Raw genomic sequence first — 57,070 nt, forward strand, 5'->3', positions numbered from 1 at the left:
GAGCAAGCTGCTAATGCACCTGCAGCAACAAGCCCTAGGGCAGCAAGTGATGAATACTTAACGATTTTTTTCATGATATTTCCTCCAAAATAGAATACAATCTTATCTTAACAGAAAAAAAGGAATTACGCTATTATATGATTTCTATATTTGTGATAGGTTTTCTCTATGGCTGATTAAAAGACCAAACGTAAGACTGCTATCAAGACCACTCCAAAGATAACCGTCCCCACCAGATTGCGGTAGCGAAAGGCGACAAGGGCTGTCGGAAAGACTGCTAAAAAGTCTAACCACTTTATCTGCGGGAAACTTCCAACTTTTCCTGTCACCACACTTGAAAGAATCAAGGCAAAGATAATAGAAACTGGTAGAAATTTCAAAAAGCGCTCTACGATTGCTGGCAAACCCTTATACTTAGCAAGGATGAAAGGAATCATTCTTGGAATCCAAGTCACCAAACCAGAAAAGACGATTGCCATTAAAATATACTTACTGACCATCCAAGACCACCCCCATGGTACAACCTAGCAAGGTCGCAAACAGAACAGCTAATGACTGAGACACCACCGTCAAGAGCAAAAAGAAAGATACAGCTACAACTGCTAAAATTATGAAGAGATTGCGCAAAGGAATCCGTTTTTGCATAATCTGAAACTGGGAAGAAAAAATCCCGATAAACATACCCACTAGGGCAAAATCTAAGCCAAAAATTTCTGGATTTGGTAGAAGTCCACCTAGAGCAGTTCCGACTACAGTTCCAACAAACCAAGCTACATAGCTGTTAAGGTTGTTCCCGTGCATCCACATGGGGTTAACCTTATCCGTATGCACCAACTCGCCCATCAAAACGCCATAGGTCTCATCGGTCAAAAGACTGGACATGCCGATGTTTTGCCAAAGACTGGTATGGCAAAAATAGGTCGACGCATGCAAACTCAGCAAAAAGAGGCGCAAATTAATCAAAAAGACCGTCATGGCAATAGCAGCTACTGGAGCTTGAACTGCTATCAAGGCTATCATGGCAAACTGAGCACTCCCCGCATAAACAAAGAGACTCATCAAACCCATCTCGACAGGTGTTACGTAGGGCGCACCGATAATGCCACAGGCAAGACCGATGCTGACATACCCCAGAGCCGTTGGCATGGCTGCCTGCACACCTTCCCAAAATCCTTTTTCTTTCATAAATTCCTCACTAATCATTCCTTCAGCAACTGCTTTTCAAACAGTCACAGCAAACATTATTATAACATATTCGTAAAATAGAAAAAAGTCTGCTGATTGACAAGAACAGAAAAAGACTGGGAGGCCAGTCTTACGATGCAACTTATAAACTATTTTAGATTTAGTACCCAAATACCAATAAACTAACAACGATTAAAAATGTATTCCACAAGATATGAAGGGCTATTGGCCAATAAACTGAACGAGTATAACGAAATAGCATACAGAACAAGAGACCTGCTCCTGCATAAACGATGAAATCTGTTAACACCAAGCCATACTGTAAAACATGTATAAGACTAAAGAGTGTGGAGGAAACGGCGACATCAACATAATACTTTTTAAATTTGGACAATGCCGTCATTAGAAGCCCACGAAAAACTAACTCTTCAACGATAGGAGCAATGAGACTGCCATAAAGAATGCGCATTATAAAGTAGCTAGTTCCTGTCAAATTAGCAGCTTCTTTCATCATTTCGCTCCCATTTTGCGTGCTAGGAAAAATCAGAGTCGTTATATTTACCCACACAAACATCAGTATAAAGAAAAGAAAGAAGACACCCAGATAAGCCCAACGGAACTGGAAACGACCGCATTCTTTCCAACCTTGACTCTTTACAAGAACTACTGTAGCAGCAATCCCCTCAAGAACTATCAATAAAATTTGCAAGCCATAAAACCCAGAATCTGATAATTGGTTAACAAATTCTAACCTTGCTACAAAATTAAAAATTAAGTAATAGGTGGCTATGATCAAAACAGATGTCAAGTAAAATTTCGTTTCTTTCCTTTTCATCGCTGATCCTTTAAATTTTTAGTTATCCCATCTTCCAGCTAAACTTACCCAAATCCTTTTATCCAATCAAAAGCATCACGATTAGGACTTTTCCCTTTATTTATGATTCTTAAGATCCTCTAAAACAACAAGGGCAGAATTTGACCAATACCGTTATAGACTATATGCAGTCCAATAGGCCAATAAATTGACTTTGTTGCTCTAAATAAGACTGCCATTATTAGACCACCACCCATATATACGAAAAAGTCTGTCAAGACCCAACCATGACTACTGATATGCAGAATTCCAAATAAAGTAGCCGAACTGAGCACATCCAGTCCCCATTTCTTCCCTTTTTCCAAAGCGGTCATCACCAATCCACGATAGATCATCTCTTCAAAAATGGGACCTGCAATCACTGGATAGAAAAAATACATCAAAAATGCAGTAGGACCTGTAAAAGTAGGAAGATCCAGTTGATAAGAAATTTCATTTTGGGTGGACGGGAAAATAAAAAAGGTAACGAAATTCCAAACAAAAAAAGCTAGAAGAGCTAAAAAGAAATAGAAAAGATAGGACACTTTAAATTTTCTGCTATTGATTTGTTGCCATTTTCCTGACCAAATCATGGCAACAAGAGCAAGCAAAACCACAAGAAAATTCAACATCATATCCGAAAAATAATAGCCAAAATCAGATAGACCAGCAGCCAAGTCGCTGTGTAAAACCAGACGAATGACGAACTGGTCCGCAATGATAAGTAGAATGGCTACAAACAAGTAGTAGCGTGAGATTATCTTTTTCATATATCACCCTTCTAAAATCCAAACACCAATAAACTAACAATGAGCAAGAAGGTATTCCATGAAGCATGTAAAGCTATGGCCCAATAAATAGAGCGTGTATAGCGAAACATCATGCAAAATATCAAGCCCATTACAAAGTAGAGTATGAAATCTGTCGTTATCCAACCATGCTGTAAAACATGCATAGCACCAAATATGGCAGCAGAAACAAGAACATCAATATAGTAGTTTTTAAATTTAGACAAGCTTGTCATCAAAAAACCACGACTCACAATTTCTTCTGCTATAGGTGCGATAAGGCTACCGTAAAGTACACGCGTAATAAATCAAACTAGTGGCTACTTCGACTACTGTACTTCCATTTTGCGTACGAGGAAAGATACGAGTTGCTAGATTTACCCACACAAATAATAAGAAAAAAGAAAGAAAGAAAACACCTAGGTAAGACCAACGAAACTGGAAACGACCATACTCTTTCCAATGTTCACTTTTGACAAAAATAATTGTAGATACAGTTCCCAGAATAAGTACCAATAAAACCTGGAACACATAGTAGATCTCATCAGACAAAGCTACAGTAAAATCTAAGTCTGGTATGAGATTAAAAATGAGGTAATAGATCAAAAGCAACAAGCCAGTTGCTAGGTGAAATTTCATTTCTTTCATTTTCTTCATTTAATCAACTCCTATAGTATCCTACCTTCTACTACGCTTAAACAACTTAACTGATGGATCTACAGCCCAAGCAAAAGCACCACGACGAGGACTCATCCCTTGATTTATGATTCTCAAAATCCTCTAAAACAGCAACGGGAGTATATGTCCGATACCGTTATAGACTATATGCAGTCCAATAGGCCAATAAATAGACTTTGTCACTCTAAACAATAGTGCAAATATGATACCACCGCCCATATATACGAAAAAGTCTGTCAAGACCCAACCATAATTACTGATATGCAAGATTCCAAATAAAGCAGCAGAACCAAGCACATCCAGTCCCCATTTTTTCCCTTTTTCCAAAGCGGTCATCACCAATCCACGATAAATCATCTCTTCAAAAATGGGACCTGCAATCACAGGATAGAAAAAATACATCAAAAATGCCGTAGCGCCTGTAAAAGTCGGGACAGCGAGTTGGTAAGCAAGTCCATTTTGGGTAGGTGGGAATAGGAAAAATGTAACAAAATTCCAAATAAATAAAGCAAGAAAAGCTAAAAAAGAATAGAAAAGATAGGACCCTTTAAATTTTCTACTATTAATTTGTTGCCATTTTCCTGCCCCTACTATGAAAATAAAAACAAGCAGAACCACAAGAAAATTCAACATCATATCCGAAAAATAATAGCCAAATTTAGATAGACCAGCAGTAAAATCATTGTTTAAAACCAGACCACTGAAGTACTGGTAAACAATGACAAGTAGAATGGCTACAAAAAAGTAGTAGCGTGAGATGATCTTTTTCATTCTTTTTCTCCTATACTATGGAATGAAGACAGTATAACACGAAAAATTCTATATTTTAAAAAATCGCATATTTGACATTTTTTCTGATAGGAATTTCACATTTGCGATTTCTAACTAATCGATAAGTGCTTTGTATTGCTGTAAGCGTAGTTCAAAAAGGGCTGTTAATTGTGGATTTTCTAATATTTTCAGAGATTGGATAAAGTGTTCAATCTCTTTTTGATTGCTTCCCTTGGTTTGAAGGAAAACACTCATTTTCTTTAAAAATTGCCACAGTAATTTCTCAAAAACATCGTACGGACGAAGCATGCTCTCCAACTCGGCTTCAAAGATTGGGATGTAGGAGAAAAGTTTGCGCTCCATGAGCTCTGAGATGATATTGAGATAGCCACCTTTCAAATACAATCGATTGTGCACTAACTCTTTGAATTCCTTGGATTTTTCAAGTAAAGAGGTGGATAAAAAGATGAAATCTTGATTGCTCAAAAAAGGCATGGTATTGCAAAAGATATAGAGTTCAAACCAGGTCCAAGACTCGATAGCATAAAGGTAGGTAGTTAAAAACTCACGATCCTCCTCTGCTAGTGGGTAACTTTTATCCAGTGAATGGATAGCATTTTTAATCACGATGGCATTCAAACGACGATAGATCTGCGCCATCTGTTCTTGCTCGACTTCTTTCAACAATTGCTCTAAACCAGCTATATCTTGATGGGCAAAGCGATCCACAACCCTTCTACCAAATCGCATGTGTGGAGATTCTTGGTAGTTGTTGAGCTTGTGCCCAAACTCATCGAAGGTCATATTTATCCCTTGGATAGCTAGGATCAGCTTATCCGCAGACAGCATGGACTGCCCTAGTTCAAACTTGGATAACTGAGAGGCTGTTAGTCCAGCACAAGCCACATCTGACTGCTTGAGCTTTCTGGCCAAGCGCAATTCCTTGTAAAATTCTCCTAATTCCTGTTTTTCAATCATAGATAAACTCCCTTTATAAAATTCCCTTTACTATTCTATTCGTAAAAACTTTTTACTTTTTTAACATATTATAAAATATTTTAGCAAAAAAGCCAGCTTCAAGCTGACTTTTTATTCCATGGTATCAAAAGCAAGACTTGGTTTGGCGTTTAGCTCCAAGCCTGCGAAGTTTTCTTTGTTCCACTCGCTAACGCTAGCATAGGCAATCATTCCCGCATTGTCTCCGCAAAGACGCAGAGGTGGAATGATAACCTTGACGTCAGTGATTTCAGCTGCCAAGCGTTCTCTTAATCCTTTGTTAGCTGCTACACCACCAGCTACAACGAGGGTTTTAACAGGGTATTTCTCCAGAGCTTTCTTGGTTTTAGCCATGAGAATATCCATGACTGCAGCTTGGAAGGAGGCTGACAGGTCTTCCTTGGACAAGCTTTCTCCCTTTTGCTCGGCATTGTGGTGAAGATTGATAAAGGCAGATTTCAAACCTGAAAATGAAAACTCCAGGTTATCTTCCTTAATCATAGCACGAGGGAAGTCATAAATATCCTGCCCCTGATGAGCAAGTTCATCGATCTCGCGACCTGCTGGATAGGTCAAGCCCATGACACGACCGACCTTATCATAGGCCTCGCCAACCGCATCATCACGGGTTTCACCAACAATCTTGTAATCACCAGCCTCAGAAACATAGACCAACTCTGTATGTCCACCACTGACTAATAGAGCCAGTAAGGGGAATTCCAAAGACTCCACACTTTGAGCTGCCATGAGGTGGCCAGCCATGTGGTTAACGGGAATCAGCGGAAGTCCATGTGCCCAAGCAAAGGCCTTGGCAGCTGACAAACCAACAAGCAAGGCTCCGACCAAGCCTGGTCCATAAGTAACCGCAACAGCTGTTACATCTTCTTCTGTAATCCCTGCTTCTACCAGCGCCTCCTCGATACAGGCTGTAATGACCTCAACATGGTGACGACTAGCTACTTCTGGCACTACGCCACCAAAACGTTTGTGACTTTCAATTTGACTAGCAATGACATTGGATAAGAGCTCGTCATCGTTTTTCAGTACGGCGACACTGGTCTCATCACAGGATGTCTCAAATGCTAAAATATATCTATCCTTCATCTATTTCTCTCTTCATGATAATGGCATCCTCAACTGGATCATGGTAGTAGGACTTTCTCTCAGCGATGACTGCCATTCTTTCTTTCTTATAAAATGCCTGTGCTCGTTGATTTGACTTTCTGACTTCGAGGAAAATCTCCTTATCTGTCGGTAATTGAGCAAACAAGGCTGACGCGATTCCCTGACCTTGATAGGCTTTTTTGACAGCAATTTGCAGGACTTCTGCTTCAAATAGATTCTCCTGCACAGCTAGAAAGCCAATCACTTCTTCCCCATCATAAGCTAGAGCATACCAGGTCTGGTCTTGGGACAGGTCTGCTTGGATTTGTTCCAAAGTCCAAGGACTGACTGGATAAACATCTGCCATAACAGAATAGATGGATTGATCCAAGTCAGGTTGCTGTTGGATTCGTTTGATTTCTATCATAGGCGTTTGATGTAAGATTCTCCAGACTCGGTGTGATTCTTGAGCCAGTTTTCCTCAGCTTCTACACGCTTGAGGTAATTTGGCACAAAGTCATGCAAAGAGTCTGCTTCCTTATCCCAAGCCCAGAGGGCTAGATTCGCTGCATTTGGCAAGGTTTCCTGATAGTTAGCCTGTGGTAGTTGTTCTTGAATCTGCTCCACAAAGGCTCCCACTTCACCAACAAAAGTGACTTGTTCAGTATCTTTGACTTGCTCCAAAACTTCTGCAAAGGACAGATGCGCTTCTGGAAAGACTGGCTGGGCATTTTCATAAAATCCTGCATAAACATTGTTACGGCGTGCGTCCATCAAAGGGACAACCAAACCTGCTTTCTGGCTTGGTACCAGGGCTAAAAGACTTGACATGCCAACTAACTCGATATCCAGAGTATGAGCCAAGGTCTTGGCAGTTGCTACTGCGATTCGCAAGCCTGTGTAGCTACCTGGCCCCTCTGCCACTACGATTCGATCCAAATCCTTGGGTGTCAAATCCAAACTTGCCATCAAAAAATCGATGGCTGGCATAAGGGTAATACTGTGATTTTTCTTGATATTGATTGTCGTCTCGGCAAGAAGCTGCTTGTCCTCTAAAATAGCAAGAGAGAGAGCCTTGCTGGACGTATCAAAAGCTAATACTTTCATAACACATTCCTATCTTTTTGTCTGCTTACTATTATACTACAAAAGAAGGCACATGGGAATTTTCTTTGTTTTGTATCAAAAATCACAGTGAAAAGAAATCTTCAAAAACATTGCAACTTTTCCTTTTCGTTTCCGAATATAAAAGTGAACAAGAAAAAAGGAGGAAAGTTCAATGACAAATTTCGAAAATATTGACAATCAATTTGTATCGCTATCTGAAAATGAATTATCAGATATTGATGGTGGTCTCGCTCCCTTGGTTATCTTTGGTGTAGCAGTTTCTTGGAAAGCTGTTGCTGGCGGAACAGCACTTGTAGGCTCTGGCTTAGCAGCTGGTTATTTTTTAGGAGGTTAGTATGATTAAAGATTTAGACAAATATCATGAAATTTCTAATAAAGAATTGCAAGAAATCAAGGGTGGTTTTGGTGTAGGTGTTGGTATAGCTTTATTTATGGCAGCTTACACCATTGGAAAAGATCTCCGTAAAAAGTTTGGATAAGTCATGCTAGATAAAAGACACATTTTTAGAAGGATGAATTTTATTTTCTTCATCTCTTACAGTTTGATCAGTATTCTCAACGATTTAAGCATTACTACTATACCATTGCCAATTGATTTATCTGTTTGTATTGTTTTATTTTTATGCTTCAACTCTTTTTTTGAACAAAACAATCATAACTGTAAAAATAAGGATAGGGCCTGAAAATATAACCTCTGTTTGAGGAAAAATTGGACACCGAATTTGAGAAAAAGTTGAAAAATCCACCCTATCTTAATAGTTGGGGTGGATTTTTTTGTGTAGCTGAGTTCGTTATTTTTTTATAACCTACTTTAAAGATAGGCATTCGTTCAATCAGCAGATATAAATAAACAACTGAAGTTAAGTATTCAAACCAAAGTAAAATACAAACCAGACCACATAGGTTACAAGAAGGAGAAAAATGGAATACAGTGTTACAAAGAGAATTTTCCAGTGTACAGCTGTTTTTCTATGTTCCAGCCGAACAAACAGTAGATTGCCACCATAAACACAGGCAACAAAAACAGCAAATACCAAGAGACGAATCGCGATAGCTAGTTGAAACATAGAGAGCCTCCTTTCTCCAATTCTAAAGGCAAATATTTCAAAATCATCATCTAATGAAAAGGAGCAAATAGCCTCAATAGGAGCCCAAGCAGTTGTAGCAATATGTAGAATTTCCATCCAAATAGGTGAAACACAAAATCAAGCACAGCTAGTCCTCCTTAATCAAGAAAAACCTCTTTTCTAACTTTATTATAGCACTTGCATCTGAAGTCTTCAAATACTTATACAAGGCAAAATGAAACCCATTTCAAGCTCCTTACTTCCATGTTTCCTGCTTTTACTAATTCCCCTTTTTATGTTATAATTGAGATAATTGTAACGAATCAAGGTCAATAAAGACAAAAAATGAACTGGAATCAAACCAGCTTCAAACTGAGCATTTTTGAATATAGCTGACCTGAAAGCAGAAAGGAAACATATGATTTACAAAGTTTTTTATCAAGAAACAAAAGACCGTAGCCCACGTCGTGAAACAACACGCTCACTATACTTAGACATCGATGCTAGTTCAGAACTTGAAGGACGTATCGCTGCTCGCCAACTTGTCGAAGAAAATCGTCCAGAGTACAACATCGAGTATATCGAACTCTTGTCTGACAAATTGCTAGACTACGAAAAAGAAACTGGCGCATTCGAAATTACGGAGTTCTAATATGGCCTATACTCTTAAACCAGAAGAAGTTGGCGTTTTTGCCATTGGTGGTCTAGGAGAAATCGGAAAAAACACATATGGTATCGAATACCAAGACGAAATTATCATCGTTGATGCAGGGATTAAATTCCCTGAGGACGACCTACTTGGTATCGACTACGTTATCCCTGATTACTCTTATATTGTAGAAAATATCGACCGCGTCAAGGCTCTCTTGATTACACACGGACACGAGGACCATATCGGAGGGATTCCTTTCTTGCTCAAGCAAGCAAACATCCCTATCTATGCTGGTCCACTGGCCCTTGCCTTAATCCGTGGAAAACTCGAAGAGCATGGACTTTTGCGCAATGCTACACTTCACGAAATCAACCACAACACGGAGTTGACCTTTAAAAACCTTAAAGCAACTTTCTTTAGAACTACTCACTCTATCCCAGAACCATTGGGAATTGTCATCCATACCCCTCAAGGGAAAATCGTCTGTACAGGTGACTTCAAGTTTGACTTTACACCAGTTGGTGAACCTGCAGACTTACACCGTATGGCAGCCCTAGGTGAAGACGGAGTGCTTTGCCTACTCTCTGACTCGACCAATGCTGAAGTGCCAACCTTTACAAACTCTGAAAAGGTTGTCGGCCAGTCGATCATGAAGATTATCCAAGGTATCGAAGGACGTATCATCTTTGCATCCTTTGCCTCAAATATCTTCCGTCTCCAGCAAGCAACGGAAGCTGCTGTTAAGACCGGGCGTAAGATTGCTGTCTTTGGGCGCTCTATGGAAAAGGCCATTGTTAACGGGATTGAACTTGGTTACATCAAGGCTCCTAAGGGAACCTTCATCGAGCCAAATGAAATCAAAGACTATCCTGCGGGTGAGATTCTTATCCTCTGTACAGGAAGTCAGGGCGAACCTATGGCAGCCCTCTCTCGTATCGCTAACGGAACCCACCGTCAGGTGCAACTCCAACCCGGTGATACTGTCATCTTCTCATCTAGCCCAATTCCAGGAAACACCACTAGCGTCAACAAATTGATTAACATCATTTCAGAAGCTGGTGTTGAAGTTATCCATGGTAAGATTAACAACATCCATACATCTGGACACGGTGGCCAGCAAGAGCAAAAACTCATGCTCCGCCTCATTAAGCCAAAATACTTCATGCCTGTTCACGGTGAATACCGCATGCAGAAAGTCCACGCTGGACTTGCCGTAGATACTGGCGTAGAGAAGGACAATATCTTTATCATGAGTAATGGTGATGTGCTTGCCCTTACTGCAAACTCTGCCCGTATCGCAGGTCATTTCAATGCTCAGGATATCTACGTCGATGGCAATCGTATCGGCGAAATCGGTGCAGCTGTGCTTAAAGATCGTCGCGATCTATCTGAAGATGGTGTTGTACTGGCTGTCGCAACCGTTGACTTCAAGTCTCAGATGATTCTATCTGGACCAGATATTCTCAGCCGTGGATTTGTCTACATGAGAGAGTCTGGCGACTTGATTCGCCAAAGTCAACGTATCCTTTTCAATGCTATTCGTATCGCATTGAAAAACAAAGATGCCAGCGTCCAGTCTGTCAATGGCGCTATCGTAAACGCCATTCGACCATTCCTTTACGAAAATACTGAACGTGAACCAATCATCATTCCGATGATTCTCACACCAGATGAAGAATAAGAAAAAATAGCTCTTTGTCAACTGTAGTGGGTTGATGAAAAGTTATAACCTGGAGAGGACCAACTTGGTTCTCTCCTTTTTGATATTCAAAGCAATGAGGATTCTAGTTTTAAAGTTTTCAAAGTTCCGGAAGCCAAAAGCATTGCGCTTGATGACCTTAATGAGGTTATTAGTAGCCTCTAGTTTCGCGTTTGAGTAGGGCAGTTCCAGTGAGTTCATGATTTTGTCCTTGTCTTTCAAAAAGGTCTTAAAAACAGTTTGAAAAATAGGATTTACACAAGAAATCGTTTCTTCAATCAGTTCAAAGAAATGGTCTGTTTGTTTCTCTTGGAAATGAAATAGTAATAGTTGATAGAGTTCATAGTGCTCTCTAAGTTCTTGAGAGTATTCAAGGAGCTTTTCGAGAATCTCATTATTGGTCAAGTATGAGCGAAAAGTAGGGCGATAAAAACGTTTATTACTAAGTTTACGGCTATCCTGTTGAATGAGTTTCCAGTAACGTTTTAGTGCCTTATATCCATGCGATTTGCGATCAAAACGATTCATGACTTGGATACGAAGACGATTCATAGCTCGACTGAGATGTTGGACAATGTGAAAGCGGTCGAGAACGATTTTAGCGTTAGGAAAAAGTTTTTTGGCACAATCATAGTAGGGACTAAACATATCCATGGTAATGACTTTCACGCGACTTCTCACCTTTCCAGAATAACGAAGAAAATGATTGCGAATGGTCACTTGAGTCCGCCCATCCAGGATAGCTACGATCTTTCTGGAATCAAAATCCTGTGCAATGAAGCTCATCTTACCTTTCTTGAAGCTGTATTCATCCCAAGACATGTGAGTTGGAAGGAAAGATAAATCTGTCTTGAATTTGAATTCTTTCAATTTACGAATGACTGTCGAAGTAGAGACAGATAGACTTTCTGCGATAGCCGTCATAGGGACTTTCTCGATTAATTTTTGAGTGATTTTCTAGTTGACGATGGTCGCGATTTGGTGATTCTTTTTGACTAAGGAAGTCTCTGCAACAGCTATTTTCCCGCAGACTTTACAACGGAAACGGCGTTTTCTCAATCGAATGAGAGTCTTGTATCCTGCACATTCGAGGTAGGGAATTTTAGATTCTTTTTGAAAGTCATATTTAGCCATTTGTTCTTGACAGTTGTGACATTTAGGGGCAGGATAATCGAGTTTAGCGATGACTTCTTTATGCGTTCCAGCATCAAGATAATCTAAGATTATGATGTTCTTGTCTTTAATTCCGAGCAAGTTTGTGATAAAATTTAATTGTTCCATAAGATTCTTTCTAATGATGGTTTGGTCACTTTTCATTATAGGTCTTATGGGACTTTTTTTCTACAACAAAATAGGCTCCATAATTCCTATGGTGGTGCTACCCACTACAGAAATTATAGAGCCGAAAAAATTCTCTGAAATCCTATGACTTCAGAGAATTTTTTTATTTAACAACAAGCTCGTAACGAGTTTTGCTGGTGAAAGTTTCACCTGCTTTGAGGATGACTTGATCTTTAAGATTGCTATGAATAGCATCTGGTAAAGCTTGTGCTTCTAGAGCAATTCCATTGTGCTGAATCATTGGCTGACCAGCGATGATGACACTCTCGTCCACAAAGTTTGCTGTGTAGACCACAAAGCAAGGAGCCTCTGTCTTGAAGAGCAAGAAGCGACCTGAACCTTGGTCATAGAGGAATCCAGCATTGTCATGTCCTGCAGGAAGCGCAAATGGATGGTCCAAACCAGATACGAGTTGGATTTGCTCATCTTCTTCTGCAAAGATATCCTTCAACAAGGCACCATTATAGATATGTTTGACCACATCACGATTAGCATCTGGGGTTTTAGCTGGAACACCATCAGGAGCAATTGGATAAATCCCCTCTGTATTCAATTGGAATACATGGCGGTCAACTGTCTGCGTGAAATCACCAGATAAGTTAAAGTAGCTATGGTTAGTTGGATTGATCAAGGTATCCTGGTCTGTCGTTACCTTGTAACTAACTTCGTAGGCACCACTTTCTTCCAAGTTGTAGCTAATCCAGATCTTAAGATTTCCAGGGAAACCTCCTGTCCCGTCTGCTCTTTCTGTGTAAAGAGTCAAACCATGATCATTCACTTCGACTAGCTCAAACAAGCTAGAATCCCAACCAGTTGAACCACTGTGGTTACAGTTGCTAGCATTGTTGACTTCGAGTTCATAGGTCTTCCCATTGAGTTCAAATGTCGCACCTGCGATACGACCTGCTACTGGACCTACACTTGCTCCATGTTTAGGGCTATTTCCCACATAGCTTTCGAAATCGTCAAAACCTAGGACAACATTGGCAAAATTTCCAGCCTTATCTGGAGTTACATAGCGTAAAATTGTTGCTCCATAAGTCATGATTTCCAGTTGGTATCCTGCCTCCGTTTCAAAACGGTAAGCAAGGACAGCCTTGCCATCAACTTTCCCAAATACACGTTCTGTGTATGCTTTCATCCTTCTCTCCTTTTTCTATTTCAATTAAGTAAACAAACCATAGAAAGCGCATTCACTCTCTATGGTTTTATTTTATGATTTACAGACACCTTTGTCAAGAAACCATAAATATTTTCTTAACAAAAGTCGTTTCTTCTATTTCTGATCTATGCTTCTACACGTTCAGTCCATGAAGTAGCTGTTGTTTGAAGTACTTTATTGAGTTCATCAATGTTTTCAAAACCAGTTGTACGAAGCCATTCGCGAGCTGCTGCTTCTCCATCTTTGATGTAAGCTTCTACAGATCCAGCCCATGTTGCACGTCCACAAAGAACACCATTGAAGTTTGCGCCTGATTCATGGGCAAAGACAAGTGTTTCTTGGAAGAGTTTAGCAGATACACCTGCACTCAAGTAGATATATGGCAAGTTAGTTGCTTCATCTTGAGCTTTGAAGAAAGCTGCTGCTTCTTCACGTGTATGAACGATTTCACCATCGCCAAATCCTTCAACGTATTTCACGTTAACTGGAACTTCCACTTTCAAGACATCGATGTTGAAACGTGGATCTGAGAAGACTTTCATAGCGCCGATAACCTTGTGTGGTTTTACTTTAGCGTATTCAGCAGAACCTGCGTCAGCAATTTTTTCATCGTAAGCCAAGATTTCAAGGAAAAATGGAATATCTTCAGCCACACACTCAGAACCAATACGTTCAATGTAGGCTTGTTTTTGTTGGTTGAGTTCGTCAGAGCTATCTACGTCATAGTAAAGCAAGAACTTAACAGCATCTGCACCTTGTTCCTTGATACGTTTTGCAGACCAAACATCCAAGCAGTCTGGCAAACGTTTTGTACTTGTTGTGTCGTAACCTGTTTTTTCATAAGCAAGGAGAAGACCTGCTTTTTCATCAAGAGCTTTAGTCGCTGGAAGTCCATACTCAGGGTCAAGAAGCATTGATGAAGCGTATTTTGTCAATTCATCCGCTACCAATACTTTGAGTTCTTCCATTTGAGCTACTGTTGGCTCTTCTGTTTGGTATTGAGCCATAAGGCGTTTCAAAGCACCACGCTGGTCAAAGGCGAGAGCTGAGATGATACCATTCTCATCAGAGAGTTTTTGCATACAAGCAAGTTTATTTGGGCTTAATGTTAATTTACTCATAGATTCTTCCTTATTTTTCAAATTCGTGGATAATGACACCTTGAACGACACGGTTAACTGTACCTGTAGGTGATGGTGTATCTGGTCTGTTACCAACTTTAAGTGAAGTCAAGAGAGCAAATAACTGACCATAAACGATGTAAGGGAAGACACGGTAAACATCATTCAGAACTCCACCGCATCCAAGTGCTACTTCCTTCACATTTTCAAGTCCAAAGGCTTGATCACTCAAGAGAACAACACGTCGAGCAATTTGGTCGCCTGCAACTTCACGAACCAAGTCCAAGTCATACTTACGAGTATAGTCTGTTGTCGTACCAAAGACCAAAACGACTGTATCTTCGTTGATCAGAGATTTTGGACCGTGACGGAAGCCAACTGGGCTTTCATACATAGTCGCAACCTGACCAGCAGTCAATTCCAAAATTTTAAGCTGGGCTTCGTGAGCCAGTCCGAAGAATGGGCCCGCACCTAGATAAATCACTCGGTTAAAATCTAGGTCAACCAACTCTTTGACATCTGCCACATTGTCAAGAACTTTGCGAGCTAAACTAGATAACACGTCGAAACGTTCAGCTTTAACAGCAAAGTCTGTCGGATCAAATACCAAGAGCGCTGTCAACATCATTGAAGTGAAGCTTGAAGTCATAGCAAAGCCAGCATCGTTAGAAGCAGCTGGTTGTAGCAACAAGAGGTTGCGGTCATCACCATGCGCTTGAAGAGCCAATTTCCCTTCAGCCGCACATGTGATAGTTACTTGATAAAGTTCATCAACCAAGGCCTTAGCCAAGTCAACTGTTGCCACACTCTCAGGTGAGTTCCCGCTACGCGCGAATGATACCAAAACAGTCGCTACATCTTTTTTCAAATAAGTTTGTGGGTTTGCTACGATATCAGTTGTCGCAATAGCATTAAAATTCCATTTACGTTCATCATAAACTTCCTTGAAGTAAGGAACGAGAGTATCACCTACATAAGCAGAAGTTCCAGCACCAGTCAGGATAACCTTGATGTAGTCATGTTTGTCAGCAATTCCTTGCAAGAAGGCTGCAATTTCATCACGTCGTGCTTGATAAGCTTCAAAAGCTTCTTTCCAAACGTCTGGTTGTTGGTAAATTTCGCGAGTTGTGATTTCTGCCCCCAACTCAAGCAATTCTTCTTTTGTATAATCTAGCATTGAGTTCCTCTAATCTATTATTATATTGTTTTTTTATTTAAAATATGGGAATGGGAGTAAGCCCCATTCCCATTTATATTCTATGAAATATGTTCTAACAGTATTTCTGTTATTACACCTTATTCATCTTCATCGTCATCGTCGAAGCCAGCCAATAAATCATTAACTTTGACAATGCTTTCTGAAGCACGATTTTTATAATCTGCATCAGCGCCAGTTAGGCTCGCATTGATAAATTCAATCACCATTGGAAGATTCATTCCTGCATAAAGTTCGATGTCGCGACCTTCCATAATCAGACGGCTCACCACGTTACATGGTGTTCCACCAAGGAGGTCCGCAAAGACTAGGAAATCATCCAAACCTTCGACAGCAGCTTCAAATTTCGCAGTGAAATCTTCTGGTCCATCTTCTGGAAGAAGAGCTACTGCATGAATGTTGTCTTGTGGACCCATAATCATCTCTGTGCTACCTTTAAGTTCTTCACAGAAACGACCGTGACTCACTAAAATCAATGATTTAGTCATAAATTATGCGCCCATTCCAAGTACAAATTTACCGATGAATGAAAGTCCAACTGCAAGAGCAATGATGATACCGATTGCTTTAGTTGAGTTCATACCTTTCTTACCAAGCAACCAGAAGATAAAGGCTGTGAAGATTGCTGGAAGCAAGCGTGGGAAGATTGAGTTCAAGATATCTTGGAAGTCAATCATTTTCTCACCGATTGGCAATTTGTATGAAATTTCAAAGTTGATCATTGTTGCTACAAGAGCACCCATCATGAACACACCAAGTACAGATGCAGCTTCAATCAAAGCTGTCAAAGTGCTTTGCATGTTGTTGATAAGGTTAACCCCTTCTTTGTATGCAAATTCCAATTGTTTCCAACGGAAGATGTCATACGCTACTGCAACTGCGATCCAAAGGAAGATACCCCAAGGTTGACCAGCGATAGCCATTGTTGCAGCGATAGATCCCATGATAGCAGGTACAAGTGAACCAAAGATAGTATCTCCAAGAGGAGCGAATGGTCCCATCAAACCTGTCTTGATACCGTTAACCGCATCTTTTGAGTCAACGCCATCTTTTTCTTCCATGGCAAGGTCAAAACCAGCGATGATTGTGTGGAAGAATGGTGAAGTGTTGAAGAATTGAGTATGAACTTTCATCATTTCTTTCAACTCAGGAGTTCCATCTCCATACATTTTACGCAATTGTGGCAAGATCATGTAAAGGTAACCTGATGCTTGCATACGTTCGTAGTTCCATCCCAATTGGAAAGTGAACAAGCTACGTTTGTTAATTTGATTAAAATCTTCTTTTGTTAATTTGTAATTAGAATTCGTCATCTTCAATTTCCCCACTTTCTGATGGTGTAGAAGGTGCTGCTACAGCAACTTTTTGGCTGTTCTTGAAGTGAACAACTGCAAGGAAGATACCTACGATAGAGACACCGATCATAGACAAACCTTTGAAGTTGTTGGCAAAGCCAATTTTTTCAGCAACGTCAGCAGGAAGAGTGCCAATGAGACCAGCAACTGCTCCACCAAGACCTGTTACGTATGAGTAAAGTACAGTCAACATAGCTGTCAAACCGAATCCCATAGCAAGGTAGTGAAGGTTACGTTTAACTGGAAGGTAACGAAGCAAGATAGCGAATCCAAGACCTGGAAGCATACGACCTGCAAGAGTCAAACCGTCTGCAACCCATTGGAATTCTTTAACAAAGTTTACAACTGCTTGTACGAATTCTCCACCGAAAGCTAGGGCGAAGAATACTGGAAGGGCACGAGAAGCAGCCCATGGAAGCGCACCAAGAAGGTAGTTACGTTCGATTCCTTTGTAGTCAAAGCGTTCGATCGCAGCATCAATACGGTGTGCGAAGAATGTAGTAGTCATACGACCAAGTACGTCGAAGTAAGTTAAAAGTGCCGCTACTGGTACAGCGATTGTAGTAATCGCAAGGTCAGTTTCAATACCTTGTGAAACTGAGAAAGCAGTCGCAAGAACCGCACCAGAAGTTGCGTCGATACGAGAAGCACCACCGAAGGTACCTACCCCAAGGACAAACAACTGCAAGCTACCACCGATAAACAAACCAGTTGTCAAATCTCCCATGACTAAACCAGTAATGAAACCAGCGAATACAGGGGAACCTGCAGAAGAAACGATCGTCAACTCATCACAGATTTGATAAGCTGAGTACAAAGTGAGAAGTAAAATTTGCCACCATTGTATCATAACAATGACCTCCTAAAAATTTTTTCCTATTTTAATAAGCTCAAAAAGTCTGAAACTGGATCATTTGGAACCATTTGAGCAGTAAGTTTAACACCTTTTTCCGCCAATTTGTGGAAATCTTCCACGTCTTTATCTACAACGTTGATAGAACGTGTAATCGCACGTGTTTCTGGTGTTTGAGACATGTTGCCGACATTGACAGTTTCAAGTGGCACACCTGCTTCTACCAAACCGAGGAAACGGTCAGGCTTGCGTGCTACAATCAAAAGACGTTGGCTATCGTATTTACCAGCAAGGATATTGGCTGCAGCTTTTTCAACTGGCAAAATGCTAAGTTTTACACCTGGTGGTGTTGCAAGTTTCAATCCGCTCTTTTCAACATCGTTGTTAACAACTTCATTGTCAACGACCATGATACGTGAAACATTAAGTTTAGCAGACCAAAGGTTTGCTACTTGTCCGTGGATCAAACGTCCATCGATACGGCATCCTACAATTGTCATAAATTTTCCCCCTTTATATGTTTTAGTGTAGGTTTACGAGTTAAGTGTATGTGATCTTTATACTCCCCTTCAGTTTCAAAGATAATGATGCGGTTAGCACCTTCCTTGAGATAGCTGTGCGGAATATAAAGCGATAAGGTTGGACCAACATTCCAGAAACGTCCTAGATTACGGCCATTGACATAGGCAATCCCTTTACCAAACTCAGATAAGTCTAAGTAGGTATCCTTTGGCACCTCAACTTCAAAGTCATAGGCGTAAAAGGCAGGTTGCCCTTCTGTCCATCCTTTTGAGAAATCAATCTTTTCAGGATTATCTAGTGGAAGCGGATAGTGTTCCCAGTTCAGCATAAAGTGTAGGTCTTTGCAGACACCTGTACGAATCCCTTTTCGTTGTGTATCTGCTAGGAATTTATGCCCGTAATTGACACGCCCCATATTTTCAATAAGGATGTCAAATCTAGAGAGCGCTTTCTTTTTTCCTTGATAGAAGATATCTTCTCCAATTTCAGTCTGGTACTGAGTTGCGACCCATTTCCCATCTACAAATAGCTGAGCTCTATCGCGTCCATCAATGATACGGATGCGTTCTTCTTCTGCATCCCAACAAGCTTCTGTACGATAGAGTAGGTAGCCATAGCTTTGTCCCAACTCTTCCATTTTCTTAGGATAGAGACTTTTCGTTGGACTTGCTAGGCTATCCAAGGTCTCAAAGAGAGAAACTTTCTCAACCAGTGGAATGTTTTCAACTTCCATGCTCTCTTTGTAAAGCGGTTCTAATTGTGAATACTCAGGATAGTAAGTCGCCATCATTTCCTTAACTGCCATGTATTTAGCAGTTGGATTCCCAGCTTCATTAAGGAGAGCGTCATAATCATAAGATGTTACTTGTGGTAAATCGATGGTTCCTCGAGCTGAACAACCATTCATAAAACCAAAGTTGGTTCCACCGTGGAACATGTAAAGGTTGATAGAGCCTTGCTCTAGTACCTCATGTACGGCTTCTGCTAACTCCTCTGGCTCACGCGTGATGACTGGTTCTTTCCATCGGTTAAACCATCCATCCCAGAATTCCATACACATGAGTGGCCATTTCTTGTCATGCTCATCAAAGAACTCTTGCATTTGCGAGAAGTTAAAGTTAGCTTTTGAACCAAAGTTCCCTGTCACAAAGAGATCATCTTTAATCAAGGTACCAGCTTTCAGAGTTGCTCGCCATGGACCATCAGATGTAAAGAGCGGACAAGTCACTGAACGTTCTTCCATCAATCGGCGAATCTCACGCAAGTAGGTCTTGTCCTCACCGTATGAACCGTACTCATTTTCAACCTGCATCATGAGGATGTTACCACCATTGTCCAACAATCTTGAAACAAGACGCGGAAGTAAATGATCGTAGTAACGTCCTACCATTTCAACAAAGGCTGGATCAGAGGAGCGGATTCGCATGTCTTTAGTTAAAAGCCATGCTGGTAAACCACCAAATTCCCACTCTGCACAGATAAAGGGAGATGGTCGAACAATAGCATACAAGCCTAAGTCCTGAGCTGTCTGAAGAAATTTTTCAATATTAAGATTGCCTTCAAAATTGAAGTTTCCTTCAGTTGGCTCATGCAAATTCCAAGCGACGTAAGTTTCAACAGTGTTGAAGCCTAAAGCCTTGAGATTGTACAATGAATGATACCAGTCTTCTTCAGGAATTCTAAAATAATGAATGGCACCAGATAAAATTTTGAATGGTTTCCCATCTAGGTAAAAATCATCCTCAATTTTAAACCTTGTCATTTTACCACCCCATACTTTTTTCGTTTGCGCTTTCATTTGTTGTTATATTAAATGATAAACTAATGAATCCATCTTGTCAATAGATTTTTCGAAAATTATTTAAAATTTTTCTTTTTTTTACTGAATTGTTTTCTAAAATTCTTGTAAAAAATTTTTTTCTTAAATATTTTCGATCTAGATAGCATAAATGTATGAGTTTTTAACCGTAAATAATATGTAAGTCAATCGCTTAGAATATTATTTTATTTTTTTTACATTATTTACTATCATTTTCAAACTATTTATGGTAAAATCGAAGATGGAGAAGGAAAATATGAGGTGAAAATATGGCAATTCCAAAATATCAATATATCAAAGATGAATTGAAAAACAAAATCATTTCAGGTCAATTTGCAAGTGGCGACAAATTCTACACTGAAGCAGAATTGATTTCAATGTATGACGTAAGTTCAATCACTGTTGTTCGCGCCTTAAACGACCTTGCTAAAGACGGTTATATTGTCCGCCAACAAGGAAAAGGAACCTTTGTGGCTCGCGCTCGCAAGCACAAACTCGTAGAATTTTCTGATGTAGAAATTTTTGAAACCAAGGACGATAAAGTCACTGTTCTTTCTATTGAACGCGGTAACGATCTTAACTACTTAGAAAAATTGGGATTGCGTGGCGATCAATTTTATTACAAAATCGAACGTATCCGTGAATCTAACGGTGTTACTTATATCTACCACACATCTTATATCCCTGAACAATACATCAATGCAAACTATCCAAATCTTGAATACTATAGTTCTATCTATAATCGTTTCAAATTGGACTACCACATTCACATGAATGACGAGCATTTTGAAGAAATCAATGAAATTGTATTTCCAACTCCAGAACATGCTGCTTCTATCCTAGGAATCGACTCTCAGTTCCCAACTGTTCTCCAAACCAAGACAACTAAACTTGAGTCAACTGGCCAAGTATTGGAATACATTGAAACTTACAAACGTTCTGATTTCTATAAGATTAAATTTATCTCATGTGGTCGCGATCACTAAACATTAAAAAGTCTGAGACAATCGTTTCAGGCTTTTCTGTTTTTCATTATAGCACGCTAGCTTTTAGTAGGAAATATCAAATGACTTTAAACTATAATTTGGAGAAATTTTACTAAAAACAGAGTAAAAATTGAAAATTAGTTCAAATTAAATAACTTCTTATATTTTTTATAGGTATTTTATTAAAATACTTGACTTTACTAGTTTCAGATAATACAATGGAATCAGTTTGTGAAAACGCTACCAAAATAATAAATTAGGAGGTTATTTAATGAAACCAGAAAATAAACAGCGTTTCTCTATTCGTAAATACGCAATCGGAGCAGCTTCTGTCTTGATCGGCTTTGCCTTTCATGCGCAAGCTGTTGCCGCTGATGGAGTCGTACCTACTACAACAGAGAATCAACCTACTATCCAAGCCGCAGGAGAATCGTCTCCACAGGCCAGCGAAGAAAAACTTGAAACTAGTCCTACACCAGAAGCCGTAGCTCCTGCAGCTCAAGTGACACCTGTAACAAACACTGAAGCACCAAAAGTTGAAGCTACTCCTGCACCTATTGTAGAAAAAACTGTTACAACCGAAGAAACTCCAGCAAAACCAGAAGTAACTGAAGAAGCTAAGCAGCCAGAACCAGAAAAGGCAGAAAACAAAGAAGTTGCTAAAGTTGAAGCTCCTGTAGTCGCTACAGAGAAAGAAGCTCAAGTCAATGAAAAACTAGCTAAAAAGAAAATCGTTTCAATCGATGCAGGGCGTAAATACTTCTCTCCTGAACAACTGAAAGAAATCATCGACAAAGCCAAACACTATGGCTATACTGATCTTCATCTCCTAGTCGGAAATGACGGCTTGCGCTTTATGCTTGATGATATGTCTCTAACTGTAGGGGACAAGACTTATGCAAGCGATGATGTCAAACGTGCTGTTGAAAACGGAACAAATGCCTACTACAACGATCCAAACGGCAATCATCTAACTGAAAGCCAAATGACCGACTTGATTAACTATGCCAAGGATAAAGGTATTGGACTTATCCCATCTGTTAACAGTCCTGGTCACATGGATGCTATCCTCAATGCCATGAAAGAACTGGGTATTGAAAAGCCTAACTTTAACTATTTTGGTAAAGAATCAGCACGTACTGTCGACCTTGACAATGAAAAAGCAGTTGCCTTCACAAAAGCTTTGATTGATAAGTATGCAGGCTACTTTGCTGGTAAGTCTGAAATCTTCAACATCGGTTTGGATGAGTACGCTAACGATGCTACGGATGCTAAAGGATGGAGCGTTCTTCAAGCCTATAAATGGTATCCAGAAGATGGATTCCCAGACAAGGGCTATGACAAATTCATCGCCTATGCTAATGACCTAGCTCGTATCGTCAAATCTCACGGTCTAAAACCAATGGCCTTCAACGACGGTATCTACTATAATAGCGATACAAGTTTTGGTACCTTTGACAAGGACATCATCGTATCTATGTGGACTGGTGGCTGGGGCGGTTACGATGTCGCTTCTTCTAAACTACTAGCTGAAAAAGGACACGAAATCCTCAATACTAACGATGCTTGGTACTACGTTCTCGGCCGTAATGCCGACGGACAAGGTTGGTACAACCTTGATCAAGGATTGAACGGTATTAAGAGCACACCGATTACTTCTGTACCAAAAACAGAAGGAGCTGATGTTCCTATTATCGGTGGTATGGTAGCGGCTTGGGCTGATACTCCATCTGCTCGCTACTCTCCGTCTCGTCTCTTCAAACTCATGCGTCAATTTGCAAACTCAAATGCTGAATACTTCGCTGCTGATTACGAGTCTGCTGAACAAGCTCTGAAAGAAGTTCCAACAGACCTTACTCGCTACACAGAAGAAAGTATTGCAGCCGTTAAAGAAGCTGAAAAAGCCATCCGTGCTCTCGATAGCAACCTCAGCCGTGCTCAACAAGATACTATTGATCAAGCGATCGCAAAACTCCAAGAAGCTGTTAGCAACTTGACCTTTACTCCAGAAGCTCAAAAAGAAGAAGACGCTAAACGCGAAGTTGAAAAACTAGCTAAGAACAAGGTTATCTCTATCGATGCTGGTCGTAAATACTTCACGCTAGACCAACTTAAACGTATCGTTGACAAGGCTAGTGAGCTCGGCTACTCTGACCTCCACTTGCTCCTTGGAAATGATGGACTTCGCTTCCTACTTGATGATATGAGTATCTCAGCAAACGGCAAGACTTATGCAAGCGACGATGTGAAAAAGGCCATCATAGAAGGAACAAAATCTTACTACGACGATCCTAATGGAACTACTTTGAACCAAGCTGAAATCACTGAGCTTATCCAGTATGCTAAGGACAAAGGACTTGGACTCATCCCAGCTATCAATAGCCCAGGTCACATGGATGCTATGCTTGTCGCTATGGAAAAATTAGGCATCGCAAACCCTCAAGCCAACTTTGACAAGGTTTCAAAAACAACTATGGACCTTGAAAACGAAGAAGCAATGAACTTTACAAAAGCCCTTATCGGTAAATACATGGACTTCTTTGCAGGCAAGACTAAGATCTTTAACTATGGTACAGATGAGTATGCTAATGACGCTACCAATGCTCAAGGTTGGTACTATCTCAAGTGGTATGGTCTCTACGGCAAATTTGCTGAATACGCTAATAGCCTAGCTGCCATGGCTAAAGAAAAAGGCTTGCAACCAATGGCCTTTAACGATGGCTTCTACTACGAAGACAAGGATGATGTTGAGTTTGATAAAGACGTTATCATCTCTTACTGGTCTAAAGGATGGTGGGGTTACAACCTTGCGTCTCCTCAATATCTAGCAAGCAAAGGTTATAAATTCCTTAACACAAATGGAGATTGGTACTACATTCTCGGTCAAAAACCAGAAGATGGCGGTGGCTTCCTTAAGAAAGCTATTGAAAATACTGAAAAAACTCCATTTAACCAACTAGCATCAACTAAATATCCTGAAGTTGACCTACCTACTGTTGGTAGTATGTTAGCTATCTGGGCAGATAGACCAAGCGCAGAATACAAGGAAGAAGAAATCTTTGAACTCATGACTGCCTTTGCAGATCACAACAAAGACTACTTCCGTGCTGACTACAAAGCACTACGCGAAGAACTTGCTCAAATCCCTGAAAACTTAGAAGGATACAGTACAGAAAGTCTCGACGCTCTCAAAGCTGCTAAAGACGCTCTTAACTACAACCTCAATCGTAACAAACAAGCTGAATTGGACACACTTGTAGCCAATCTCAAAGCTGCTAGACTTGGTCTCAAACCAGCTGCCACTCACTCAGGAAGCCTCGATGAGAGTGAAACTGCTGCTACAGTTGAAAATCGACCAGAGCTTCTAGTTAAGACCGAAGAAATTCCGTTTGAGATTGTTAAGAAAGAAAATCCTAACCTTCCAGCAGGACAAGAGAAAGTCATCACTGAAGGTGTCAAAGGTGAACGGACTATCTATCTTTCAGTTGTAACTGAAAATGGCAAGCAAACAGAAACAGTTCTTGAAAGACAAGTAACGAAAGAAGCTATCAATCAAGTTGTCGAAGTTGGAACATTAACAACACATGTAGGAGACGAAAAAGGTCAAGCTCCTGTTGTAAATAAACCTCGTGTAGTCATCGAAGATGAAGAAATTCCATTTACAACAATCACTCGCGAGACTCCTTCACTACCTAAGGGACAAACTCGTCTAGTAACTGCAGGTGTCAACGGTCGTCGTAGCCATTTCTACTCTGTGACTACTGCTGCTGATGGATCTGAAGTTAAAACATTGGTTACTAGTGTTGTCGCTCAAGAACCAGTCGCTCAAGTGATCGAAGTTGGCAACCCTGTCACTCACGTCGGCGATGAACATGGTCAAGCAGCTATCGCTGAAGAAAAACCAAAACTAGAAATTCCAAATGAACCAGCTCCAGCATCTGTTCCTGTTGAGGAAAACAAAGCTCTTCCTCAAGGCCCAGCTCCTGTAGCAAAAGAAAATAAACTTCCTGAAACAGGAAGCCAAGGTTCAGAATGGTTGATTGCTACAGGTCTCATGGCTGCTCTCACAGCATATGGACTTAGCAAGAAAAAAGATTAAGCACAAATAAAAAGCGAGATACACTCTCGCTTTTTTGTTTTATGATTAGTCACCCAAACCGATGCGTTCGAAGATGTCATCCACCCGTTTGGTGTAATATGTTGGATTGAAGATTTCATCGATTTCTTCTTGAGTGAGACGTGATGTTACTTCTGGATCGGCTTCCAAAAGTGGCTTGAAGTCTACTTGGTTGTCCCATGATTGAGCAGTCTTTGGTTGAACAAGGTCGTAAGCTTGCTCACGCGTCATGCCTTTTTCAATCAAAGTAAGCATCGCACGTTGGCTGAAGATCAAACCAAATGTAGAGTTCATATTGCGGATCATGTTTTCTGGGAAGACAGTCAAGTTCTTAACGATGTTTCCGAAACGGTTGAGCATGTAGTCAATCAAAATGGTTGTATCTGGTGCGATGATGCGCTCTGCTGATGAGTGAGAGATATCACGTTCGTGCCAGAGTGATACATTTTCATAAGCTGTTACCATGTGACCACGGATCACACGCGCAAGACCTGTCATGTTTTCAGAACCGATAGGGTTACGTTTGTGCGGCATTGCTGAAGACCCTTTTTGACCCTTTGCAAAGAACTCTTCTACTTCACGTTGTTCTGATTTTTGAAGACCACGAATTTCAGTTGCCATACGCTCGATAGAAGTTGCGATGCTAGCAAGAACTGCAAAATACTCAGCGTGAAGGTCACGAGGAAGGACCTGTGTAGAGATTTCTTGAGCACGGATACCCAATTTGTCGCAGACGTATTGCTCTACAAATGGTGGGATGTTGGCAAAATTACCAACCGCACCAGAAATCTTACCAGCTTCCACACCAGTAGCCGCATGCTCGAAACGCTCGATGTTGCGTTTCATTTCGCTATACCAAGTCGCTAATTTGAGACCAAAAGTTGTAGGCTCAGCATGCACACCATGGGTACGCCCCATCATGATAGTGAACTTGTGTTCTTTGGCTTTGTCAGCGATGATGTTAAGGAAGTTTTCAAGATCCTTGCGGATGATGTCGTTGGCTTGTTTGTAGAGGTAACCATAGGCAGTGTCCACCACGTCAGTAGAAGTCAAACCATAGTGAACCCACTTACGCTCTTCACCAAGAGTCTCAGAAACCGCACGCGTGAAAGCCACCACATCGTGACGAGTTTGCTGCTCGATTTCCAAAATACGGTCGATGTCAAAGTCCGCTTTTTCACGAATCAAAGCCACATCTTCCTTAGGGATTTCCCCCAACTCAGCCCATGCTTCGTCAGCCAAGATTTCCACCTCAAGCCAAGCACGGTATTTATTTTCTTCAGTCCAAATGTTCGCCATCTCAGGGCGAGAGTAACGTTCGATCATGTTGTTTCTCCTTTAATCTTCAATATTCATGTAATTTTTTATTTTATACTATGACGCTTCAAATTTAAAAACTAAGGTTCTTTAGGCTATGTTTTAATTTCTTCCAAAAGCCTTTGATTTCTTCATCTTCATCAATATAAAGACTACTTTTTAAAACAATAATTACAAATCTCCTATCATAGGTAAAAGCTTGAACAGTGAGGTAATATCCTAACAAAACAAAAATAATAACTAATAGCATCTGACCGATAAAGCTATTTTCTATCCCATTTTCATTACCCGACCAGAAAAATTTTAAAAGTTCTTCTTTAGTGATAATGTCTTTAAGAAAAGTAATATATGTCGTGCTAACAAAAATCGAAATAGTGGCCAAAATACCACAACTCCAATTTGCAAAACTGGCTATCTTTTTTAATGAAGACTCTATGTCATTAATTAACATTATTGTAGAATTTTCATCTAACACGTTTTCATTTTTAATGTATATTGCTAAATTTTTTATATTAATTCTCTCAAAAAGAATTATCAATCGGTAAAACACTCCCAAAAGTACCAAAAAAAGAAGTACTACTATATTATTTTCATTCAGTTCACCGTTTAGAATTAAAAAAAGTAAAGCCAAAATTCCATACAACAATATATACTTGAAGAATTTATTTGTAATAGAATCAATTAAGCTTATCTTATCTCTCAAAAATTTTTTTACTTCAAAATATTTTACCGGCATTTTATTCCTTTCTGGACTCTTACATATCATACGTGACTTCACTAAGCAAAGTCACGTGTTCCATATTGCGATTGTACTTCACTTCTAGTTTACCATATAAGTGTAGGTAAGTACTTGTTCTTTTTTTCTATTTTATAAAAAGACAAGTACCTTCATCCTGAACTCAGTTCCTAGGAAACTTTCTCTTTCATCAGATTTCTCTTTGACTTTCTTACATTTACTCCTACTAATCTTAAATTTTGTGTTTCAAAACGATAGATTTATTCATCATCTTCTTCACTATTTGGGTCATTGAGAGGGGTTGGTAAATCTAAATGCCCAATAGTATCAGATATAGCTTGAATAGACTTCAATATCCCAGTATCTATTTTAGGTACTTGAATATTATGGAACACTTCCATCATAGATTTGATCGCATTATTAAAATCAAGATTGTTAGCATAAAACCTATCCATTGCTGGTCTTATCGCTTCTGATACTGTTTTTGATAAAGATGATAAGCTAGCCAGAAACTCCTGATCAAAAATATCATTTGTAAGTTTTCTAGTTGCTTCAAAATCCCATCTCGCAAGCATGTTATATTGAACCTTTTTTAATTCTTCGATTACATCTGATAATAACGAATCTATTTTTTTATAACGTTTATAGGTTAGCATGTGAAAATGCATAACGTCATTTCTGTAGTCTTTAATACTATTGTAGCTGTTTTTGAGCACATCTGCTCTCTCATTATCGGTGAATGGTACAAAATGCTTTTCCCATATAGTGATTGGGAGGGCTTTTTTTATCATCTGTTTCAGATGATATTCGCTTTTGTCTTGAAAATTTTTAAAATGATTAGTTAGGTTGTTAACTGGATTTATATTTATTTCAAATATCAATGAATGGAGTTCAGCTATTTGCAGTCTTTCAATATGCTCTATTGTATGAATTTTTGATAAATCTAATTTATCATTAGTCTGTTTCTTAACAATCCTTACAATATTCTCGTCCTCTAGTGGAGACAAAGCTAATACAAAAATTTTTCGTAATAACGATTCATATGTTTGAAACTTAGGATAAAGCCTATTCGAAAAATACATAGACAAACTATTAGATAGAATTGAATATTTCAAATGATTTTTTCCTAAAAATTCTCTAAATTTTGAAAGAAACTCACCAAATTTTTCTGCCGACTTCAATTTATAATTACTATATTCATACCTAAGTGAAATTTCGACTATCCCACTTCTAAATTGTTGGGTATTTATTGTAAATTCATCATTTTCGTAAAAACACTTATAGTCAATCGAACACTCCGCTAAGTTCTTATCACCAACTGCACCTTGCTTACTAGAAGTAATACTAATTATCTCTGAACTAAGAAATAATTCATCAAGTTTGACAATGCTTATATTTTTAGTTAATAACTCCACCTCAAATTTCATATTTCTCCTAAAAATCAATCCCTTTCCCAAACTCCTCCACCTCATCCGGCACATCACTAAACAAAGTCACATGTCCCATCTTGCGATTGTGCTTCGCTTCTATTTTACCATATAAGTGGAGGTGGGCGCTTGGATTTTCTGTGACATATGTTTCAGCAGCCTCGACGTGTTGGCCGAGAACATTGAGCATAACAGCTGGCGCATGAAGGTTAATCGCTGGAAGTGGTGCTCCCAGAACACCCAGAATATGAGTGTCAAACTGAGAAAAGTCGCAGGCTTCAATCGAGTAGTGGCCTGAGTTGTGTGGGCGTGGTGCAATTTCATTGACAATGATGTCGTCAGCAGTCGCAAACATTTCCACACATAGCGTTCCAGAAAGGTTCAGTTGTTCAGCGATTCGTACTGCCATAGCTTTGGCTTTGTTTGCTAGACTTTCAGAAATGCGAGCAGGCACAATAGTTTTTGAAAGAATGTTGTTACGATGGATATTCTCCTGAATAGGGAAGACTGTCACATCCTTGCCATTTCCTGACACGATGACAGAAATCTCAAGGTCAAAGTTGACAAATTCTTCCAAGACACAGTCTGCTGAATCAGCTAGTGCATAGGCTTCTTCCAAGTCTGCTTCTGAACGAATAACCTTTTGTCCATGACCATCGTAACCACCAGTCGCCGTCTTGAGAACATAGTTTTTCGACAAGTCGATATCTTCCAAGTCTTGGCTATATTTCACAACCTTGTAAGGAGCCACAGTGACTTGAGCCTTGTTAGAAAGAAAGTCCTTCTCAAAGATTCGATTTTGAGAAATGCGGAGCAAGTCCGTTCCTTGAGGAAGCTGACCATCCTTGATGACAGCGTCCAAACCATCGGCGTCGACATTTTCAAATTCATAGGTAAGAACATCACAGCGCTCCGCCAATTGACGGAGGGCATCCACATTATTATAAGGAGCCACGATAATCTCCGCCACGCGAGAGGCCGGACAATCCGCCGCAGGATCCAGCGCGATAACCTTATGCCCCATATAGATAGCAGAAATGGCCATCATCTGACCAAGCTGACCACCACCGATGATTCCGATTGTTTTAGATGAGCTCATTTGTAGACTCCTCTGCGATTTTTCCTTGTTCTTCAGCAAAATTAGCAAGTGCTGTCGCAATAGCCTGGTCCTCTACTGAGAGGAGACGGAGGGCAAAGAGAGCAGCGTTGGTCGCACCTGCTTCACCTATAGCCATAGTTGCGACTGGTACGCCTCCCGGCATCTGAACGATAGAGTAGAGAGAATCCACACCGCTAAGCGCACGTGATTTGACGGGCACACCAATGACTGGAAGGGTTGTTTTTGCAGCAACCATCCCTGGCAAGTGGGCAGCGCCACCCGCACCAGCGATGATGACTTTAATGCCACGACTACGTGCTTCTTCCGCATGTTTGAACATGAGGTCTGGTGTACGGTGTGCGGAAACAACTTTCTTTTCGTAGGCTACACCGAAGCGGTCTAGGACTTCTGCTGTTTTTTGCATGGTTGCCCAGTCGGATTTTGAGCCCATGATGATGGAAATTACTGGTTTCATAGTTAATAATATCCTTTTCTTTTTTGATAATGGTCTTAGGTGGTGGGGACGGAAGCAAACCTTCGGTTTCATTCCTAAACTTTGAGCCTAAGGTCTCAAAGTTTCCCCCGACCAGAACATTCACTGTTCTGTCCTTTCACCACGGCGACCATTATCCTATTCTAGCTCGCTTTCGCTCGCCAATGACAACTATAATATCTGTTAATCTTTGATTGCTTTACTACCAATGTCATTTCGGTAGAACAACCCTTCTGTGTTTTGTTTGTTAAGTTCGCTGTAGATGGTATTTTGGGCTTCTTTGACGGTATCTGCTGTGGTGACCAGCATGTAGACACGTCCGCCGTTTGAAAGAAGGTCTTGTCCATTTTCAGCAAATTTGGCACCGGCATAGTAAGTGATAACATTGCCCTCTGTCTTGGCTGGAAGCTTGACACCCTTCTCATAAGCGAGTGGGTATCCGTTTGAGGCTACAACCACGCCCAGTGTCACACCCTTGTCCGTCCAAGTGATCGCTGGCTCTTTGCCATCCAAAATGTCAGTGATGTTTTCTGCAAAGTCAGAAGTCAAACGAGGCAAGATAATTTGTGTTTCAGGATCGCCAAAACGAGAGTTGAACTCTATGACTTTAGAGCCATCAGCTGTCAAGATAAGCCCCGCGTAAAGGACACCAAGATACGGACGCCCTTCTTTGATCATGCCTTCAAGAACTGGATTGACAATAGTGTCAACCGCCGTGTCAACCACGCTCTGTGGCAAGTGAGGAACTGGCGCATAGGCACCCATCCCACCAGTGTTAGGACCTTTGTCGCCATCGTAGGCACGTTTGTGGTCCTGAGCAGTTGGCATAATGTAGAACTTGTCCCCATTGACAAAGGCAAAGAGAGAGAACTCTTCCCCATCAAGGAATTCTTCGATAACCACACGCGCACCTGAGTCACCGAATTTATTGTCCAAAAGCATCTCTTGAGTAGCTTCGACGGCTTGCTCAACCGTCTCCGCAACAACGACACCTTTCCCAAGGGCCAAACCGTCTGCCTTGACGACGATTGGAGCGCCTTTTTCTTCGATGTAAGCCTTAGCTTCCTCGAAATCTGAAAAGGTGCCATAGGTTGCTGTCGGAACGTCGTATTTGACCATGATTTCCTTAGCAAAATCCTTAGACCACTCCAGCTCAGCTGCAGCTTTAGTCGGACCAAAAGCTTTGAGACCAGCTGCATTGAAATCATCTACAATACCTGCCGCAAGGGCATCATCTGGACCGATAAAAGTCCAAGCAATGTCATTTGCTTTTGCGAAGTCAATCAGCTTAGAATGTTCGGAAATAGAGATATTTACCAAATCCAAACCATCTAAGGTCATCCCGTCATTTCCAGGTGCCACGAAAACTTTCTCAACGTCTTTAGACTCTAATAACTTCTTGGCAATCGCATGCTCACGACCACCTGAGCCAACAACCAACAGTTTCATCTCTCAACCTCTTTTGCGAATTATTTACTATCATTATACCACAAACGTTCGTTTTAATCTTGTTTCGTTTAGCTTTTTAATCAAAAAAAGGAAAGAAACTGTTTTCTTCCCTTTTATTTTCTTAATGTCTAAAATGTCTCACACCTGTGAAGATCATAGTCAAGCCATGTTTATCAGCCGCTTCGATTGACTCTTGGTCACGGACTGATCCACCCGGTTGGATGATAGCTTTAATACCTGCTTTGGCGATTTCTTCCACGTTATCTGCAAATGGGAAGAAAGCATCTGAAGCAAGAACAGCACCGTCAAGACGGTCTTTAGCTTGGTCAATAGCAATACGGACTGAAGCCACACGGTTGGTTTGACCTGGGCCAACACCAAGTGTCATGTGGTCATTAGTCACGATGATACCATTTGATTTGACGTACTTGATAGCTTTCCAAGCAAACTCAAGAGCTGTCGCTTCTGTCTCAGTTGGTTGACGTTTGGTCACCACTTGCCAGTCAGCTGGACTTTCTTTGACCACGTCTTGGTTTTGAACGAGGAGACCACCAACAACACCAGTGTATTCTGCTTCTGCTTCACTGGCATCTTGAGCATCGAATGGCAAAGCTAGGATGCGCAAGTTTTTCTTCTTAGTTGTCAAGATTTCAAGCGCTTCGTCAGAATAGCTTGGCGCAATGATGATTTCAAGGAAAACACCATGCATCTTCTTAGCTGTCGCAGCGTCAACTTCACGGTTAAGAACGACGATTCCACCGAAGATTGACACTGGGTCAGACTCATAAGCGTAATCCCAAGCTGTTTCGATATCATCAGCTTGACCAATCCCACATGGGTTCATGTGTTTGAGAGCCACAACTGTTGGACGGTCTTTGAAGTCACGGATGATACGGATAGCAGCATCAGCATCACGGATATTGTTGAATGACAATTCTTTGCCGTTAAGTTGTTTAGCTGAAGCAATTGAGTAAGCTGTTGGCAAACCTTTTTGATAGAAGTCTGCGTCTTGTTGAGGGTTCTCACCGTAACGCATTGGTTGCTTAAGGTCATAAGTCAAAGTAAGTTTTTCAGGTTTTGTTTCACCCACTTGAGCTGTGAAGTATTCTGCAATCAAGGCATCATAAGCCGCTGTGTGACGGAATACTTTAGCTGCCAAACGTTGGCGAGTTTCGTAAGAGGTTTCGCCGTTTGCTGCCAATTCGTCAAGCACAACAGCATAATCAGCTGGGTCTACCACAACTGTTACGCTAGCATGGTTTTTAGCTGCTGAACGAAGCATTGATGGCCCACCGATATCGATATTTTCAACCGCATCCGCGTAAGTTACGTCTGGTTTGAGGATTGTTTCCTTAAATGGGTAAAGATTTACTACAACAAGGTCAATCAATTCGATATTATTATCCTTAGCAGCCTCTAGGTGACTATCAAGGTCACGACGAGCGAGGAGGCCTCCGTGGATATTTGGGTGGAGAGTCTTCACACGACCGTCCATCATTTCTGGGAAACCAGTCACATCATCGATGGCAATGGTATCTACCCCAGCATTGTCAAGGGCAACCTTGGTCCCACCTGTCGAGATGATATCCCAACCGAGTTTTTTGAGTTCTTGGGCAAATTCAACGATGCCCGCTTTGTCTGAAACACTAATTAGTGCACGTTTAGTCATTTGTTCTCCTTTTCCAAAACCATATATTTAACTTCATATAAAATATCTATTAGATACACTTCTTTTGAAGCTTTACCCCATATGGGGTATTTTATAATATTTTTTATTCCACTATCTATGAAATTAATCAACCATACTATTATAGCTACGATTAAAATTAAACCCAAAAATGTTTCAACAGGAATAGCTGTCTCATCTGCAACAAATAATTTATTTAAAGCCAAAGTGATAAAAGCCGTTACCAAAATTATACCAACTATGCCTACTGACTTTACTAAACTTTCATACTTCTTAATTTTATTATCCTGTTTATCTGTCAAATCAGCTATTAACAACTTCACAGCATAACTAGCTTTTTCCCCATACACAAGAATCAATTCATACTTTATTTCTCTACATAGCTCTTCAAATTTATTAGGTTTTCCATCTGAAATTTTATCAAATTTTCGACTGAGATAAATAAAGCCCCCAAAAGAAAGTACAGTAAAAATAAGAGAAACTATTTTAACACACAAATCACCAAAATTCCAGAACCAAAGTACACAACTTGTCAACATTAAAATAATAAATACAATTAAGCTAATTAGAAATAAATTTCTAATTTTTATTACTTTAGGGTAAAATTGTTTTTCATACTCATTAAAAAAATCTTCAAATTCTTTAACTTTATCTAGTAAAGTCTTAATAGCTTTATTATTCAAAATTTACTTTCTCCTTAATTTCAAACTATCCAAGACTTCTGGATAAAGTTTGTACTCTGTTTCGTGGATGCGAGTTTCGAAAGTATCAAGGGTATCCCCTTCAAGGCGTGGCACACGGACCTGTTTGATGACCTTACCGGTATCAACACCAGAGTCCACCCAATGAATAGTCACGCCAGACTGGTCCACACCCGCATTCCAAGCATCCTCAATACCATGAGCTCCTGGGAATTCAGGGAGATAAGCCGGATGAATATTGATGATACGGCCTTCATAAGCTGCTAGCAAGGTGGGGCCGACGATTTTCATATAGCCTGCGAGACAAACCAAGTCAATCTGGTGTTCATCCAAGAGCTCAACAATGGCTCCTTCGTAGTCCGCCTTGTTCTCAAACTCTTTGAGTTCGAAGGCATAAGATAAAACCCCTAGCTTTTCGGCACGTTCTAAGACATAGGCATCCCGGTGATCTGAAAAGACAAATTCTACTGGAAATTGTTCCGCAATCACCTGAAAGTTTGAGCCGTTACCAGAGGCAAAAACAGCAATCCTTTTAGTCATTATTTAATCACCACACTTGCATCTGTCTTCTTCACAATACGACCGATTTCATAAACTGGTTCGTCAAGAAGTTCTTTGACACGTTCAACATTTTCTGGTTTTACCGCAAGCATGAGACCAATACCCATGTTGAAGATTTCAAACATTTCTTCATGTTTGATTTGGCCATATTTTTCAAGAGCTTTGAAAATTGGAAGAACTGGGACTTTGCTTTCGTCAATTTCAGCAGCCAAGTCATCTGCGAACATACGTGGCACATTTTCGATGAAACCACCACCTGTGATGTGAGCGATTCCGTTGACCAATTCTTCTTTGATGAGTGGCAAAGCTGCTTTGACATAGATACGAGTTGGCTCCAAAAGAACGTCTTTAAGTTTCTTCCCTTCCAATTCTGGGAGGACTTCTTCACCTGTGTAATCAGCAAAGACACGACGAACAAGTGAGTAACCATTTGAGTGGATACCGCTTGAAGCAAGCCCAAGAATCACATCCCCTTCAGCTACTTTTGAACCGTCGATGATTTGAGATTTTTCTGCAACACCGACTGCAAAACCAGCCAAGTCATAGTCGTCTTCACCATACATACCAGGCATTTCAGCTGTTTCCCCACCGATGAGGGCTGCACCAGCTTGCACACAACCTTCAGCCACACCAGCAACGACTTGTTCTAGTTTAGCTGGTTCATTTTTCCCAGTTGCGATGTAGTCCAAGAAGTAGAGAGGCTCTGCACCTGCAGCGATGATATCATTGACACACATAGCTACACAGTCTTGTCCGATGGTATCGTGTTTGTCATACTTGATAGCCAGCATTAACTTAGTACCAACACCATCTGTACCTGAGATCAAAACTGGCTCTTTGACACCTGTTTTTGAAAGGTCAAACATCCCACCGAAACCACCAAGAGCTCCCATGACACCCGCACGCTCTGTACGTGCCACGTGTTTTTTGATGCGTTCAACAACTTCATAACCCGCTTCAACATCTACACCCGATTGGGCATAAGCATTTTTATTTGTCATTTGTTTTTTCCTTTTCCTTTCCTTCAATGGGATTTTTTATTCGTAAAAACTTGTTTTTTCTCCTAAACTTCTACGATATTCTTCTTCATAATCATAGAGAGGAGTTGGATAGTTCCCATCAAAGTAAGCCACACAGAGACCGCCATTTGGTGCATCTGTTTCAATCCCAATAGAGTCAATCAAGCCATCAATAGAAAGATAAGTCAGACTATCCGCACCAATGATTTGGCAAGTTTCCTCGACGGTATGATTAGCCGCAATCAACTCCTGACGTGTCTGGATATCAATCCCGTAGAAACACGGATAGGCAAGAGCAGGACTACCAATGGCAACGTGCACTTCTGATGCCCCCGCTTCTTTCAAGAGTTGGACAATACGACGAGATGTTGTTCCACGTACAATCGAGTCATCAATCATGACCACACGTTTGCCTTTCACGACACCAGAAACGGCAGACAGCTTCATTCGAACTCCTTGCTCGCGCAATTCTTGAGTCGGCTGGATAAAGGTCCGTTGTGTATATTGGTTCTTGATAAGACCCATTTCATTTGGTAGCCCAGACTCTTCCGCAAAGCCCATAGCTGCACTGAGTGAGGAGTTTGGCACACCGACCACAATGTCAGCTTCATGCTTGAACTCACGTGCTAATTGAGCTCCCATTCGCTTACGAGCCGTATGGACATTGACACCATGGATATTGGAGTCAGGACGGGCAAAGTAGATATACTCCATGGAACAGATCGCCAACTGAGTATCGTTTGTATAGCTGTCATACTGGATGCCATTATCATCAATGATGACAATCTCGCCTGGTTTCACATCGCGAATCCACTCAGCACCGATTACTTCAAAGGCACAGGTCTCAGATGAAACCACTACTGCTCCATTGGCCATTTTCCCGATTGACAGAGGACGGAAGCCGTTTGGATCAAGGGCTGCTATTAACTTATCTTCAAACATCAAGAGATAAGCGAAACCACCTTTAACCAGACTGAGCGCTTCCTTGATTTTACCCATCAGATTTGGATTGTGGCTACGGCGAATCAAGTGAGCCAAGATTTCTGAATCAGAGGTTGAACTGAAGATTGCCCCTCTTTGTTCTAATTCTTGCTTGAGCGATTCTGCATTGGTCAAATTCCCGTTATGAGCCAAACCAAACTGCATATCGTGAAAGCGGAAGAGGAAAGGTTGGATATTATCTACAGAAGCTTCTCCCGCAGTCGCATAACGCACATGTCCAATCGCTCCGGTTCCTGTCAATTTATCTAAATTAGCAGGATTTTTGAAGACTTCTGATAAAAGTCCCATATCACGATGACGCTTCAATTTCCCTTGGTCATTGGAGAGGATTCCTGCCCCCTCCTGACCACGGTGCTGAAGACTATGAAGTCCAAAATAGGTCATTTTGGCAGCATCTGGGTGGCCCCAGATACCAAAAACACCACATTCTTCATTAAGAGATTTTACTTCGTATGTCATTTTATATACCTAATTTTTATTTCTGTATCATTCCTTAGCGATACTACAGCGGAATGATACGGTAGAAGCTCGTTTCACTCGCAACAACAAATCATTTGCAATTATCGCAAGTTACATCTACTTGATTTTACATTCACTGATGGTTATCTATTAAAAAAACTGCAAAGCTTATTTCCCAGTAAAGTATTTAACCGCTGATGCAAAGAGATGTTGATCTTTATTTCCTGGAATATTTTGGAAGAGACCGTCTTCGAAACGTTCTGAATGCCCCATCTTACCAATAATTTGACCGTTCTTGCTTGTGATACCTTCGATCGCATTGACAGAACCATTTGGATTGTATTTTGAATCCATGCTTGGTTTACCTTCGAAGTCAACATATTGGGTAAAGATTTGACCATTGTCACGAAGCTCTGCAAATTCTTCAGCTGTCACGACAAATTTACCTTCACCATGTGATACTGGGATGGCATGGATATCACCAACCTCAACTCCGGCAAGCCATGGTGAGTTGGTATTGGCAATACGTGTTTCAACCATCTTCGCCACGTGCTGGTTGGCATCATTGTAGAAGAGGGTTGGACTCGTACTGCTTGCATCTTCAAAGTTACCATATGGAAGAAGACCTGATTTAACAAGGGCTTGGAATCCGTTACAGATACCAATGATTAAACCACCACGTTCGATGAAACTATCAATGGCTACACGTACTTTTTCATTGAGCAAGATGTTAACGATAAATTTAGCAGATCCGTCTGGTTCATCGGCTGCTGAGAAGCCACCTGCAAAGAAGATAATGTTAGCTTTTTCGATATTGTCAACCATAGTGTCAACAGACTTGACAATCGCTTCTTCATTCAGTGTTACAAATGGTACCAAATTGACTTTTGCACCTTCTTTTTCAAAGGCCTTAGCTGAATCGTACTCAGAGTTCGTACCTGGGAATACTGGTATGTAAACCACTGGAGTCTCAACTGTTTCTTTAGCTTTGATCACAGCATCAGATGCCACAGCAGGTACTTCTTCCAACTCAGTTGCTTGTGCAAATTCCGTTGGGTAAACCTCTTCCAATTTACCTTGGAAGGCACTGTCAAGCTTGTGTCCATCAAGCGTTACATCATTGACAGAAAGTGTAAAGTCAGCTACTGTTCGTCCAATCTTGGCAACACCTGCAATGTCTTCAGGCGATGTGAAGACGAATCCACCCAATTGAGCTGTCAAGCTAGTGTCAAGGTCTGCTAATTCGACGTTTGCACCAATATGGTTACCAAATGTTGCAAGGGCAAGAGCTTCAACCACACCACCATATTTGACAGCTGATGCAGATGTGACTTTATGGTCAGCTTGAATTGCTTCAAATTGAGCAAAGTTAGACTTGATAAGATCAAAATCAATTTCTTGTGCCAAAGATTGACCTGGAATATAGTAAATATTTTCACCAACAGCCTTAAATTCTGGAGATAGGACCTTACGGCTATCTGCTGTTGTCACACCAAAAGCAACCAAGGTTGGTGGTACTGTCAATTCTTCAAAGGTACCAGACATAGAGTCTTTACCACCGATAGATGGCAAACCAAGTTGAATCTGAGCTTCAATGGATCCAAGGAGAGCAGCCACTGGTTGACCAAAACGCTCTGCTTGTTTATCCATTCGCTCGAAGTATTCTTGATAAGAGAAACGAGCCTTAGACCATTTTGCACCAGCAGCAACCAAACGAGCAGTTGCTTCGATGACCGCATAAGCCGCACCATGGTATGGAGACCATTCTGCTACATAAGGGTTGAATCCTTGCGCCATGACAGAAGCAGTTGTTGTCACACCATGTTGAACTGGCAATTTCTGTACAGAAGCTTCCGTTGGTGTGATTTGGTAGCGACCACCGAGTGGATGATTAACTGTTGAACGACCAACTGAGCTATCAAAGATGGTTTGTAAACCTTTTTGACTGGCATGGTTAAGGTCAGCCAAGACTTCAAAAGTATCAGCTTCAAGGGTTTCAGCAGATGTTTGACGTTCTTCTGGAAGCTTGACATCCTTGTCAACCACCTTAGCATCTACAACCACACGTACACCGTTTGTATCAAGGAAACGACGTTCCAAATCAACAATGGTTTCACCATTCCAGTGCATGACAAGGTTTGGTTTCTCAGTCACCGTCGCAACGACAACAGCAACAATATTTTCTTTGTTACATGCAGCAATGAAGGCATTTACATCTTCTGGACGAACCACTACAGCCATCCGTTCTTGAGATTCAGAGATGGCAATTTCTGTGCCGTTCAAACCTTGGTATTTCAATGGCACTTTGTCTAGATCAATTTCAAGACCATCTGCCAATTCACCGATAGCCACACAGACACCACCAGCACCAAAGTCATTTGATTTCTTGATTAGACGTGTCACTTCTCCATTACGGAAAAGACGTTGAATCTTACGTTCTTCGATGGCATTCCCTTTTTGAACTTCAGCACCAGCTGTTTCAACAGATTCAACCGTTTGAACTTTAGAAGAACCTGTCGCACCACCGACACCGTCACGTCCAGTCTTACCACCAAGCAAGATAATCACATCACCTGCTTCAGGTTTTTCACGGACAACATTTTCCTTAGGAGCCGCACCGACAACTGCACCTAGCTCCATACGCTTAGCGACGAAACCTGGGTGGAAGTATTCACGAACATAAGTTGTTGCAAGACCAATTTGGTTACCGTATGAAGAATAACCGTGAGCCGCTGTTTTAGAAATCACCTGTTGTGGCAATTTACCAGCGCGAGTTTCTGAAATTGGAGCTGTGATATCACCAGCACCTGAGATACGCATGGCTTGATAAACGTATGAACGTCCTGACAATGGGTCACGAATGGCACCACCGATACAAGTAGCTGCCCCACCAAATGGTTCAATTTCAGTTGGGTGGTTATGAGTTTCGTTTTTGAACATGAGGAGCCATGGTTCTTTGACACCATTAACATCCACTTCAATTTCAACAGAGCAGGCATTGATTTCATCAGACACTTCCATGTCGTCCAAACGACCATTGGCACGCTCATAGCGACCAAAAATAGTCGCCATATCCATCAAGGTTTGAGGTTTTTCTGTGCGTCCCAACTCATCACGCATGGCAATATACTTGTCATAAGTCGCTTGCAATTGTTTTTCAAATTTAGAAGCTGAGAAGTCGATGTTTTTCAACTCAGTCTCGAAAGTGGTGTGACGGCAGTGGTCAGACCAGTAAGTATCCAAAACCTTAAGCTCAGTCTCAGTTGGTACACGTCCAATAGACTTGAAGTAATCTTGGATGAAGAGAAGGTCATCCACTTCCATTGCCAAGCCTTGCTCAGCCTTATACTTAGCAAAATCTTCTGCCGTATAAGTTTCAAAGAAATCCAAGCTTGGAATGGTCTTGTCAGACTCAGAGAAATCCTGTTTCGCAATGCCAACAGTAATATCTTTGAAACGAGAATCCACTGGGTTCAAGAGGTAGTTTTTGACAGCTTCCAACTCATTCGCATCAATATCCTTGTTAACCAAGTAAAGTTGCGCTGTGTTCACTGTTACATCATTTGAACTACCAAGCAACAGCAAAGCTTCTTGTGAGGATGCTGCACGTTGGTCAAATTGACCTGGCAAACTTTCGATAGCAAAGAAAGCATACTTCTCAAGATCAGCCTTAACCGCAGCCTCATCCAAAACAGTATCGGTCACTTGCTCAGAGAAGATGTGTTTTTCTGCACGCGCAAACAAATCCTCTGCTAAATTAAAGACATCGTAAACCTGAACGATTCGAAGATCATTCAACGTTTTCAACTGAAGATTATGCTGCAATTCTTTTACTAAAGAGTCCGATTTCACACGAAAATCAGCTTTTTTCTCAACGAAAATACGTTTATCCATTTTATTTCCTTTATTTCTATTCAAATAGGTTATCGAAGACGAAGGTTTTACCTTTCAAACAAGTTACTTCAAGCCCTGCAATTTCTCTAATACAACCTTATATACATCCGTTAAACTGCCTAAATCTCTACGGAAAACATCCTTATCCATATGGTGCCCTTCCGCATCCCAAAGACGGCAGTTGTCTGGTGAAAATTCATCTGCCAAGATAATCTTACCGTCCTTATCAAAACCAAATTCCAATTTAAAGTCAATCAAACGCAGACCAATTTGTGCAAACCAATCTTTCAACAATTCATTGATATGACGTGTTTCTTCCTTGATATAAGCAATTTGCTCATCATTGGCAATATCCAAGAACTTCACATGCTCATCATTGATGAATGGATCATCCAAATCATCGTTCTTGTAGTAAAATTCAACGATTGGAGTTTCCAAATCCAAACCTTCTTCAACGCCAAAACGTTTTGAGAAAGAACCTGCAGTCACGTTACGAAGAACAACCTCCAAAGGAATGATTGTCACTTTCTTGTTGAGTTGTTCTGTGTCAGAAATACGTTCGATAAAGTGTGTCGCCACACCAGCAGCATTCAATTTTTCAAAAATAAGAGACGAAATCTGATTATTCAGCACACCTTTACCCTCAATGGTCTCTTTGCGAGCTCCATTCAGCATGGTTGCCTGGTCCTTGTAGACCGACTTAATCACATTTTCGTCTTCTGTAATATAGATATCTTTAGCTTTTCCCGTATAAATAAGTTTACTGGACATTTTCTTGTTCGCCTTTCGTATTACTTTACATCATTCTAACACAACAGACACTAAAAATCAAATATTTCACGAACTATATTTGATATCATATCTGAAAAAGTACAGAAAAATCGCAAATGATTTTTCATTTGCGATTTTCTAAGATTGATTTGAGTTAAAATGAGAACTTTATTCTTGTTTCAAAAAACGATCAAGATAGTAGCGTAAAAAACTCTTCCTACCTGTAATCATAGTCAAACGACCTTCAAGTCCATAACGAAGTTTTTCTGCTTGTTCAGCATTCAAATCCGTCTCTGCCTCTAATTTAAAGAAATTGCCCTTTTCTGTCTGAGTCGCACTGGTATCGATATTCGTAATCTTGGAGGTCAATACTAGCTGCTTATTGGCATCCGTTACCGTTGTAAATCGTACCTCATTTCCATGCTTGAGACCAGCCACTTCCTTAGAACTGATATAAGCTGTTAGTTTTGCTTTTCTCTCTATAGCCAACTGCGGAAAAAGGTGAGCGAGGATAGTTCCTTCTGGAATGATGGTAGATCGACTATGCTCAGGATTCAAATGTAGAACACCATCTTCTGTTGCTGTAATTTTCCCCTTGTCTAAAAGATTTCCTTGAATCTTTTTCCCTGACTCCGCTTCAAGAATTTTCTGATCCAAGAGCGTTAATTCCTGGCCTACCTTGGCTAGTTGCTGAGATTTTAATGACTCCAACTGACTTCCCAAGCCAGATGCATAAGCTTGCTGGGCTCCTGAACCTGCATACTGTACTCGATAACCTGCAAGAGTTGACTCCAACTGAGTGATTTGAGCATCTAGCTGAGATAAGGCCTGCTGTTTGGTTTCCGATCCTTGCTCCTTTGTCGACTGATAAATAGAATAAGCTGGATGATCACTCTCTAAGTGTCCATCACCCTGAATAGCAGACTTGGCTTGCTGATATTCTTTAATTTTGGACTGGGTTTCACCGATGAGATTGCCTAACTCTGCCTGACTACCACTAGCTGCTGCATTTTGAGATGATATACTAGCATTTTGTTGCTCAACCTGACTTCGCAGACTAGCAGCTTGATTTAGATAATCTAAAAAACTATGCTGATAGCCAAATTTATCTGCTTCAGGAAATTGATCACTTCCTGCTTGAAGGCTTGCTTTTAAATACTCCAGTTGAACCTTCTGATCCTTGAGCATTTCCAACTGACTAGCATAATTTTCTGCCTGAACTGCTTCTGCTCCCTCTTGGTATTGAACGAGAAGATCCCCTTGCTTGACAAACTTATTTTCAGCCAAATGATTCGCCACAATCTTACTATTACTACTAGACTGAATGGTGGCAATGATACGAGCAGGTTCTACCGTAGCTCCAGCTGTCAAGCTTATCTCCTTTTGTGCAAAGATTGAAAAAACGATCAGGAACAAAAACAAGATAAAACTTGGAAAAATCACATAACTAGAAAAATTATGGTAACGACGATTGTAAAACTCAGCACTTTCTAAAAATTCTGATTGCATCTTTTCTCCTCTCTAACTATTCACCAAGTGGGCATAGAAACCACCCTGAGCCAGTAATTCCATATGTGTACCCTCTTCGACAATCTTTCCCTGATCCAAAACGACAACCTTCTCTGTCCGCTCAGCAATGGTTAAGCGGTGGGCGATGAAGATCAAGGTCTTATCCAAAGCCATCAGATTATCGACAATTCGCTTCTCGGTCAAAATATCCAGACTGCTGGTCGCCTCATCCAAGATCAAGGCAGGCGCATCGGTCAAGAGAGCACGCGCCAGAGCGATTCTCTGACGTTGCCCACCTGAAATCCCTGCTCCATCCGAAGTCAATTCTGTCTGGTAATTCAGTGGCATGCGCTCAATATCCTCCCGAATCTCTGCCAACTCCACTGCTCTCAAGATATCCTCCTGGGTCGTCCCCTCCTTAGCTCCAAGGAGAAGATTCTCCAAAATCGTCCCATTGAAAACATAGGGCTGCTGAGGCAGGTAGTTGATATACTGGCGCAGAGCCTTTTTATCAATCTGATTGAGATTGACGCCACCCAGACTAATCTCCCCCTGACTTGGATCGTAAAAATTAACCATCATCTTAGCCAAGGTCGTCTTACCCGATCCTGAAATTCCCACAAAAGCCACTTTAGAGCCTTGTGGAATAGTCAGATTGATGTCCAACAAGACATCTCGACCATAACCATATTTGTAGTGAACCTGCTTGAAAGTCATATCTCCTTCTAGCAAGCTCAAATCTGAGACTGTTTTCTTTTCCTCAAACTCAGATGCAACCAGATAAACTTCATTGAGACGGTTATTGGCAACCTGCGCTGTCTGAAGCTTGGTTTGCAGATTGATGATATTCTCCAAAGGATTTGTAAAATAAACAAGCAAGGTATTATAGGTGATCAACTGGCCCAAACTCATCCTATTATCCATGACTAGGAGAGCCCCCATCCAGAGAATTCCAACATTGAGCAAGAGCTGGGCAAGCTTTTTCAGAGCCTTTTGCTGACTTTCTGCCCGACTATAGGCAAAAGATTTTTTCAGATAATCCACAAATTCCTTGTCAATCTTTTGATAACGGGAGCTTTCACTAGTCAAGGATTTTATCGTCTCAATGCCATTGATATCCTCAATGATAGAAGAAGACAGAACCGCATTAGCTTCCATGGTATCCCGATTCATCTTTTCAAATGGCTTCATAAAAGCAAAGATAATCACTGTGTAGATAGGAAGAGCTAGTAAACTCATGAAAAAAAGATTGCTATTCTGCGAAAATAGAACTACTGAAATAATCAAGACAGTAGATACATCCAAAAAAATTGACAGAATAGTCGAAGCCAGCGCATCAATGATACTATTTGCATCCGTGAAACGAGACACGATTTCCCCTGTCCGTCGTGTCGCAAAAAAGGACATGGGCAAATGAAACACGTGCTTGATATAAGACAAAATCACATCAATCGACAAGCGTTGCCCCAAAACAAGTAAAAGATATTCCTGGGCATAAGATAAGATTTGCTGAAGAACATAAACGATGACTAGCCCTATTGAGATAATGCCCAAGGTTGAACGCATCTGATCTGGTACATAAGTATCAATGATAGACTGCAGATAATAAGAACCCACAATGTTAATCAAGGTCACTAAGAAGGTCGCCAAAACGATATTAACAATCAAACCTTGCTGTTTCACTAATATAGGGATAAAAGAGAGCAGACCATTTTTTTGTTCCTTATGAGGCTTATAAGTCGGAGATGGTGCCATAAAAATAGTGATTCCTGTCCACTCCTTGGCAAAGCGTTCACGAGAAATCTTGGTCAGCTTAACACTAGGATCTGGATCAGCGATATGAATGTTGTTCTTGTCCTGCCCAGTCACCACATAATAATGGAGCAATTTCCCTTCCTTAAGCACATGAGCCACAAAAGGAAAGGTTACATCCGGCAAATCAAACAAGGTCATGTCCGCCTTTATTGCTCGCGTCTCAAAACCAATTTCCTCTGCAACCTTGACTAAGCCTAAAGCCGTAGTCCCATCCATGGTCGTCTTGGCCAACTCTCGCAAGTGAGCCAGAGAATAATAACTACCATAATAACCAAAGACCATGGCTAATGAAGCCACACCGCAGTCCATCTGGTCTACCTGAGGACGATAATGCCGTTTACTAAATTTCATATTCTACTCCTTTTCCTAACAATCTCCAAAGAAAACTTTGTAAGATTATTTTATCTAAACAAAGAAGCAAAAAGAAAATTATTTCTAAAAAAACAATAACTGCACCTGAACAGCACTTTTTCCTAAATAAAAATAGGTAGAACAAACGTCCTACCTAGAAAATATAATGATTAATATTTCTTACCTTTTTCAATTTTTTGACAATCATATACAAAACTATAACTGAAAACAAGGGTGGTACAAGATAGCTTTTTTCACTCATTGACACCTTAAAGCCTAGACTAGCAAGTACTTTAAAAAGCAAAAGATTCATCAGAAACAAGAAAAGGAATGTTAGAAAGATTTTTAAAGTCTTATTCATTTCCATCCTGATTATCTTCTTTACCTCTTATTTTCTGGATAGCATGATATTTTACCGCTATGTAAATGATTAAAAAAAGTAGGGGATAAGAGAATAAATCTGAAATTTCCATGAAATTTACACTATACTTTCCTAGCAATAGTTTATAGTCTATTAAAACTTGCATGATAGAAAGTACAATACGTACTAGTAGAAGCAGCCCTAATAATATCACTTCTTTTTTAAACATACGAATATCTTTCTAACTAAAATTAAACTACAGTTCATCAGCTTAATACCCCAACATTCCCCAAGATTGCCCTAATACTGGAGTCACAAAGTTCAAATTCATTTTATCAACCTTTATCACATTTTTCTTCACTTCTATAAAGTAAAATAAATGCCATCCCAAATAGTGAAATCGTAGGTATATCAAAATATTCAAACCATGTAGGTAGATTTATTTTGTTTACATCAGCGACTATTCTAACAATGATATAAACCATCGAACTGCAGCATACAGTAAACTCTAGCCAAGCTTTTTGTAACACTTGAACGACTCTCATCTCAAACTCCAATATGATGGTCCATCAATTTTCAATCTTACTTCCTCTTATTTGATACTTGTACCCTACATAAAACAGACCAAACAGAATTGGATAGTTTTCTGGATAAAACAAGGTATTGATCGGTTTTTTCAAAATCAAATACGTTGCGATATAGATAATGACTGACACGATAAAATAACCTTCAGCAAATCCTAATAAAAATGTTTTCATAGCAGACTCCTGTTTACCTGATAAGAAAGGCAGAAAAATTCCGCCATTTACATACACAAAATCCTTTTCATTCAGATTCATCATTTATAGTTTTGATTATTTTTTGACAAATCCTTGCAAAAAATCCCAAAATAGCCTGAAGCAATCAATCCAACTAAATACCATTTCCAATCAAAGTATAATAAAGAACCTGTACGAATTACATGGAGCACGAGATTGAGACCTATTGCTACTAAAGGAACTATAGTGGCTAGTTTAGGTAACAATGTATTGAGATCAGTGTTGCGATTCATAATTGATTTCCTTTTACGATTTGCCACAAATTTTTAAATTAACGCCTACTTCCCAGATGACGCCCATACATATAGGTAACGACTCCTAAAACACCCCAGGCTACTGCTGTAGAAGTAGTAACAACGATGCCTCCTTCAGTAACAGACAAATCTGCATCTGTCATGATTTCAAATTTTTCAGATAGTTTCTTCATCTTTCATATACTCCTTTTTAAATAATACTAGCTAATCCAATAGCTACTCCAGACAAAAGTCCTACTATTCCTGAAGTCGATATAATAATAGCCGCAAATTCGTTTGAAAAATTCATTGATTTCTCCATTCTTTTTTAGTTCTTATGTCATTGATAGTAACTAAAATATGATTATTCAATAGCATTTGCCACACACTAATAATAGTTCTCTTTAAACCCTGTCTTTACCTGAATCCAAATAACTCATCATCAAAATTAGCATCGGAACAAATAATTCTGTTTGGAAATATTTTTCAACATTAAAGGTGATTACATTTAAATCCCCCAATACGCAAAATATTCCAAAAATAATTAAAATTGCTCCCATTACATTTTTTAGATTTTTCATACAAGTCCACTTTTATCCAAATTTACGTTTTAAATCTTGACCAATTAATCGACCACCAAGGAAAATTGCTACTCCTGCACCAACCATGGCTATGGTAATTGATCCACCTTCTGTATTCATCAATTCTTCTTCTGTCAATTCTGTCCATTTATTTAAATTCATTTTTTCTCTCCTTATTATTACATAAAATAGCCCCAAGCAATACCACCAATTAGTAAGAGACCTCCTACAACTACAGCGGAAACTGCTCCCCCATCCACTTCCATTAGTTCTTCTTCTGTAAGAGCTACAAAGTTCTGTTCCATTTTGTCAAAGTTTGTCATTTGTTTTCTCCTTTATTTTTATATTTGTGATTTCTAACTTTTAAACCATTTTAAAAGCCAAATTGGATAAATAACTGAAATAATCATTTCTAATCTCCTTCCTCTTCTTCTCACTTATCTATTCGAGAAATCATTTTAAAATGAGTAAATAAACTTAATTTATTTAAAATACAATTTGATAAACCATGGAAGTAAAATTGGTAAATACATTGATCAGACTCCTTTCCTTTTCTTCTTACTTATCTATTCGATAAAATAATTTTAAAATAAACAGCTAAGTCAAATTTATTTTAAAAACCACTTGATCAACCATGGATAAAGACCTGTCACATACATCAGTAATCCTCCTTTTTCTTCTCACCTCTTTATTCGTAAACTCGACTATAAAACTTCAAAATCTTATCTTTTTTCGAGAAATAAAAAAACAACATGACTTGCATGTTGCTTTATGTTAGATTTTATCTTTAATGGCTTGTAATACATCTGCCACACTTTGGAGGTGATCGATTTCTTCATCACTAATTTCGATTCCAAATTCATCCTCAATGGTTAGTACGAATTCCATCAAATCTACCGAATCAGCATCTAAATCATCCTTCAAACTCAAGGCTTCTGTTACTACGAAGTCTTCCCCTTGACGTTCTTGGATAATGGTCACGACACGGTCAAAAATTTCTTTATCTGTCATATATATTATTCTCCTGAAAATTCACGCGCAGTTTGAGCAACTACGTCTGTTTCTAGCATAGTACGAATCTGACGAATCGTACTGTATACAGCCTTGGCATCACTTGAGCCATGAGTCTTAACAACCGGCGCCTTAACACCAAACAAGACTGCACCCCCAACATCTGAATAGTTGAGTTGCTTTTTCAAACCTCTAAGACTATCCTTAAGAAGAAGAGCACCTAATTTAGCTCGCAAACCGCCACCTGTAATAGCATTTTTAAGCAAGCCCATGATCCCCATGGCTGTTCCTTCGATGGATTTTAGCACAGCGTTTCCCGTGAAACCGTCTGCCACGACAACATCTGCAACACCCTCCATCAAGTCACGCGCTTCCACATTACCAATAAAATTCAAACTCTCATCAGCTGCTAGCAAGTCATAAGTTTCCTTGCGGAGTGGATCTCCCTTACTGCTCTCTGTCCCGTTATTAAGCAAACCAACTCGTGGTTTTGCAATTCCACGAACATTTTTAGCATAGAAAGAACCTAAGATGGCGTATTGATGTAAGTGATGGGCTGTGTTTTCTGCATTGGCACCGAGGTCCAGCATATCAAAACCTTTCCCATCAACTGTTGGTAAGGTTGACATAAGCCCTGGACGATCGATATTCTTGATGCGACCTACGATGAAAAATCCTGCCGCAAGCAAAGCACCTGTATTTCCTGCAGAGAGCACGGCATCAGCCTCACCATCTTTGACAGCCTTAGCAGCCAATACCATACTGGCATTTTTCTTCTTACGAATGGCTTTTGTCGGTTCATCATCCGAATCAATTTTTTCATCTGTATGGATAATGCTGACGCGTTCTGTAGCTGTTAGATATTGCTTGATTTTGCTTTCGTCTCCGTAAAGTTGAATCTCAATATCTAAAAAGTCAGCAAGGGCTTGATTAACACCCTCAACGATGGCTTGAGGTGCGTAATCGCCACCCATTGCATCTACTGCGATTTTTTTCATTTGTCTTCCTCTTTTAGTAATTGTCCCCAATCAGCTAGGGAATCAATAAATTTCTTTGATTTTAGGTGAATTCCGACGTACTCTTCATAAATTTGATCCATGAACTGACGCAATTCTTGCTTGATTTCAGACTTGAGCGAAATAGTCTCTAAAGTCTCAAAGTTAATAGCTTGAAATTGATTGAGCAGATAGGGAATGTTTGGATTCAGATGACAACGTTTCTCATCCTCATGATAATGCTCAGGACATAAGCAAGCGCCATATTTGAAAGAAAAATCAAAGGCCTGACCCACCCGATGGCAAAAAACACACTCATTAAAGTTAAGACTGATCCCAAAACGTGTCAAAATCTGAATTTCAAAAATATTGGTCAAAACTTGATAATCCAGGCCCTCTTCCATCAACTCTAAAGTCTTTTGTAGAAAAGCAAACAAGGGAGCATCCTGTTGATTGTCCTGCAAACTAGCATCTGCCAGAGCTGCCACATAGGTCGCATAGGCCATGACAAAGAGATCACTATTGATTTTTGGAAAGGTCATCACCTCATGGTAGTCTTCAATATAACTAAGCCCATCATCATTGATTCGCAAAAGAAAACGAGCCAGCACCAAAGGTTGAATAACTGGAGCCAGTTTGGATTGACCGGCATGTTTGACAAAAAACATGCGCTTACCGACCTGCTCTGTAAAAATCTTGACTAGCTTGTCATCCTCACGAAAATTACGATTGTAGAGCACCAACCCCTGACTCGTAATAGACTGAATCATGCTTCTCTCATGTACTCCTCAAGACGTTTCATAGCCTCTCTGATGGTTTCCATACTAGCCGCATAAGACAAGCGCACATAACCTTCTCCATATTGACCAAAAGCTGCACCAGGGATAAAGGCAACAGCCTTCTTCTGAGCAAAATCCTTCAGAAAAGCAAAGGAATCTTGATTGTAGCCTGTTGGAATCTTAGCAAAGATATAAAAAGCACCATCTGGTTTGATAATCTCAAAACCAAGGTCAGTCATCTTCTCGATAATGTAGTCCCGACGTTGGATATACTCCTTCTTCATCGGCTCTGCATCGTTCTTACCAGCCGTCAAAGCTTCCACCGCAGCATGTTGCGCCATGGTGTTTGCGGCAGTGACCAAGTACTGATGACTCTTGATGAGTTGAGCTGTGAAGTTTGCTGGAGCAAAGATAAAACCTAAACGCCAACCTGTCATAGCATGGGATTTGGATAGACCGTTAATGATAATGGCCTGATCTCTCAGCATTGTTCCCAAAGAGACATGATTTTCCCCTGTATAAGTTAATTCTGAGTAGACCTCATCACAGACAACGAAAACCTCATACTTACGTAAAACGTCTGCCAAAGCTTCCAACTGTTCGCGACTATAGGTAATTCCTGTAGGATTGGCTGGATAGTTGAGAATAACTGCCTTGAGCTTATCACCTTGCTCGATAATAGCTTTCTCTAGCATTTCAGGAGTTAAGACAAAACCGTTCTCAGTCGTATCAATCTCGACAATCTCTGCGCCAACTAGATTGACAATTGGTTCATAACCAGGATAGGCAGGAGCTGGCAAGAGAACCTTGTCACCCTCTTCTAAAATAGCTGTCAAAGTAGCTGATAGAGCCTCTGTCGCACCAATTGTGACCAATATTTCATTTTCAGGATTATAGTCTAGCTGGTATTTTTCTCTTACAAAATCACTAGCTGCCTGGCGCAAGGTCAACAAACCACTCATCCCTGTATAGTAGGATTGATTTTGGTCAATGGCTCGCTTAGCCGCCTCCTTGACATGGTCTGGAGTTGTGAAGTCAGGCTCTCCCAATGTCAGACGTAGAACCCCAGGAATCTCTGAAATAGCCTGGTCAAACTGACGAATCAAGGAAACTTGAATCTTATCTAATTGTTTATTAAATCGCTTGGTTAAGTCCATAGATACCCTCCTTGCTTAAAGAACATATGTCTATTATACTACAAAAGCTCTCTGACCGCAAAATCACACTAGCATAAGCAACTGATGTATGTTCATTTAAATTTATTACAACACTATGTTTTTAGAATACTCAATGAAAATCTCATGAAACTAAGAATCGAGGTTAAAGCATAACTAAAGTTAGGTAAGCCGAAGATGACAACGTATTAGGAGATTTTCGACGAGTATTGAGAAGTTGCGTAAGGAAATAAATCGGATAGGGGTCAATATAAATCAGATCACAAAAAAAGTAAACGAAGATAATCAGGCTAGTCTAAATGAATTTAGTCAGATTCTTGAATTGTAGAAACATTTGAAAGATACAGTCAGACAATTTATTCAAAAACAAGAAAATCAAACAAAGGTACAGGACAGTTGGTTGTAATAAGAATTATTGTTGATATTCTCTCTTATTTATCCTAAATTTATAACTAAGGATAAGATGATGTCGGGCGACTGGTAACAGTTTGCTTAAATGTTACTGATAATTCAGCTTCAGGTTCGGCACTACCTTCAGCTTTAGGCTGTAAAGAACCCGCTCCACCACTGGTCCTATTCGTTTCACTCTTGGAGTATATTCAAGAGTTTTTTTCTTGCAAAAAAAGTTCAAAAAATATATACTGGCTATACACGATATAGAACGGAGATATACCATGACTACATCACTTGTTAAGCAATATAATTTTAAAATCAATGAGTTAGCAATGGAACAAGCTAGAGCCATTATCAAGGAAAAAGGAATGACCATGACGGATGCTATTACTCTTTTTATAGAGCAGATTGTCCTCGAACAGGACTTGCCAATCAAGACTGCAGAAGATTTACACCGTGAACAGTTGATTGAGGAATTACAAGCTCAATCCGAACGAGCCTTAAGAGAATATGAAGCAGGAAAAGGGACTTCCCTAGACAGTATGAGGGCAAGCTATGGCTTATAAAGTAATTATTTCTGATGAAGTGAGCCAAGCTATTGACAGTATTCATGATTACATCACTACTGTTCTTTTATCACCTCAGTCTGCTAAAAATACTGTGGGTAAAATTTTAGATGGCTTAAAAAGTTTAGAAGTCTTTCCTGAGGCTGGTTTTGACGCCGATGAAAAAATTGGTGTAAAGATTAATAGTAAGTACCCTACACGAGGAAAAATTATCGGTCAGTATGTCTTACTCTACTTCATCGACCAAAAACGAAACACTGTTTTTTTATCTCACCTATTCCACATAAAAAGCGACTATGTCACTTTGCTACAAAATGGTAATAAAAAAAGCTCAACTGATTGAGACATCTTTCTTTATTTTATAAGCTCCGAAACCTTAATTTTTGGTACCGTCTTGGTTTAACAATACGCTGTATATATAATATTTTACAGCTACTTTTTCTTTAGAAACGTTGATTTAATAAGGATTTAAATATTACAGAGTATACCTTTGTAAAATACGGTTTTGCTAATCTTCGTTACAACTATTCTAGCACCATTATTGATTACTAGATCGGTAATGTCATTTCTGAGTGGATAGTCAGAAAGTGGCTAGACAAGCGCGACAAAAAATATAACCTGAGTTTAGTTTTAATATGACTAGACAAACAGAAATACCAGAGGTGGAGCTCTGGTATTTCTGTTTTTGCCAAGACTTCGTTACAGTTCTTGTACAGCTATTATCACATAAATTTGAGAAACTTGTCAAATAATTATTAAACTTTACTTTCTCTTTACTTTTCTGACAGATAAGATTATAATAAGGAGTATTTATTTTCGGAGGTTTTTATGTCATTTCTATCAAAAAATTGGGCTGGACTTTTGGTCTGTCTTATCATATCTATCATTTCTTGGATTTTAGGAGGCTTCTTGCCTGTTGTCGGGGCACCTGTCTTTGCCATCTTTATTGGCATGATTCTCCACCCATTTCTCACTTCCTATAAACAACTAGATGCTGGTTTGACTTACAGCTCCAAGAAATTGCTTCAGTATGCAGTTATCTTGCTTGGGTTTGGACTCAATATCTCTCAAGTTTTCGCAGTTGGAAAATCTTCCCTCCCAGTCATCCTCTCAACTATTTCAATTGCTTTGATTATAGCCTATCTCTTCCAGCGCTTTTTTGACCTAGATACAAAGCTAGCTACCTTGATAGGAGTTGGGTCTTCAATCTGTGGAGGTTCCGCCATTGCAGCGACTGCTCCTGTCATCCATGCCAAGGAAAAAGAAGTCGCACAAGCCATTTCTGTCATCTTTTTCTTCAATGTCTTGGCAGCTCTTATCTTCCCAACTCTAGGTTCTTGGCTCCATCTTTCCAACGAAGGTTTTGCTCTCTTTGCAGGTACTGCGGTCAATGATACTTCCTCTGTAACAGCCACTGCCAGCGCCTGGGATAGTCTTTACCAGTCCAATACTCTCGAAGCTGCCACCATTGTCAAATTGACCCGTACCCTAGCTATTATCCCTATCACTCTCTTCCTCTCTTACTGGCAAAGTCGTCAACAAGGAAACAACCAAGGGATAAAACTTAAAAAAATCTTCCCTGTTTTCATTCTCTACTTTATCCTAGCTTCTCTGCTAACGACCATCCTTACTTCCTTCGGTGTCAGCAGTCACTTCTTTGCTCCTCTCAAGCAACTCTCCAAATTTCTCATCATCATGGCCATGAGCGCTATCGGCCTCAAAACCAATCTCATTGCTATGATTAAGTCCAGCGGTAAATCCATTCTGCTTGGAGCTCTCTGCTGGATTGCCATCATCCTGACTAGTCTCGGTATGCAAACGCTCATCGGTATTTTCTAATACTCTTCGAAAATCAAATTCAAACCACGTCAACGTCGCCTTGCCGTACTCAAGTACAGCCTGCGGCTAGTTTCCTAGTTTGCTCTTTAATTTTCATTGAGTATAACACAAAAGGTAGCCCGCAAGCTACCTTTTTATTGTTCAAGAATTAAGCGTGTATGTTCTCTCTTGATGCAACGATTCATCACGATATCATCGCAACCTCCAGCACGCAAGATTTCTTCCGCTTCTAGACTTTCAAGTCCTAGTTGCGCCCAGAAAATCTTAGCATCTGCCTTGAGAAAATCACGAGCTACATCAGGCAGAAATTCACTACGACGATAGACATTGACGATATCTACAGGGAAAGGAATCTCAGCTAGACTAGCATAAGCCTTTTCTCCCAAGATTTCCCCACCTGCAGCCTTAGGGTTTACTGGAATGATTTTATAGCCACGAGCCTGCATTTCCTTTGTCACTCGATTGCTCGTTGTTTCTTCACGGTCAGACAAGCCCACTACTGCTAGAGTTTTACTGCTTGCTAGATACTGACGGATCACGCCATCACTTGGATTGATAAATTCTTGAGTCATAAAAATCCTCCTTTTTCATCAGTATAGCATATTTTGAAAGGGTTTGCAGAAAATTACTATAAAAACAAAAATCAAAAAATCCTCCCAAAATTAAACTATTTCATTTAATTTGAGGAGGATTCATAAAAATTTTATTTAAAGATTATTCTCTTGTTGGTTTATACTGAAGGCTTTCTCCATGTTGTTTGACAAAGTCACTCATCTCTGAGTCAGGAATTTGTCGAAGGTAGAGATTGGCACGAATCGTATCATCTTCTTCACGACAAGTAGAAAGAACAAGATATTTATCCTTAGCTGATACCTTAACATTTGGTTTCTTAACCTCTGCAGTATCATAAATAATATTTAGCTGTTTCTCAAAATCCGCATCATCATCAAAAGAAGTACGGTAAAAAGCTGTTTCTTCTGGCACAATAATCATGGCAACAGCTTCATAATAATACTTTCTCTCTGGAGTTTCAATGACTACATAAGGATGTGCATCAAAATATTCTTGGCGACTGAAGTAATTCACATCTTTAAACATACGATGGTCAGGCACTTTACTACCACGAGCGTGACCAAATAACCAAGTCAATCGATCGCTAAAGTCCTTCTTGTTATCGGCGTCCATAAAGACTGCCCCCATTAAAGGCTCGTTAACGCCATCAAAGCGCTTATCTAAATAAGTCGCATTATCCGTTGTTTGAACGACTGGTTCATCCAACTGTGTACCAGGAATATATACATAACCAACCGTTTCAGAGTTGGTTGCAAGCAAACCTTTAAATTTATTTGCGAGATATTCCTTTTCTTCTGCGCTAGCAGTATAGGCTTGTTTTGGAGCTTCCTGAGTAACCTTTGCATCATTTAGCTTATCTCCACTTGGAGCTAGAAAGCTCTTATAGATAAAGAAGCCTCCCAAAGCAACGATAGCTACTGCAACGATTGAAGCAATTATTTTAGTAATTGGTGATTTCTTTGTCGTAGAACGTCTACTCATCTTTTCCTCCCTCATTTTTTACCAAAAAAATCACTGAAACCAAGTTTCAGTGATTGGCTACTTTTTAAATAAAATTATTTAGCAGCGTGTGTTTTTGGAAGAGCTTTTTGACCTGCTTTAGCATTTGCGCCTGCTTTTTTAGCAGCTGCGTCTGCTTTTTTAGCTTGGTCTACAGCACCTGGTTTACCATCTTCTGGTTTAGTTGCATCTTGGTCAGCTGCTGGATCAGTTGTAGCTTGACCAGATAGACCATGTTCTTTCAAATAGCGAGCATTTTTTTGCTCTGGAGTTTCATTCAAGATGTAGTAGTTGCCTTCTTCTTTCTTAGCTGTATTCCATTTCTTTTGTAGGCTTTGAATAGCTTCATTACGAACACGTGCAACTTCTGCATCATATTTAGATTGAGCTGCTGCTACTGCATCACGGTAAGGTTTCAACAACTCATCACGGTTGTGTGCAAAGTTTTCTGGTGCATTTTCTGCTGTTGCCAATGCTGCTTTAGCTGCATCCAATTCAGCTTTATTAGCATTGATATCTTCTGAGTGAGCTGCGATATATTCGTTAACTCGTTGTGCAGTTACAAATTCAGTTTGTGAATTGTAAGCATCGCCTACTCCACCACCTGTTACTGGTTGGTCATATGCACCTGGAGTGTTAGCTCCACCGTTAATATCTGCAAAAGCTGGAGCTGCTGCTGAGAATACTGCAAGAGCTACTACTGATGACAATAAAACTTTTTTCATTGTTTTATCTCCTCTTTAAGTTTAATTTTAATTATAAGGATAATCCTTATTAACTCAAATTATATCACATATATTTAAGTTGTCAAGCTATTTCTTAAAGTATTTTTAAAATTCCTGGTAAAAAACGAGTAAAATTTATTATATTCTTAAAAAACAAGCAATATTCTCGAAAGATTAAGGAAAAAAATGGACTAAAAAACGAACAATTAGTGAAATTTTCACATTTTTCTGATCTAATTAAGAAAACTCCCAACAAGGTCTATCACTTTGTTAGGAGTTTTGTCTGATCCAACGAATTCGTTAGATTTTTTTCTCAATA

Annotated in this window: 61 protein-coding genes and 3 pseudogenes (2 of these 64 cut by a window edge); 10 read left to right on the forward strand and 54 right to left on the reverse strand. The window is 40.0% G+C overall.

The window, feature by feature from the left end:
- The 11 genes and pseudogenes from PCY08_RS01750 to tsaB all read right to left on the reverse strand — a co-directional run.
- Window positions 1-74, reverse strand: the 5' portion of a protein-coding gene (locus tag PCY08_RS01750; protein WP_301559232.1) for an amino acid ABC transporter substrate-binding protein. 769 nt of this gene lie to the left of the window's left edge; 74 of the gene's 843 nt are visible here — the first part of the coding sequence; its start codon is at window positions 72-74; its stop codon lies beyond the left edge, outside the window.
- Between the two features lie 102 nt (window positions 75-176).
- A complete protein-coding gene (locus tag PCY08_RS01755; RefSeq protein ID WP_301559233.1) occupies window positions 177-500 on the reverse strand; it encodes an AzlD domain-containing protein in 324 nt (107 codons plus the stop codon).
- Window positions 490-1,185, reverse strand: a complete 696-nt coding sequence (locus PCY08_RS01760) for an AzlC family ABC transporter permease (protein WP_301559234.1) — start codon at window positions 1,183-1,185, stop codon at window positions 490-492. Before PCY08_RS01760 ends, PCY08_RS01755 begins: the two co-directional genes overlap by 11 nt.
- Window positions 1,186-1,345: 160 nt before the next feature.
- Window positions 1,346-2,020 carry a CPBP family intramembrane glutamic endopeptidase gene (locus PCY08_RS01765; protein WP_301559235.1) on the reverse strand — a complete coding sequence of 225 codons (675 nt, stop codon included), beginning with the start codon at window positions 2,018-2,020 and terminating at the stop codon, window positions 1,346-1,348.
- A gap of 119 nt (window positions 2,021-2,139) precedes the next feature.
- A complete protein-coding gene (locus PCY08_RS01770) occupies window positions 2,140-2,808 on the reverse strand; it encodes a CPBP family intramembrane glutamic endopeptidase (protein WP_301559236.1) in 669 nt (222 codons plus the stop codon).
- Between the two features lie 11 nt (window positions 2,809-2,819).
- Window positions 2,820-3,483, reverse strand: a pseudogene (locus tag PCY08_RS01775) (lysostaphin resistance A-like protein).
- A gap of 123 nt (window positions 3,484-3,606) precedes the next feature.
- Window positions 3,607-4,275, reverse strand: coding sequence for a CPBP family intramembrane glutamic endopeptidase (locus tag PCY08_RS01780; protein WP_301559237.1), 669 nt, complete (start codon window positions 4,273-4,275; stop codon window positions 3,607-3,609).
- A 114-nt stretch (window positions 4,276-4,389) separates the two neighbouring features.
- Complete coding sequence (locus tag PCY08_RS01785; protein WP_301559238.1) at window positions 4,390-5,253, reverse strand: XRE/MutR family transcriptional regulator; 864 nt, start codon at window positions 5,251-5,253, stop codon at window positions 4,390-4,392.
- Window positions 5,254-5,364: 111 nt separating this feature from the next.
- Complete coding sequence (gene tsaD / locus PCY08_RS01790) at window positions 5,365-6,375, reverse strand: tRNA (adenosine(37)-N6)-threonylcarbamoyltransferase complex transferase subunit TsaD (protein ID WP_301559239.1); 1,011 nt, start codon at window positions 6,373-6,375, stop codon at window positions 5,365-5,367.
- Window positions 6,365-6,802, reverse strand: a complete 438-nt coding sequence (gene rimI, locus PCY08_RS01795; RefSeq protein WP_301559240.1) for a ribosomal protein S18-alanine N-acetyltransferase — start codon at window positions 6,800-6,802, stop codon at window positions 6,365-6,367. The genes tsaD and rimI overlap by 11 nt, the downstream gene beginning before the upstream one ends.
- Window positions 6,799-7,482 (reverse strand): tRNA (adenosine(37)-N6)-threonylcarbamoyltransferase complex dimerization subunit type 1 TsaB, encoded by a 684-nt coding sequence (tsaB, locus tag PCY08_RS01800; protein WP_301559241.1) that lies wholly within the window; start codon window positions 7,480-7,482, stop codon window positions 6,799-6,801. Before tsaB ends, rimI begins: the two co-directional genes overlap by 4 nt.
- Before the next feature lie 172 nt (window positions 7,483-7,654).
- Here tsaB and cibA point away from each other — a divergent pair, with 172 nt between their 5' ends.
- Window positions 7,655-7,837 (forward strand): fratricide two-peptide bacteriocin subunit CibA, encoded by a 183-nt coding sequence (gene cibA, locus PCY08_RS01805; protein ID WP_049502797.1) that lies wholly within the window; start codon window positions 7,655-7,657, stop codon window positions 7,835-7,837.
- Between the two features lies 1 nt (window position 7,838).
- Complete coding sequence (locus PCY08_RS01810; protein ID WP_000588573.1) at window positions 7,839-7,982, forward strand: bacteriocin; 144 nt, start codon at window positions 7,839-7,841, stop codon at window positions 7,980-7,982.
- A 381-nt stretch (window positions 7,983-8,363) separates the two neighbouring features.
- Here PCY08_RS01810 and PCY08_RS01815 read toward each other — a convergent pair whose 3' ends face one another.
- The gene (locus PCY08_RS01815) at window positions 8,364-8,570 is read right to left on the reverse strand and encodes a hypothetical protein (RefSeq protein ID WP_301559242.1); all 207 of its coding nucleotides are present in this window, start codon (window positions 8,568-8,570) and stop codon (window positions 8,364-8,366) included.
- A 418-nt stretch (window positions 8,571-8,988) separates the two neighbouring features.
- On the opposite strand from PCY08_RS01815, the gene PCY08_RS01820 reads away from it, so the two are divergent.
- Together PCY08_RS01820 and PCY08_RS01825 are read left to right on the forward strand one after the other, a co-directional pair.
- The gene (locus PCY08_RS01820; RefSeq protein WP_000639568.1) at window positions 8,989-9,222 is read left to right on the forward strand and encodes a DNA-dependent RNA polymerase subunit epsilon; all 234 of its coding nucleotides are present in this window, start codon (window positions 8,989-8,991) and stop codon (window positions 9,220-9,222) included.
- Between the two features lies 1 nt (window position 9,223).
- Window positions 9,224-10,903, forward strand: a complete 1,680-nt coding sequence (locus PCY08_RS01825) for a ribonuclease J (protein WP_045762525.1) — start codon at window positions 9,224-9,226, stop codon at window positions 10,901-10,903.
- A 42-nt stretch (window positions 10,904-10,945) separates the two neighbouring features.
- On the opposite strand, the pseudogene PCY08_RS01830 reads toward PCY08_RS01825, so the two are convergent.
- From PCY08_RS01830 to PCY08_RS01870, 9 genes and pseudogenes are all read right to left on the reverse strand, one after another.
- Window positions 10,946-12,202 (reverse strand): annotated as a pseudogene (locus PCY08_RS01830) (ISL3 family transposase).
- 163 nt (window positions 12,203-12,365) lie between these two features.
- Complete coding sequence (locus PCY08_RS01835; protein WP_301559243.1) at window positions 12,366-13,403, reverse strand: aldose epimerase family protein; 1,038 nt, start codon at window positions 13,401-13,403, stop codon at window positions 12,366-12,368.
- Window positions 13,404-13,549: 146 nt separating this feature from the next.
- On the reverse strand, window positions 13,550-14,545 hold the full coding sequence (lacD, locus tag PCY08_RS01840; protein ID WP_049531144.1) for a tagatose-bisphosphate aldolase: 996 nt from the start codon (window positions 14,543-14,545) through the stop codon (window positions 13,550-13,552).
- A 10-nt stretch (window positions 14,546-14,555) separates the two neighbouring features.
- The gene (locus tag PCY08_RS01845; protein WP_301559244.1) at window positions 14,556-15,722 is read right to left on the reverse strand and encodes an SIS domain-containing protein; all 1,167 of its coding nucleotides are present in this window, start codon (window positions 15,720-15,722) and stop codon (window positions 14,556-14,558) included.
- Window positions 15,723-15,841: 119 nt separating this feature from the next.
- Window positions 15,842-16,249: a PTS sugar transporter subunit IIA gene (locus PCY08_RS01850; protein ID WP_301559245.1), complete on the reverse strand. Its 408-nt coding sequence runs from the start codon at window positions 16,247-16,249 to the stop codon at window positions 15,842-15,844.
- A gap of 3 nt (window positions 16,250-16,252) precedes the next feature.
- Window positions 16,253-17,074, reverse strand: coding sequence for a PTS system mannose/fructose/sorbose family transporter subunit IID (locus tag PCY08_RS01855; RefSeq protein ID WP_045762521.1), 822 nt, complete (start codon window positions 17,072-17,074; stop codon window positions 16,253-16,255).
- Window positions 17,061-17,966, reverse strand: coding sequence for a PTS mannose/fructose/sorbose/N-acetylgalactosamine transporter subunit IIC (locus PCY08_RS01860; RefSeq protein WP_045762520.1), 906 nt, complete (start codon window positions 17,964-17,966; stop codon window positions 17,061-17,063). The genes PCY08_RS01855 and PCY08_RS01860 overlap by 14 nt, the downstream gene beginning before the upstream one ends.
- 26 nt (window positions 17,967-17,992) lie before the next feature.
- Window positions 17,993-18,469 (reverse strand): PTS system mannose/fructose/N-acetylgalactosamine-transporter subunit IIB, encoded by a 477-nt coding sequence (locus PCY08_RS01865; RefSeq protein ID WP_070458000.1) that lies wholly within the window; start codon window positions 18,467-18,469, stop codon window positions 17,993-17,995.
- Window positions 18,466-20,253, reverse strand: a complete 1,788-nt coding sequence (locus PCY08_RS01870; RefSeq protein ID WP_301559246.1) for a beta-galactosidase family protein — start codon at window positions 20,251-20,253, stop codon at window positions 18,466-18,468. Before PCY08_RS01870 ends, PCY08_RS01865 begins: the two co-directional genes overlap by 4 nt.
- 326 nt (window positions 20,254-20,579) lie before the next feature.
- Here PCY08_RS01870 and PCY08_RS01875 point away from each other — a divergent pair, with 326 nt between their 5' ends.
- Together PCY08_RS01875 and strH are read left to right on the forward strand one after the other, a co-directional pair.
- Window positions 20,580-21,296: a GntR family transcriptional regulator gene (locus tag PCY08_RS01875; RefSeq protein WP_301559247.1), complete on the forward strand. Its 717-nt coding sequence runs from the start codon at window positions 20,580-20,582 to the stop codon at window positions 21,294-21,296.
- 271 nt (window positions 21,297-21,567) lie between these two features.
- Complete coding sequence (gene strH / locus PCY08_RS01880; protein ID WP_301559248.1) at window positions 21,568-25,395, forward strand: LPXTG-anchored beta-N-acetylhexosaminidase StrH; 3,828 nt, start codon at window positions 21,568-21,570, stop codon at window positions 25,393-25,395.
- A gap of 45 nt (window positions 25,396-25,440) precedes the next feature.
- Here the strand turns inward: strH and purB are convergent, their stop codons facing one another.
- From purB to PCY08_RS02020, 29 genes and pseudogenes are all read right to left on the reverse strand, one after another.
- Window positions 25,441-26,739, reverse strand: a complete 1,299-nt coding sequence (purB, locus tag PCY08_RS01885) for an adenylosuccinate lyase (RefSeq protein ID WP_301559249.1) — start codon at window positions 26,737-26,739, stop codon at window positions 25,441-25,443.
- Window positions 26,740-26,803: 64 nt separating this feature from the next.
- A complete protein-coding gene (locus tag PCY08_RS01890; protein ID WP_045762514.1) occupies window positions 26,804-27,466 on the reverse strand; it encodes a hypothetical protein in 663 nt (220 codons plus the stop codon).
- Window positions 27,467-27,485: 19 nt separating this feature from the next.
- A pseudogene (locus PCY08_RS09960) lies at window positions 27,486-27,572 on the reverse strand (hypothetical protein); the annotation flags it as partial.
- Between the two features lie 154 nt (window positions 27,573-27,726).
- Window positions 27,727-28,893 (reverse strand): hypothetical protein, encoded by a 1,167-nt coding sequence (locus tag PCY08_RS01895; RefSeq protein WP_045762513.1) that lies wholly within the window; start codon window positions 28,891-28,893, stop codon window positions 27,727-27,729.
- Window positions 28,894-28,900: 7 nt separating this feature from the next.
- Window positions 28,901-29,992, reverse strand: a complete 1,092-nt coding sequence (gene purK, locus PCY08_RS01900; protein ID WP_301559250.1) for a 5-(carboxyamino)imidazole ribonucleotide synthase — start codon at window positions 29,990-29,992, stop codon at window positions 28,901-28,903.
- Window positions 29,979-30,467 carry a 5-(carboxyamino)imidazole ribonucleotide mutase gene (gene purE, locus PCY08_RS01905; protein WP_045762511.1) on the reverse strand — a complete coding sequence of 163 codons (489 nt, stop codon included), beginning with the start codon at window positions 30,465-30,467 and terminating at the stop codon, window positions 29,979-29,981. The genes purK and purE overlap by 14 nt, the downstream gene beginning before the upstream one ends.
- Before the next feature lie 201 nt (window positions 30,468-30,668).
- On the reverse strand, window positions 30,669-31,934 hold the full coding sequence (gene purD / locus PCY08_RS01910; RefSeq protein ID WP_301559251.1) for a phosphoribosylamine--glycine ligase: 1,266 nt from the start codon (window positions 31,932-31,934) through the stop codon (window positions 30,669-30,671).
- 121 nt (window positions 31,935-32,055) lie between these two features.
- Window positions 32,056-33,603 (reverse strand): bifunctional phosphoribosylaminoimidazolecarboxamide formyltransferase/IMP cyclohydrolase, encoded by a 1,548-nt coding sequence (purH, locus tag PCY08_RS01915; RefSeq protein WP_045762509.1) that lies wholly within the window; start codon window positions 33,601-33,603, stop codon window positions 32,056-32,058.
- Window positions 33,600-34,304, reverse strand: coding sequence for a hypothetical protein (locus PCY08_RS01920; RefSeq protein WP_045762508.1), 705 nt, complete (start codon window positions 34,302-34,304; stop codon window positions 33,600-33,602). Before PCY08_RS01920 ends, purH begins: the two co-directional genes overlap by 4 nt.
- A 3-nt stretch (window positions 34,305-34,307) precedes the next feature.
- The gene (gene purN / locus PCY08_RS01925) at window positions 34,308-34,862 is read right to left on the reverse strand and encodes a phosphoribosylglycinamide formyltransferase (protein WP_045762507.1); all 555 of its coding nucleotides are present in this window, start codon (window positions 34,860-34,862) and stop codon (window positions 34,308-34,310) included.
- Window positions 34,862-35,884, reverse strand: a complete 1,023-nt coding sequence (purM, locus tag PCY08_RS01930) for a phosphoribosylformylglycinamidine cyclo-ligase (RefSeq protein WP_045762506.1) — start codon at window positions 35,882-35,884, stop codon at window positions 34,862-34,864. Before purM ends, purN begins: the two co-directional genes overlap by 1 nt.
- A gap of 36 nt (window positions 35,885-35,920) precedes the next feature.
- Window positions 35,921-37,363 (reverse strand): amidophosphoribosyltransferase, encoded by a 1,443-nt coding sequence (purF, locus tag PCY08_RS01935; protein WP_045762505.1) that lies wholly within the window; start codon window positions 37,361-37,363, stop codon window positions 35,921-35,923.
- 168 nt (window positions 37,364-37,531) lie between these two features.
- Complete coding sequence (locus PCY08_RS01940; protein ID WP_301559252.1) at window positions 37,532-41,257, reverse strand: phosphoribosylformylglycinamidine synthase; 3,726 nt, start codon at window positions 41,255-41,257, stop codon at window positions 37,532-37,534.
- 63 nt (window positions 41,258-41,320) lie between these two features.
- Window positions 41,321-42,028, reverse strand: coding sequence for a phosphoribosylaminoimidazolesuccinocarboxamide synthase (gene purC, locus PCY08_RS01945; protein ID WP_301559253.1), 708 nt, complete (start codon window positions 42,026-42,028; stop codon window positions 41,321-41,323).
- Window positions 42,029-42,196: 168 nt separating this feature from the next.
- On the reverse strand, window positions 42,197-43,537 hold the full coding sequence (locus PCY08_RS01950) for a bacteriocin secretion accessory protein (RefSeq protein ID WP_301559254.1): 1,341 nt from the start codon (window positions 43,535-43,537) through the stop codon (window positions 42,197-42,199).
- A 12-nt stretch (window positions 43,538-43,549) separates the two neighbouring features.
- Window positions 43,550-45,703, reverse strand: coding sequence for a peptide cleavage/export ABC transporter ComA (comA, locus tag PCY08_RS01955; protein WP_301559255.1), 2,154 nt, complete (start codon window positions 45,701-45,703; stop codon window positions 43,550-43,552).
- Between the two features lie 154 nt (window positions 45,704-45,857).
- Window positions 45,858-46,064, reverse strand: a complete 207-nt coding sequence (locus tag PCY08_RS01960) for a hypothetical protein (RefSeq protein ID WP_301559270.1) — start codon at window positions 46,062-46,064, stop codon at window positions 45,858-45,860.
- Window positions 46,057-46,293, reverse strand: a complete 237-nt coding sequence (locus tag PCY08_RS01965; RefSeq protein WP_223140350.1) for a hypothetical protein — start codon at window positions 46,291-46,293, stop codon at window positions 46,057-46,059. Before PCY08_RS01965 ends, PCY08_RS01960 begins: the two co-directional genes overlap by 8 nt.
- 106 nt (window positions 46,294-46,399) lie before the next feature.
- On the reverse strand, window positions 46,400-46,609 hold the full coding sequence (locus tag PCY08_RS01970; protein WP_049504581.1) for a hypothetical protein: 210 nt from the start codon (window positions 46,607-46,609) through the stop codon (window positions 46,400-46,402).
- A gap of 24 nt (window positions 46,610-46,633) precedes the next feature.
- Window positions 46,634-46,822, reverse strand: a complete 189-nt coding sequence (locus PCY08_RS01975; RefSeq protein ID WP_301559256.1) for a hypothetical protein — start codon at window positions 46,820-46,822, stop codon at window positions 46,634-46,636.
- Window positions 46,823-46,902: 80 nt separating this feature from the next.
- Window positions 46,903-47,115, reverse strand: a complete 213-nt coding sequence (locus PCY08_RS01980; protein WP_301559257.1) for a bacteriocin immunity protein — start codon at window positions 47,113-47,115, stop codon at window positions 46,903-46,905.
- A 38-nt stretch (window positions 47,116-47,153) separates the two neighbouring features.
- Window positions 47,154-47,309 (reverse strand): hypothetical protein, encoded by a 156-nt coding sequence (locus tag PCY08_RS01985; protein ID WP_190279316.1) that lies wholly within the window; start codon window positions 47,307-47,309, stop codon window positions 47,154-47,156.
- A gap of 210 nt (window positions 47,310-47,519) precedes the next feature.
- Complete coding sequence (locus tag PCY08_RS01990; protein WP_190279315.1) at window positions 47,520-47,696, reverse strand: hypothetical protein; 177 nt, start codon at window positions 47,694-47,696, stop codon at window positions 47,520-47,522.
- 12 nt (window positions 47,697-47,708) lie between these two features.
- Window positions 47,709-47,858 carry a class IIb bacteriocin, lactobin A/cerein 7B family gene (locus PCY08_RS01995; protein ID WP_060955042.1) on the reverse strand — a complete coding sequence of 50 codons (150 nt, stop codon included), beginning with the start codon at window positions 47,856-47,858 and terminating at the stop codon, window positions 47,709-47,711.
- A gap of 17 nt (window positions 47,859-47,875) precedes the next feature.
- Window positions 47,876-48,019 carry a class IIb bacteriocin, lactobin A/cerein 7B family gene (locus PCY08_RS02000; RefSeq protein ID WP_060955041.1) on the reverse strand — a complete coding sequence of 48 codons (144 nt, stop codon included), beginning with the start codon at window positions 48,017-48,019 and terminating at the stop codon, window positions 47,876-47,878.
- Between the two features lie 451 nt (window positions 48,020-48,470).
- The gene (locus PCY08_RS02005; RefSeq protein ID WP_075232277.1) at window positions 48,471-48,707 is read right to left on the reverse strand and encodes an acyl carrier protein; all 237 of its coding nucleotides are present in this window, start codon (window positions 48,705-48,707) and stop codon (window positions 48,471-48,473) included.
- A 5-nt stretch (window positions 48,708-48,712) separates the two neighbouring features.
- Window positions 48,713-49,705 carry a phosphate acyltransferase PlsX gene (plsX, locus tag PCY08_RS02010; RefSeq protein WP_301559258.1) on the reverse strand — a complete coding sequence of 331 codons (993 nt, stop codon included), beginning with the start codon at window positions 49,703-49,705 and terminating at the stop codon, window positions 48,713-48,715.
- Entirely contained in the window at window positions 49,702-50,472 is a 771-nt protein-coding gene (gene recO / locus PCY08_RS02015; protein ID WP_049509320.1) for a DNA repair protein RecO, read from the reverse strand. Before recO ends, plsX begins: the two co-directional genes overlap by 4 nt.
- Window positions 50,469-51,638 (reverse strand): pyridoxal phosphate-dependent aminotransferase, encoded by a 1,170-nt coding sequence (locus PCY08_RS02020; protein ID WP_301559259.1) that lies wholly within the window; start codon window positions 51,636-51,638, stop codon window positions 50,469-50,471. The genes recO and PCY08_RS02020 overlap by 4 nt, the downstream gene beginning before the upstream one ends.
- Window positions 51,639-51,873: 235 nt before the next feature.
- Here PCY08_RS02020 and mobC point away from each other — a divergent pair, with 235 nt between their 5' ends.
- The 4 genes from mobC to PCY08_RS02040 all read left to right on the forward strand — a co-directional run bounded on the left by mobC (window position 51,874) and on the right by PCY08_RS02040 (window position 54,454).
- The gene (gene mobC, locus PCY08_RS02025; protein ID WP_239681984.1) at window positions 51,874-51,984 is read left to right on the forward strand and encodes a plasmid mobilization relaxosome protein MobC; all 111 of its coding nucleotides are present in this window, start codon (window positions 51,874-51,876) and stop codon (window positions 51,982-51,984) included.
- Between the two features lie 346 nt (window positions 51,985-52,330).
- Window positions 52,331-52,615, forward strand: coding sequence for a type II toxin-antitoxin system RelB/DinJ family antitoxin (locus tag PCY08_RS02030; RefSeq protein WP_301559260.1), 285 nt, complete (start codon window positions 52,331-52,333; stop codon window positions 52,613-52,615).
- On the forward strand, window positions 52,605-52,958 hold the full coding sequence (locus PCY08_RS02035; protein ID WP_049504560.1) for a type II toxin-antitoxin system RelE/ParE family toxin: 354 nt from the start codon (window positions 52,605-52,607) through the stop codon (window positions 52,956-52,958). The genes PCY08_RS02030 and PCY08_RS02035 overlap by 11 nt, the downstream gene beginning before the upstream one ends.
- Window positions 52,959-53,443: 485 nt before the next feature.
- Complete coding sequence (locus PCY08_RS02040) at window positions 53,444-54,454, forward strand: YeiH family protein (RefSeq protein WP_301559261.1); 1,011 nt, start codon at window positions 53,444-53,446, stop codon at window positions 54,452-54,454.
- A 134-nt stretch (window positions 54,455-54,588) separates the two neighbouring features.
- Here PCY08_RS02040 and PCY08_RS02045 read toward each other — a convergent pair whose 3' ends face one another.
- The 4 genes from PCY08_RS02045 to PCY08_RS02060 all read right to left on the reverse strand — a co-directional run.
- On the reverse strand, window positions 54,589-55,026 hold the full coding sequence (locus PCY08_RS02045; protein ID WP_223140356.1) for a CoA-binding protein: 438 nt from the start codon (window positions 55,024-55,026) through the stop codon (window positions 54,589-54,591).
- 142 nt (window positions 55,027-55,168) lie between these two features.
- Window positions 55,169-56,008, reverse strand: a complete 840-nt coding sequence (gene srtB, locus PCY08_RS02050) for a class B sortase, LPKTxAVK-specific (protein ID WP_301559262.1) — start codon at window positions 56,006-56,008, stop codon at window positions 55,169-55,171.
- Between the two features lie 74 nt (window positions 56,009-56,082).
- Entirely contained in the window at window positions 56,083-56,751 is a 669-nt protein-coding gene (gene abpA / locus PCY08_RS02055) for an amylase-binding adhesin AbpA (protein ID WP_301559263.1), read from the reverse strand.
- Window positions 56,752-57,051: 300 nt separating this feature from the next.
- A protein-coding gene (locus PCY08_RS02060) for a ribose-phosphate diphosphokinase (protein WP_000010179.1) crosses the window boundary here: on the reverse strand, window positions 57,052-57,070 show its final stretch. 950 nt of this gene lie beyond the right edge of the window; the window shows 19 of its 969 coding nt (coding positions 951-969); its start codon lies beyond the right edge, outside the window; it ends in the stop codon at window positions 57,052-57,054.

It is taken from the genome of Streptococcus sp. SO4, assembly GCF_030440055.1.
GTDB lineage: Bacteria > Bacillota > Bacilli > Lactobacillales > Streptococcaceae > Streptococcus > Streptococcus nidrosiense.

Bases quoted from the DNA above. Each gene is read 5' to 3' on its own strand.
- PCY08_RS02020 (WP_301559259.1), bottom strand. From the start codon at position 51,638: ATGGACTTAACCAAGCGATTTAATAAACAATTAGATAAGATTCAAGTT.
- PCY08_RS01780 (WP_301559237.1), bottom strand. From the start codon at position 4,275: ATGAAAAAGATCATCTCACGCTACTACTTTTTTGTAGCCATTCTACTT.
- PCY08_RS01755 (WP_301559233.1), bottom strand. From the start codon at position 500: ATGGTCAGTAAGTATATTTTAATGGCAATCGTCTTTTCTGGTTTGGTG.
- PCY08_RS02005 (WP_075232277.1), bottom strand. From the start codon at position 48,707: ATGACAGATAAAGAAATTTTTGACCGTGTCGTGACCATTATCCAAGAA.
- PCY08_RS01990 (WP_190279315.1), bottom strand. From the start codon at position 47,696: ATGAAAAATCTAAAAAATGTAATGGGAGCAATTTTAATTATTTTTGGA.
- purN (WP_045762507.1), bottom strand. From the start codon at position 34,862: ATGACTAAAAGGATTGCTGTTTTTGCCTCTGGTAACGGCTCAAACTTT.
- PCY08_RS01890 (WP_045762514.1), bottom strand. From the start codon at position 27,466: ATGCCGGTAAAATATTTTGAAGTAAAAAAATTTTTGAGAGATAAGATA.
- PCY08_RS01975 (WP_301559256.1), bottom strand. From the start codon at position 46,822: ATGAAAACATTTTTATTAGGATTTGCTGAAGGTTATTTTATCGTGTCA.
- purB (WP_301559249.1), bottom strand. From the start codon at position 26,739: ATGATCGAACGTTACTCTCGCCCTGAGATGGCGAACATTTGGACTGAA.
- PCY08_RS01835 (WP_301559243.1), bottom strand. From the start codon at position 13,403: ATGAAAGCATACACAGAACGTGTATTTGGGAAAGTTGATGGCAAGGCT.
- tsaB (WP_301559241.1), bottom strand. From the start codon at position 7,482: ATGAAAGTATTAGCTTTTGATACGTCCAGCAAGGCTCTCTCTCTTGCT.
- PCY08_RS01770 (WP_301559236.1), bottom strand. From the start codon at position 2,808: ATGAAAAAGATAATCTCACGCTACTACTTGTTTGTAGCCATTCTACTT.
- PCY08_RS02040 (WP_301559261.1), top strand. From the start codon at position 53,444: ATGTCATTTCTATCAAAAAATTGGGCTGGACTTTTGGTCTGTCTTATC.
- PCY08_RS01940 (WP_301559252.1), bottom strand. From the start codon at position 41,257: ATGGATAAACGTATTTTCGTTGAGAAAAAAGCTGATTTTCGTGTGAAA.
- cibA (WP_049502797.1), top strand. From the start codon at position 7,655: ATGACAAATTTCGAAAATATTGACAATCAATTTGTATCGCTATCTGAA.
- PCY08_RS01855 (WP_045762521.1), bottom strand. From the start codon at position 17,074: ATGACGAATTCTAATTACAAATTAACAAAAGAAGATTTTAATCAAATT.
- lacD (WP_049531144.1), bottom strand. From the start codon at position 14,545: ATGAGTAAATTAACATTAAGCCCAAATAAACTTGCTTGTATGCAAAAA.
- PCY08_RS01870 (WP_301559246.1), bottom strand. From the start codon at position 20,253: ATGACAAGGTTTAAAATTGAGGATGATTTTTACCTAGATGGGAAACCA.
- strH (WP_301559248.1), top strand. From the start codon at position 21,568: ATGAAACCAGAAAATAAACAGCGTTTCTCTATTCGTAAATACGCAATC.
- PCY08_RS01875 (WP_301559247.1), top strand. From the start codon at position 20,580: ATGGCAATTCCAAAATATCAATATATCAAAGATGAATTGAAAAACAAA.
- rimI (WP_301559240.1), bottom strand. From the start codon at position 6,802: ATGATAGAAATCAAACGAATCCAACAGCAACCTGACTTGGATCAATCC.
- PCY08_RS01815 (WP_301559242.1), bottom strand. From the start codon at position 8,570: ATGTTTCAACTAGCTATCGCGATTCGTCTCTTGGTATTTGCTGTTTTT.
- PCY08_RS01980 (WP_301559257.1), bottom strand. From the start codon at position 47,115: ATGAATCGCAACACTGATCTCAATACATTGTTACCTAAACTAGCCACT.
- PCY08_RS01825 (WP_045762525.1), top strand. From the start codon at position 9,224: ATGGCCTATACTCTTAAACCAGAAGAAGTTGGCGTTTTTGCCATTGGT.
- PCY08_RS01785 (WP_301559238.1), bottom strand. From the start codon at position 5,253: ATGATTGAAAAACAGGAATTAGGAGAATTTTACAAGGAATTGCGCTTG.
- PCY08_RS01765 (WP_301559235.1), bottom strand. From the start codon at position 2,020: ATGAAAAGGAAAGAAACGAAATTTTACTTGACATCTGTTTTGATCATA.
- purH (WP_045762509.1), bottom strand. From the start codon at position 33,603: ATGACTAAACGTGCACTAATTAGTGTTTCAGACAAAGCGGGCATCGTT.
- PCY08_RS01970 (WP_049504581.1), bottom strand. From the start codon at position 46,609: ATGAGAGTCGTTCAAGTGTTACAAAAAGCTTGGCTAGAGTTTACTGTA.
- comA (WP_301559255.1), bottom strand. From the start codon at position 45,703: ATGAAATTTAGTAAACGGCATTATCGTCCTCAGGTAGACCAGATGGAC.
- PCY08_RS02030 (WP_301559260.1), top strand. From the start codon at position 52,331: ATGACTACATCACTTGTTAAGCAATATAATTTTAAAATCAATGAGTTA.
- tsaD (WP_301559239.1), bottom strand. From the start codon at position 6,375: ATGAAGGATAGATATATTTTAGCATTTGAGACATCCTGTGATGAGACC.
- PCY08_RS02000 (WP_060955041.1), bottom strand. From the start codon at position 48,019: ATGACAAACTTTGACAAAATGGAACAGAACTTTGTAGCTCTTACAGAA.
- PCY08_RS01810 (WP_000588573.1), top strand. From the start codon at position 7,839: ATGATTAAAGATTTAGACAAATATCATGAAATTTCTAATAAAGAATTG.
- abpA (WP_301559263.1), bottom strand. From the start codon at position 56,751: ATGAAAAAAGTTTTATTGTCATCAGTAGTAGCTCTTGCAGTATTCTCA.
- PCY08_RS02045 (WP_223140356.1), bottom strand. From the start codon at position 55,026: ATGACTCAAGAATTTATCAATCCAAGTGATGGCGTGATCCGTCAGTAT.
- PCY08_RS01760 (WP_301559234.1), bottom strand. From the start codon at position 1,185: ATGAAAGAAAAAGGATTTTGGGAAGGTGTGCAGGCAGCCATGCCAACG.
- purE (WP_045762511.1), bottom strand. From the start codon at position 30,467: ATGAAACCAGTAATTTCCATCATCATGGGCTCAAAATCCGACTGGGCA.
- plsX (WP_301559258.1), bottom strand. From the start codon at position 49,705: ATGAAAAAAATCGCAGTAGATGCAATGGGTGGCGATTACGCACCTCAA.
- PCY08_RS01965 (WP_223140350.1), bottom strand. From the start codon at position 46,293: ATGTTTAAAAAAGAAGTGATATTATTAGGGCTGCTTCTACTAGTACGT.
- PCY08_RS01845 (WP_301559244.1), bottom strand. From the start codon at position 15,722: ATGCTAGATTATACAAAAGAAGAATTGCTTGAGTTGGGGGCAGAAATC.
- PCY08_RS02035 (WP_049504560.1), top strand. From the start codon at position 52,605: ATGGCTTATAAAGTAATTATTTCTGATGAAGTGAGCCAAGCTATTGAC.
- PCY08_RS01895 (WP_045762513.1), bottom strand. From the start codon at position 28,893: ATGAAATTTGAGGTGGAGTTATTAACTAAAAATATAAGCATTGTCAAA.
- recO (WP_049509320.1), bottom strand. From the start codon at position 50,472: ATGATTCAGTCTATTACGAGTCAGGGGTTGGTGCTCTACAATCGTAAT.
- purC (WP_301559253.1), bottom strand. From the start codon at position 42,028: ATGTCCAGTAAACTTATTTATACGGGAAAAGCTAAAGATATCTATATT.
- purD (WP_301559251.1), bottom strand. From the start codon at position 31,934: ATGAAACTGTTGGTTGTTGGCTCAGGTGGTCGTGAGCATGCGATTGCC.
- PCY08_RS01865 (WP_070458000.1), bottom strand. From the start codon at position 18,469: ATGACAATTGTAGGATGCCGTATCGATGGACGTTTGATCCACGGACAA.
- PCY08_RS01985 (WP_190279316.1), bottom strand. From the start codon at position 47,309: ATGAAGAAACTATCTGAAAAATTTGAAATCATGACAGATGCAGATTTG.
- PCY08_RS01995 (WP_060955042.1), bottom strand. From the start codon at position 47,858: ATGAATTTAAATAAATGGACAGAATTGACAGAAGAAGAATTGATGAAT.
- PCY08_RS01950 (WP_301559254.1), bottom strand. From the start codon at position 43,537: ATGCAATCAGAATTTTTAGAAAGTGCTGAGTTTTACAATCGTCGTTAC.
- PCY08_RS01860 (WP_045762520.1), bottom strand. From the start codon at position 17,966: ATGATACAATGGTGGCAAATTTTACTTCTCACTTTGTACTCAGCTTAT.
- purF (WP_045762505.1), bottom strand. From the start codon at position 37,363: ATGACATACGAAGTAAAATCTCTTAATGAAGAATGTGGTGTTTTTGGT.
- purM (WP_045762506.1), bottom strand. From the start codon at position 35,884: ATGACAAATAAAAATGCTTATGCCCAATCGGGTGTAGATGTTGAAGCG.
- purK (WP_301559250.1), bottom strand. From the start codon at position 29,992: ATGAGCTCATCTAAAACAATCGGAATCATCGGTGGTGGTCAGCTTGGT.
- PCY08_RS01960 (WP_301559270.1), bottom strand. From the start codon at position 46,064: ATGAATAAGACTTTAAAAATCTTTCTAACATTCCTTTTCTTGTTTCTG.
- PCY08_RS01850 (WP_301559245.1), bottom strand. From the start codon at position 16,249: ATGACTAAATCATTGATTTTAGTGAGTCACGGTCGTTTCTGTGAAGAA.
- PCY08_RS01820 (WP_000639568.1), top strand. From the start codon at position 8,989: ATGATTTACAAAGTTTTTTATCAAGAAACAAAAGACCGTAGCCCACGT.
- srtB (WP_301559262.1), bottom strand. From the start codon at position 56,008: ATGAGTAGACGTTCTACGACAAAGAAATCACCAATTACTAAAATAATT.